We start from the raw sequence: 57671 nt of genomic DNA on the forward strand, positions 1-57671 counted from the left end.
GGGATGCACGCGAGCATGGCATCGAGATTCGGCCCATCTGCGTCAATAACAGCGCTTGGGACAATATGCTCGAGCGGCGGCTGGATGGGGCGCTGGCCATCCGGCTCGGCTTTCGCCAGATCAAGGGCTTTTCCGCCGAGGATGCCGACTGGATCGTGGCAGCAAGAGGCAACGGCTACCCCGATCCGCAAAGCGTCTGGCAGCGGGCAGGCCTTAAAGGCGGGGCGATGGAGCGACTGGCCGAGGCGGATGCCTTTGTCAGCATGGAGATGGGGCGACGCGAGGCGCTCTGGCAGGTCAAGGCCCTGTCTGGCCTCAAGCCGTTGCCGCTGTTCAACGATCCGATTGATGGCGAGTGCATCAATGAGCCCTCGGTCTCCTTGCCGCAGATGCATCTGGGGGAAGAGGTGGTAGAGGATTATGTTTCCATGCGCCTGTCCCTGCGGGCGCACCCGATGGAACTGCTGCGCCCCTCCATGCCGGATCTGACCACCCATGGCGATCTGATGGTCACTTCGCTCAAGAGAGTGACCGTCTGTGGTCTGGTCATCACCCGGCAGCGCCCCGGTACTGCGTCGGGGGTCATTTTCGTGACACTGGAAGATGAGACCGGCGTTGCCAACGTCGTTGTTTGGCCCAAGATCTACAAGGCATTCCGGCGGGCGGTGATTACGGGGCGATTGCTCAGGGTGCATGGTACGCTGCAGAAGGAGGGCATTGTGGTGCATCTGATTGCCGAGCGGGTGGAAGATCTGTCGCACCGGCTCTCCGAGTTGGGACATCCGCTTGATGATGCTGTCGGCATCACCAATCCGCAGGCAGATGAGGCGCCACGGGGGCGTCCGGCCAAGGGGCTAGAGCGCGTACCATCGCGGGCCCGACACCCCCGCGAGCAGGCCAAGAAACTATTCCCGAGCCGTGATTTTCACTAGCGGATTTCGTGTGCGGATGCGTGCCGGATATCGGTTTTGGCAGGTCAAAAGTCTGTTTTCCCCAGAGGTGGATAGATTGCGCCGGAGCCTTTCGCAGGTGCGAAAGAAAGCTGGTGGGGAATTCGTAGGCAATTGCTAATTTTTTGAGCAAACTGGCAAAATCGGATTGCGCAGGCGCAGCGTCGGAACCTTTTCGTGAAATCGATTTCGGTCCTTTTCTTTCAATGAGATGCCCGATTTGGGTGGTTAGCCAAAAGGTGAATATACTGGAGGTTGCCGAAACCGGTTTCGGAAAGCAGACTTGGCGCGGGAGGATGCCGTGCACAAGTCTGAAGAACATGACGGCAAGGGGCGTCAGAGCAAAAAATCACGCGTGACCATCAAGGAAGTGGCCTATGCCTTGGGTATTTCCAAGAGCACTGTTTCCAGGGCGCTGAATGGCTATTCGGATATCGCGGAACATACGCGTCTGAAAGTCCAGCGCACGGCGCAGGAACTTGGCTACAAGCCCATGATTCACGCGCAGGCCATTCGCACCGGTCTGGTGCGCTCGCTCGGCATGGTGCTCAATGCGGATAGCCATGACGGGCACCGGCCGTTTCTTGCCGACTTTATTGACGGGATTTCCCGGCGGGCCAGTCAGGACAGTTGGACCCTGACCGTGGCTACCGCGAGCCACGCGCTGGGTGTGCTGACGACAATCAAGCGCCTGAGCGACGAGCATACGGTGGATGGCTTTATCCTGCCGCGGACACGCATTGAGGATCCTCGGGTGCATTATCTGGTCAAGGCGCATGTTCCCTTCATCATGTTCGGGCGTACCGGCGATGATACGGAGTGCGGCTGGTATGACATCGATGCCGCCAAGGCCATGCAGGAGGCGGTGTTGCGGCTGGTTGGCATGGGGCATGTGCGCATTGGTTTCATCAACGGGCTGGAGCGCTACATGTATGCCAAGGTGCGCTATGAGGGCTATTGCGAAGGTTTGAAAAAGGCAGGGCTCCCCTATGAGGACTGTCTGGTGCGCCATGATGCTGTGACCCGCAGGGATGGTGCTCGGGAGGGGGCGATCCTGCTGGATCTGCCTGAAAGGCCAACGGCGATTATCTGCGCGGTCGATCTCGCCGCGCTGGGTGTTTATCGGGCTGCCCATGACAGGCAGCTGATGATTGGCAGTGATCTGTCGATCATTTCTTACGACGGTATAGCTGAGGGGGAATATGCATCCCCGCCACTTACCAGCTTTTTCGTCGACAACAGGGAAGCGGGGGAACGCCTCGCCGATCTGCTCATCAGGCGTATCCAGGGGGACGCGCCTGAATCGCTTCGCCAATTGGGGGAGGCGCATTTGATTGCGCGGGCATCGGATGGCCCGCCGGTCATTCGATCCGCTTGAACTTATTTTCAGTGTTGCAATTTGGGAGGTTTGACAATGACATTATCTTTAGGCAGCAAACGCTTGACCGGTCTCATGGTGGGGACAGCGCTTGCTCTTGGATGCACCATGGTGACGGCTTCGGCCGAAGGCATCCGTTTCTGGACGACCGAAGAACAAACGCCGCGTCTGGCACGTCAGCAGGAAATGGCCAAGGACTTCGAAGCTGAAACCGGCATTTCGGTTGAGGTGATCCCGGTGACCGAGAAGGATCTCGGCACGCGCGCCACAGCAGCCTATGCTGCTGGCGATCTGCCGGATGTCATCTATCATCCGCTTCAATATGCGCTGCCTTGGGTAGAAGCGGGCATTCTTGATGCCTATGCTGCAACAGACGTAATCGACAATCTGGGCAAAGACACCTATGCCCCCGGTGCGCTGGCCATGGCGGCAACCGAAGATGGCTATGCCTCTGTGCCGGTGGACGGCTGGACCCAGATGATCGTCTATCGCAAGGATCTGTTCGACGCCAAGGGCCTGAAAGCGCCCAACACCTATGCTGATGTGGAAGCCGCTATCAAGGCCCTGCATAATCCGCCTGAAATGTATGGCTTTGTGGCCGCTACAAAGGTGGACGAAAACTTCATGAGCCAGGTTCTCGAGCATGTATTCCTGGCCAATGGCGTGTCTCCTGTCGACAAAGATGGCTTCAAGCCTCTGGACGTTAAAAAGACAACGGAAGTGCTCGACTTCTACAAGGCTATCGTCAAGGCTTCTCCTCCGGGGGAACTCTATTGGAAACAGTCTCGTGAACTCTATTTTGCTGGCAAGGCTGCGATGATCATCTGGTCGCCGTTCATTCTTGACGAACTGGCAGGTCTCAGGGACTCCGCTCCGCCGACCATCAATGACGATCCGACCAGCCCTGAACTGGCTTCCAAAACCGGTATCGTCACCAATTTCGCCGGACCATCCAACCCGGGCGGCGCTGCATGGGGCGACATCCGCTATTTCGGCATCACATCTGATGCAGATATCGAAGCGGCTGAAAAGTTCGTCGAATATTCCATGAATGCGGGCTACACACAGACCCTTGCCATTGCTCCGGAAGGCAAATTTCCGGTTCGTCGTGGGGATGCGGATAACCCGACCAAATTCATTGATGCATGGTCCAAGCTGCCGGTTGGTGTTGATCGCAAGAAGCCGCTTGCCGACCTTTATCCATCCGAGATGATCGGCGAGATCGTTGCCGGTCTGGATGTCGCCCAGCGTTGGGGCGTCAAGGAAGGGCAACTGGCTCTGGCTTCGAAAATGATCAACTCCCAGGTCTTTAACCAGATTGTCCGCAAATACACCGATGGTGTCATCGGGGCGGAAGAAGCTGTTGCCTCGTTGAACGAGGAACTGTCGAAAATCCAATAAGGTATTGACTTGAAACTGTTTGCGCCGGGCGGCTTGTCGTTGCCCGGTGTGATAAGCGGAGCCTCTTCTCATGTCGACCACTGACTATCCAAACAGTTCTGCGGGAGCAGGGCACCAGCCCACTGCGCTCGCCCCTCCACGATCCGGACCTCTGGCCAAGAGAGAAGCGCGCCTTGCCTGGGGGTTGCTGACGCCGACGCTTTTGAGCGTGGCTCTGGTCATCATTCTCCCCTTGTTGGCGATCTTCTGGATCAGTGCCAAACCGATCGGTTTGAGCGACCTCAGACCCACGACGCCCGATGTCTATGAGCGGATGCGCGGCAAGGTGTCCGCTGCGGGGGATAGGGTGACGATTGAATATCGTCTGACAAATTCTTCGCGTGAGAAGCCGATTGCCAATGTCACCATGTCCGATGTCTGGCCTGCTGGCCTTGAACCGGTGTCTCTGGATGAGCGCTGCACGCTCGCCGCAGGGCAGCTCTCTTGCAATCTGGGCGATTGGGAGGCTGGTCATCGGGAAAGACTGCTCATTGAGGTGGTTGCTCAGGAGCCCTTCATCAATAGCGATGTGAATGTGCGTGACACCGAGCCGGTCATGACGGGCGATGCGAGTTCTGATCTGTTCAACCTGACCTTCACTTGGGACAATTTCCGCTCTGTCTTCGACAGTGGTGAATTTCTCGAAGTGCTTTGGGTGACGCTCTTCTACACCGTGGTTGGCACCATCGGGGCACTTGTGGTTGGTATGCTCGCCGCTCTGATGCTCAACAAGAGTTTTACCGGACAAGGCATTTTGCGCGGGCTGTTTCTCTTCCCCTATGTGGCGCCGGTTATCGCGGTTGCCTTCACATGGGTGACGTTGCTGGATCCATTCTCGGGCTCATTCAATGCGCTGCTGGTGCAAATGGGACTGATAGAGACGCCGATCAACTTTTTCGGGCAGCGGCCTCTGGCTTTGTTTACCGTGACGGCGTTTGAAATCTGGCGCTATTTTCCGCTGTCCTTCCTGTTCATTCTGGCGCGGATGCAGTCGATTGATCATGACATCTATGAGGCAGCTGATATGGATGGGGCATCGCCTTTCCAGAAATTCTACTATCTCTCCTTGCCGCAATTGATGGGCATTCTGTCGGTGCTGTTCCTGTTGCGCTTCATCTGGACGTTCAACAAGTTCGACGACATCTTCCTGATGACGGGCGGCAATGCGGGAACGCGTACGCTAACCGTGAATGTGTATGAGCAGGCCTTTGCCATTTCCAATATCGGCGCGGGGGCTGCGGTTGCTGTGGTCATCTTCGGGTGCCTTCTGGCCTTCTCATTCTTCTTCTTCCGGTTCATTTCAAGGGAGGAAGGGCTATGAAAAATGGATATCTGCTCGCCGCCGTGGTTGGTGTGTTATGGAGCCTTACCATCATCGTGTGCCTGACCATCGTTATGGCCTTTTCAACCGGCCTTCCGGTGCATCCGGTCTGGCTTGCAGCCATCGTGCAAGGGGCTGCCGTGGGGCTGGTGGCGCTATATGTGCCCAGTCGTTTGCTCGGCATTCTCATCAGCTTTGCGTTGGTGCTTGGGGTCAGTTTCATGCAACCCTTCGGCATAAGCCTCTCTGAAAAAAGCTTTGCGCAGGGCGTTGGTGTGCTGGTTCTGGTTTTTGGGCTCTCTGTTCCGCTGAGCATCATGACGAAGGGAATGCCTGCGGGCACGCTCACGCGGCACCAGTTTGAAGAAGGGATCGTGCGGTTTCTGACCGGCTTTGGCTATGTCTTCTTCACCGCCATCGTTGTCGTGCCCTTTTATGTAATGTTGATGACGTCGGTGAAGGGGCAGCAGGCCTTGTTGCTCAATCCGCTGGATTTCTCGATTGAATGGGATAAGGGGTGGGATCTTTTCCGGTCCTATCAGGAGCTATTCACCCAATATAATTTTGGAAGCTACTTGTTGACCTCCTTCCTTGTTTCTGTGGCCACTGTCGCGGTGACTTTGCTCTTCAGCGTGCCGGGCGCCTATGCGGTGGCGCGGTTGCGCTTCAAGGGGCAAGCTGTCATGTCCCGCTCGATCCTGCTCATCTATATGGTGCCGATGATCGTTCTGGCACTGCCGATCTATGTGGGTTTCTCCATGTTCGGGTTGCGAAACTCGCTGTTTGGCCTGCTGCTGATCTATCCGGTGACAACCATTCCGGTCTCGCTTTATATGCTGCAGGGCTATTTCCGCGGCCTTCCTGCTGAAATCGAGGAAGCTGGATTGATGGATGGCCTTTCCCGGCTTGGTGTGATCTGGAAGATCACATTACCGTTATCGCTTCCCGCTCTGGCATCAGTTTCGCTTTATGTATTTATGATTGCGTGGAACGAGTTCCTGCTCGCCTTCATGCTGCTTGATGATCCGAGCAAATTCACGCTAACGCGCGGCGTTACAATGCTCAATTCTTCCGAGGTGCCACGACAGCATCTGATGGCCGGGGCAGTGATTGCTACATTGCCGATTCTCGTGCTGTTTCTTGGGCTTGAGCGCTTCATGACCAAAGGCCTGACCGCAGGCTCTGTTAAAGGATGATTTGATTAATGGCTATCTCAGACGACAAACTGGACCGGCAAGCGCGCCGGATCCTGCGACAAAACGATCGCGGGGGATACACGGTGCCCACAGCGGGGCTGTATCCTTATCAATGGAACTGGGATTCCTGCTTTGCTGCATGGGGCTTCTCTTCTTTTGATGTCAAAAGGGCCTGGTTCGAGATCCACACGCTCTTCACCGGGCAGTGGGATACGGGCATGGTGCCGCACATTATCTTCCACAAGAGGGCCGATGGCTACTTCCCCGGACCGGATGTCTGGGGCGTGGATCGGGTGCCGCATACGTCAGGTATTACGCAGCCTCCTGTTGCCGCAACGCTCATTCGCTCAATTTATGAGCAGGATAAGCGCTACGGGCGGGTGCATATGGAGCTTATTTACGGGCGTCTTGTCAGTTGGCATCGCTGGTTCATGAAAAGCCGGGTCGAGCGGGGCATGGTGGCCATCACCCATCCGTGGGAAAGCGGCCGCGACAATGCGGTTGATTGGGATAGCGCCATGGCAGCCGTTTCCACCGAAGGGGTGGGGGAGTATACCCGTCGGGACACCAGCCACGTTGATCCTTCCATGCGTCCCAAGAAGGAAGACTACGACCGTTATCTCAAGATGCTCTATTACGGTCGCGAAAGCGGCTGGGATGAGGAGAAGATCCGTGAAGGATCGCCTTTCCGTGTCGCCGATGTGGGAATGACGTTCATCTTCCTGAGGGCCTGCCGAGATCTGTTGCAGATCGCGATGGATCTTGACCATCTGACACCGGAGATCGAAGGCTGGATCGCGGAGCTGGAAGAAGGGGTGCGCAATCACTGGAACCCGGCTGGCTACTATGACAGCATTGACCTCAGGAGTGGCGAATTCACCGGATCGCTCAGCTCGGCCTCATTCCTTTGCTGGTATGCGGGCATCGACAACGAGACAATGAAGGCCCATCTGGAGGACATTCTGCAAAAGGTGACCTTCGGGGTGCCATCCTATGATCCGCGCGATGAGAAGTTCGAGCATCTGCGCTATTGGCGCGGGCCGGTCTGGGGCATCATCAATGCGTTGATCGGCATTGGGCTCAATGAACGTGGCTTGACGCAACTGGCGGGCCGCTTGCGCAAGGATACGCGCGACCTGATTACCGAGCATGGTTTCTACGAATATTTCAGTCCTGTCGACGGGACACCGGCGGGCGGTGACAAATTCACCTGGACAGCTTCGATCTGGCTGACCTGGGCGGGCCCGCATGCAAAGGGGAGGTTCTAGCATGGCATCGATTGAACTCAAGGCGGTAGAGAAATGGTTTGGTGAACTGCAAGTCATCAAAGGCGTTGATCTGGCCATCGAGGAGGGGGAGTTCATCATTTTTGTCGGACCATCGGGCTGTGGCAAATCCACCTTGCTCAGAACCATCGCGGGACTGGAGGAGTGCTCTCGCGGTGAGATTCTGATTGAGGGGCGCAATGTCACCGCCGACCCACCAGCCTCTCGCGGGTTGGCCATGGTGTTCCAGTCCTATGCGCTTTATCCGCATATGAATGTGCGCGACAATATGGGCTTCGGCCTGAAAACGGCGGGAACGCCCAAGGCCGAGATCGAGGAAAAGGTCAATGAAGCGGCGCGGGCATTGAAGCTGGAGACTTATCTGGACCGCAAGCCCAAAGAGCTTTCCGGCGGTCAACGCCAGCGCGTTGCCATCGGCCGGTCCATCGTGCGCAATCCGACGGCCTTCATGTTTGACGAACCCCTATCGAACCTTGATGCTGCGCTGCGGGTGGAAATGCGTTACGAGCTGGCCAAGCTGCATCGGGAGCTGAAGGCGACGATGATTTATGTAACCCACGATCAGGTGGAAGCCATGACATTGGCCGACCGTATCGTGGTGTTGCGCGATGGTATTATCGAGCAGGTCGGCTCACCCCGTACGCTCTATGAACGGCCGGGGAACCTGTTTGTGGCCCAGTTTATCGGCTCACCGAAGATGAATATCATGCCTTGCACGACCCAAGGAGATAATTACCTGCTGGAAGGTGCGCGCGGTGGCGTGCAAACCCAGCCCGGCGTGGCCAGCCATATCGGTGTGCGACCAGAAGCCATTTCGATAGGCGAGAAGGGCGAGGGTCAGTGCGACGGCGTGGTTGATATTGTTGAATATCTCGGCTCGGATACCCATCTGCTGGTCGATTGTGGCGGGCTCGGTGCTATTGGCGTGCGTCTTGATGGTGATGCCGCTGTGGAACCGGGCGATGAGGTTGGTCTGATTTTCAATCCCGACAAGCTGCATTTCTTTGATGAGGCAGGCTTGGCTTTGCCGCGCCAATGATGGGGGGCACTCTGCTGTTTGCGGGTGTTGCAATGTTGCGCATTCCGGTCTTTTTTCCCTTTTGAAACGACAGGGTTGAAGAGCTGAAAAGCGCGCACTGCCAGATGAGCAAACGGGGCAAGAAAAAAACGGGGCGGCATGGCCGCTCCGTTTTCAGTTTTCGGGAGGAGGACTGGATTTCTATCAAACGAACCGGTTGACCAGATTTTCCAGTTTTTCTTGTTTACCGGAGCGTGGCTCTGGATTGATGTCGTCTTTGAGAACGCGCTCGGAAATGCTTTCCAGCGTTCCGTTTGCCAGCATGTCCTTGTTGACGTCTTTGTCCCAGTCGGCATAACGCTCTTTGAGAGCCGCTTCCAGACCGCCATCTTCGAGCATGGCTGCAGCAGCTTTGAGGCCACGTGCACAGATATCCATGCCGCCGATGTGACCGGCAACCAGATCTTCTGCATCAAGCGACTGACGGCGCAGTTTGGCGTCAAAGTTGGTGCCGCCGGTCGTGAAGCCACCTGATTTGAGGATGTGGTAGTAAGCCAGAGCCACTTCAGGGGTGTTGTTCGGGAACTGATCGGTATCCCAGCCGGACTGATAGTCGTTGCGGTTCATGTCGATGGAACCGAGCATGTTGTCAGCAGTGGCAACGGCGATTTCATGTTCAAAGCTGTGGCCGGCAAGAATGGCATGGCCCTGTTCGAGGTTCAGTTTGACCTCGCCTTCCAGACCATATTTGCGCAAGAAGCCAATGCAGGTAGCAGCATCAAAGTCATACTGGTGCTTGCTTGGTTCCTGTGGTTTTGGTTCCACCAGAATGGTGCCCTTGAAGCCGATCTTGTGCTTGTAGTCCACGACCATGTTGAGGAAACGGCCCATATGGTCCAGTTCCTGGCCGATGTCGGTGTTCAGCAGGGTTTCGTAGCCTTCACGGCCGCCCCAGAGCACATAGTTCTGGCCACCCAGACGATGGGTTGCATCCATGCAGCTTTTGACTGTTGCTGCGGCATAGGCGAAGACATCCGGATCAGGGTTGGTGGATGCGCCAGACATGAAGCGGCGGTTGGAGAACATGTTGGCCGTGCCCCAAAGCAGCTTGGTTTCGGAGCTTTCCATCTTCTCTTCGAAATAGTCGACGATTTCGTTGAGGTTGGAGAGGCTTTCAGCGAAATTTTTACCTTCAGGGCGAACGTCCACATCGTGGAAGCAGAAATAAGGAGCGCCCAGAAGATCGAACAATTCGAATGCCACGTCGGCTTTCAGTTTGGCCTTGGACATTTCATCGCCGAACCAGGGGCGATCAAAGGTACGTCCACCAAACGGGTCGCCGCCTTCCCAAGCGAAGCTGTGCCAGTAAGCAATTGCAAAACGCAGATGCTCTTTGAGGCTTTTGCCCATCACGATCTCGTCGGGATTGTAATGGTGGAAGGCAAGCGGATTGTCGCTTTCAGGGCCTTCATATTTGATTTTGGACAGGGAACCGAAAAAGTCTGTCATGATCAGAGATCCTTCAGGGATGAATAGGCGGCTGCGTAACGGGCATAGACATTTTCAAAGCTGTCCTGCAGGGCCTTGTTTGGATAGAAGCTTTTTTCAATAGTGGGCATTGTACACAGAACCGAAGGATCACCCTTCTGGTCTGCTACGAGGCCCATGCGAGCGGCGCCGAAGGCTCCGCCAAAATCTCCGGCGGTTGGCCGGTCGATCTGTTTGTCCAGAATGGTTGCCAGCAGTGACAGCCAATAGTCGGAAGATGATCCGCCACCCACGGCTATGAGTCGGCTCAGGCTGGTGCCAGCCGCTTCCAGTGCCTTGATGCCATCCTTGAATGCGTAAGAGATGCCTTCAAGAACAGCACGGGTGAGGGCAACCTGGTCATCCGGATGGGACAGGCCGATGAAGCCGCCACGAATGTTGGCGTCATTGTGAGGCGTGCGCTCTCCACCAAGATAGGGGAAGAACAATGCTGATCCGGGTGCGGTCACCTCGTCGCCGAGGGCCCTGGTGAGCTCCGCTGCGCCTGAACCAACCAGCTTGGCATACCAGTTGAGCGCGTCGGTTGCGGCCAGAATGACCGCCATATGACACCAGTGATTGGCGGTGGAATGGCAGAAGGTGTGCACGGCGCTTTCAGGCAGTGGCCGATAGCTGTCAATGGCGGCATAGATTACGCCACTGGTACCCAGCGAGATAAAGGCATCACCTTCGCCGACAATACCGGTGGCGATCGCGGAGGCTGCATTATCGCCAGCGCCGCCAGCCACGATAGTCTCGGCAGAAAAACCCCAGCGCTCGACGAGTTCCTTGCGGATGGTGCCGGTGCTTTCGGTGCTTTCTGCAAGGGCTGGCATGTGAGACTTGTCCAGACCGGTGGCAGCCAGCAGATCGGAAGACCATTCCCGTTTGCCCACATCCATCCATGAGGTGCCAGCGCTGTCGGAATAGTCAGAGACATAGTCGCCGGTCAGCCAGAGGCGCAGATAATCCTTGGGAAGCAGCACCTTCTTGATCTGGTCGAAAAGCTCGGGCTTGTTGGCCTGCATCCACGCCAGTTTCGGCGCGGTGAAACCGGGGAAGACGATGTTGCCTGTCAGCTCGCGAAAGCCGGGGGTCGCATCAAGCCTTGCAGCTTCTTCGTGGCTGCGGGTGTCATTCCACAGAATGCATGGTGCGATCGGCGTGTCCGTTGAATCCAGCATGGTAGCCCCGTGCATCTGGCCAGAAAGGCCTATGGCGCGTACCTGCTTGATGGCTTCCGGATGAGATGCAACCAGATCATCAAAGGCAGCAGCGGTAGCCAGAATCCAGCTTTGCGGGTCCTGTTCACTCCAGCCTGAAGAAGGGCGTGACACCGAAAGAGATTGGTTTGTCGAAGCGATGATCTGCTGACTTTCAGACATGATCACCACCTTGACCCCGGACGTGCCCAGGTCAATTCCCAAATACATTTTTTCCTCCCGCCTTGAGACGCGTATTTATGATCATACGACTGGATCTGAGGGGTTGCTCGTTGGGAGAGATATTATTTTAGTATGTAAAATAAATCAAGATGAGCGCGTCCAAATCCACTGGTAATGATATCATTACCGGTAACGCGATCTAGATTAGGCGGTGGTTTCTGGCGCTCAGGCGCTTGTTTCGGCGCTTCCCAACTGATCCAGAGAAATGCGGACAACCTCCTCCAGAGCAAAGGCTGCCGCGCCTTTTGCCCACATCATGTCGCCCCACTTGTGGATGCGAATTTCCGGTTCGTGATGCCCTTTGAGAATGGTGGAAGAGCGGACCATGTCGAACACTTGCTGGGCGTAGAGATAGTCAAACTGCATCTGTTCACCGGAGAGGATTACCATGGCCGGATCAAACAGATTGACCAGATTGGCAAGGCCCATGGAGAACATGCGGCTGGCGCGGTCAAAGATGGACTTGGCCATCCTGTCGCCTTCCTTGGCGGCGGCGAACAGTTGGACGAGACGGTCTTCTTCGCTGGTGCCTTCTTCCCAATGCTTGAAGAGATTGGCCTCACGCAAGAGGGCATAATCGGCGACATAGGCTTCCAGACAGCCACGTTGGCCGCACCGGCAAAGTGCTCCTTCCGACTGCACTTTGGTATGGCCGAATTCTGCGCCGAAGCCTTGTGTGCCGCGGAAAATCTCTCCGTCTAGCACGATGCCCAGTCCGACCCCCTGTTCGATCGTGACGACCAGAAAATCGGGCACATCCCGACCAAATCCGAACCAGAGTTCGGCGATGGCCACTGCGTTGGCGTCGTTTTCCACGAACACCGGCATGGGCATGATCTCTTCCATCAATTGCTTGAGGTTGAATTCCTGTTCCTGAAACAGCGGGCACCAGTCGACAAAGCCTTCTGTGGCTTGAATGGTGCCCGGCAGGCCGATGCCGACTGCGGAAAGATCTTCGGGCTTGACGCCCGCAGAGGCGGAAACGGTTTCCACCACTTGCGGAATAAGCTTGCACAAGGCCGCGCGATCAATGGGTGGGCGTGGCATGGGAACTTTGGCCTTGCCCAGTTGCTTGCCTTCCAGATCGAGCACCACGGCGCTGATGCTGCGGCCGGTCAGCTTCATGCCGGCTACGATGTGGGATTCTCCACGCAGCTTGAGGTCCACTCTGGGGCGTCCACGCTTGGATTGGCCCGGTTCGACCTCTCTTTGCACCTCTTCAATCAGGCCTGCTGCGATAAGCTCTGCTGTGATGGAAGTGACGGTGGCCGGACTCATGCCTGTGGCGTTGGCGATGTCGATGCGGGCAACCTGAAAGTTATTGCGTATATGAGAAAAAACCAGATTCCGCCCCTGACTCCTCTGCTCAGTGATCTGTGACGTTTTTTTGATGGAATTTCTCATTGCGGATTACTTTGCTGGTTTTGCTTGGGCGGTTGCTTTTTGGCCTTGGTCTCTTTTTGAAAATGCCAAAAGCAGCGCTTGAACGGATCTTTGTGAGCCATCATAAGTCATTTAAATTTGAAGTCCAAATTAAATGGTTGGTGCTATGACGGCTTGCTTTCTATCGGTGTTTCTTCTTTGCCTTGGGGTAAAGAATACTCTGGCGTGCCCCGAGGTGATATCCGTTCTATGCATAATTATGCGGGATATCCAGAAATGTAGTGGAAAACTGACCTTTGGACTCAGTATGCAATATTTCACGGCTATGGATGACGCGCGCATTTCAGGCAAAGCGCTGGAGATTGTTTGCGCGAGATTGTTGGCGCGAGATTGCGCGGCATGCTTGTTATGCTTGCGCATTGTGCAATTACTGTTTTGCAAATCCGGATTTTCTCCATATTGTGATGTGGATTTGTGCAAGCTGAGCACTTGCACTCCCTTGAGCCGGTTTGCTTAGCCTAAAGTTTGGGCTACCCTTTTCATCCTGATTGTCTTTAAAGCCTGTTGGTGGAAACAGGCCCTGATGACAATTTGTTCGCTTGGCAAAAATATAAAAGAAAGCTCGCCTGTATGCGTCGCCATCTGATGATATCGAAACGGTTTGCGCCTCTGTTCTGGACGCAATTTCTCTCTGCGTTCAATGACAACTTTCTGCGCTATTCCCTTGTCTTTCTTATTCTTGTGCAGTTGCAGGGGGACGAAGCCGCTTCTCTGATTACGCTGGCGAGTGCCATTTTCATGCTGCCTTTCCTGATCTTGTCAGCGCTTGGAGGGGAGCTGGCAGATAAATATGACAAGGGGTGGCTTGCCGAGCGGCTGAAGCTGTTCGAGATTGGTGCTGCCTTTGTGGCCGTTGCCGGGATCATCATGGCCTCGGTGCCCGTGTCCATGCTGGCGCTGTTTCTTTTCGGGGTGATTTCGGCCCTGTTCGGGCCCATCAAATATGGCATCTTGCCTGATCTGATGGGACGGCGGGATTTGCCCGGAGCGAACGCATGGGTGGAAGGGGCAACCTTTATTGCTATATTAGGGGGCACTATTGCGGCCGGTTTCGTGGCCGATGACGGGCTCGACTCCAGGGTTTTTGCGCCGGTGATGCTGATCCTGGCGCTCGTCTGCTGGCTGATCAGCCGACATATTCCAAAGACGGGCTTCAGCAACCCCGATTTGCATGTGTCCGCCAATATTCTGGGCTCCACGGTGCGTCTTGTCAGGGAATTGCATGAAGACAAGCGGCTCTGGACGACCGCGTTATTCATCTCGTGGTTCTGGATGATGGGCGCTGTGCTGACCGCTCTTGTTCCCAGTTTCGTTGATCAGGTCATGGGCGGTAGCCCGCTGGTGGTGACCATCTATTCGGTGGTCTTTGCTGTATCTGTCGCCATCGGGTCGGCCATTGCCGCCTGGCTTTGTGCCGGGCGCGTGGTTCTACTGCCAGCGCCATTTGGTGCGGCGCTGCTGGCTTTTTTCTGTATGCAGCTGGCGTGGAATCTTTCGCAGATCAGCGAACCCCTTGTTGCCGATAGCGTGCTCGATTTCTTTACCCATACCGCAGCCATCCGCGTGGCGATCGATCTAGGCGGGCTTGCGGTTTCCGGTGCTTTGCTTGTGGTGCCAAGCTTCACTGCCTTGCAAAGCTGGGCGCGGCGCGATCATAGGGCGCGGGTCGTGGCTGGAGCCAATATTCTCAATGCCGGTTTCATTGTCTTTTCTGGTGCTGCTGTTGCTGCGTTTCAGGCGGTGGGGCTTAGCGCGTCGCATGTCTTTACCACTCTGGCCGTTGCCAATATCGTTGTCGCGTGGCTGATGGTGCGCTACATGCCGACCAACCCCTTGTGGGATCTGGTCAATATCCTGTTTCGCACATTCTCGCGTCTTGAAGTGGAGGGGCGCGAAAATCTGGAGAAAGCAGGCAAGTCGCCTATTCTTGCCTTCAATCATGTGAGCTTTCTGGATGGACCGCTGGCCATGGCCATCACCGAGGAAGAGCCGATCTTTGCCATCGATGCAAAAACGGCAAAGACCTGGTGGATGCATCCCTTCATGCGCTTCTTCAAATATCTTGTGCTGGAACCTTCCCAGCCCGTTGCGACAGAAGCCGTGGTTGATGCCTTGCAGAGTGGCAATTCCCTTGTGATCTTTCCTGAAGGGCGCGTTTCGGCGACCGGCGGCTTGATGAAGGTTTATGACGTGGCTGCCATGGCCGCAGAGATGACGGGCTCCAAGGTTGTGCCTATTCGCATTGAAGGGTTGGAGCGCAGCTATTCAACAGCCATCGAGCCGGGCAATGTGCGTCGCCAATTCTTCCCCAAGGTTAAGGTGACGATCCTTGAACCGGTAAAGCTGCAGGTGCCACCCAGTTTCAAGGGGCGCAGACGTCGCATGGCGGCGGGTGCTTCGCTGCAGCGGGTGATGTCTGAACTTGTGTTGCGCACCACCGACGTGGATATGACGGTGCTTGAAAATGTCATCAAGGTGGCACACGGCGTGGGGATGCGGCGTGTGACGCTGGAAGATCCGTTTGCGGGCCAGATGACTTATGGGCGCCTTTTGACGGCTGCTCGCGTGTTGGGAACCCATTTCCAGCGCGATTTTGCAGATGAGGAAAGGGTTGGGGTGCTGCTGCCCAACGCAACGGGAACGGCGGCTGTGATCCTTGGTCTGATGTCGGCAGGCAAGATTCCTGCGATGCTCAATTTCTCGACGGGCGTTGCCAACATGATCTCGTCTTGTCAAACGGCTCAGCTCAAATCTGTGCTCACATCACGCACATTTGTCGAGCAGGGCAAGATGGAGGACATGATCGCCAAGTTGGGTGAGCATGTAGAGATTGTCTGGGTGGATGATCTCAAGGACAAGACGGGCACCAAGGATAAATTGGCAGGCCTGCTGCATCGTTCCAAGCCTCTGGTTGCGCGCAAGGCCGATGATCCGGCCTTCATTCTGTTTACTTCCGGCTCGGAAGGCTTGCCCAAGGGCGTTATTCTGACCCATCGGAATCTCTTGGCCAATATTGCGCAAGCGGCCGCTGCCATCGACTTCAATATGGGAGATGTGGCCTTTAACGTGTTGCCGATGTTCCATTGCTTTGGCTTGACGGTCGGTACGATTTTGCCGCTCATTCATGCGATACCAGTTTATCTCTATCCCTCGCCGCTGCATTATCGGATCATTCCCGAGTTGGTTTATGGCACCAATGCGACGTTGTTCTTCGGCACGGATACGTTCCTTAATGGCTATGCACGCACCGCTCATCCGTTTGACTTCCGCAGCGTACGCTATTGCATTTCAGGCGCAGAAGCGGTCAAGGCGCCAACGCGGGAGCTGTTCATGCAGCGCTTTGGTGTGCGGCTGCTGGAAGGCTATGGTGTGACAGAAACCGCGCCGGTGATTGCCGTCAATACGCCGATTTTCAACAAGGTCGGTACCGTGGGCAAGGCATTGCCCGGCATTCAGACCAAGCTCAGTCCGGTGCCGGGCCTTAAGGAAGGCGGGAGGCTGCTCATCAAGGGTGACAATGTCATGGTTGGTTATTTGAGTGCCGATAAACCCGGAGAGGTGATCCCGCCGCCGGATGGATGGCATGATACCGGCGATATCGTCACCATCGATGAAGAGGGCTATATCAAGATTATCGGGCGGGCCAAACGCTTTGCCGATATTGCCGGAGAGAAGGTGTCGCTGGCCGCTGTTGAAGTGTTGGCCTTTGACCTCTGGCCGGACTATCTGTCGGCGGCGGCGCGCTTGCCCGATGCCAAGAAGGGCGAAAAGATCATTCTGGTGACCAATAAACCTGATGCAGATCTGTTTGAATTCTCCCGTCATGCGAAGGCCAATGGGGCGGCAGACATTTTGGTACCAGCCGAGCTGATTATTGATGAGGTGCCGGTTCTGGCAACCGGCAAGGTCGATCTGGCTTCGGTGCAAAGGCGAGTGGAAGAGATCAAAGGGGTGAAATGTCACTAGCCCGGAGAGGGCTTGCGTCATCTTGATTGATATGGCGGCTTAAAGTGGTGGGGATGCGGGATGCAATTTTACCGGTCTTTGCTCTGACGCAATTTTCCAAACGCGAAGTCTGATAGGCTTTCGCTAAATTTTCAAAAGGCGCGCTGTCTGGTGCTTGCCAACAGTTGTTGCGCCGTTTTTACTGGTTAGAGGAACTCACTTATGTCTGTTGAACAATTTGGTGTCATGCCGGATGGTACGCCGGTGCAGCGTGCGACTATTCATGGTGGTGGTCTGACCGCCAAGATCCTGTCTTATGGAACGGTCATTCAGGATCTGCGTCTTGATGGGCATGACAAGCCGCTGGTCTGTGGCTTTGAAAAGTTGGAAGATTATCTCGCCTATGGGTCGCATTTCGGTGCAACAGCCGGTCGCGTGGGTAACCGCATTCGCGATGGGCATCTGGAACTGGACGGCAAGACCTATCAGCTGGACACCAACTTCCTTGGCAAACATACCTTGCATGGTGGCAAAAAGGGTATGGGTGTTCAGGTCTGGACCTTCGATAAGGTGGAAGAGAATGCCGTGCATATGTCCACCACCTTGCCAGACGGAGAAATGGGTTTTCCGGGCAATCTGACCATCAAGATTGTCTATTCCCTTCTGGAAGGGGGCGTTCTGGATATGGCCATGTCAGCGACGACGGACGCCACAACGCTCTGCAATCTGGCTCATCACAGCTATTTCAATCTTGATGGCGATCCAACCGTCATGGATCATATGCTGCAGGTGGATGCCGAGCAGTATCTGGAGGTCAATGACGAGCTGATCCCGACGGGCAAGCTTTTGCCGGTGGAAGGCACAAGCCTTGATTTCCGCACCACCAAGCGGGTGGGCGGAGCAACCAGCATTGCCGCGATCGACAATAACTATTGTCTCGCAGATGCTGGCGGAGCTCTGCGTCGGGTTGCGACTCTTTCCAGCCCCAAATCCGGTGTCAGCATGGATGTAACGACCACGGAGCCGGGCGTTCAGGCCTATGATGGCGTGAATATGAAAGACGGCATGCCGGGGCTTGAAGGCGTCACCATGGGCAAGCATGGCGGCTTCTGCCTTGAGCCGCAGATCTGGCCAGATGCTATCCATAATCCGGACTTTCCGTCTGCGGTTCTGAAGCCGGGCGAGAGCTATTCCCAGCATACACAATATATCTTCAAGAAAAGCTGAGTGCAGATACCCCGCTTTGATGCGTGCTGATTTTCGGGGCTGTTAAGCAAGATGAAAAACAGGAAAACCGTGCAGGATTATCGCTTGCACGGTTTTTCTTTGTCTGCTGATTTGACCGTCAGGGCTTAGGCTGCTGCGACCTTTTCGAGAAAATCGTCAATGATGCCGCGCATGTCGGTGGCGACACTGGCAACGGTGGCTGATGCGGCTTGGACTTCATCGGCAGAGCTTTTGGTCTCTTCGGTGGAAGAGGCGACCTCGGAGATATTCTGCACGATGTCCTTGGTTCCTTCAGCGGCCTGCTGGATGTTCAGGGAAATCTCGTTGGTCGAGGCATTCTGCTCCTGCACGGCGGCGCTGATGGCCGTGGTATATTGGCTGATCTCGCTCATTTTGGCGGCTATGGAGCGGATGGCCTCGACAGAATCGCCGGTTGAGGACTGGATCGTCTGAACCCTGTTGGCGATGTCTTCGGTGGCCTTGCCTGTTTGGGAGGCCAGTTCCTTGACCTCTGCAGCAACGACTGCAAAGCCGCGCCCAGCCTCGCCCGCGCGTGCGGCTTCGATGGTTGCATTGAGGGCCAGCAGGTTGGTCTGTTCGGAAATATCCTTGATCAGCGAAACCACTTCGCCAATCTCTTCGGCAGCTGAGGCGAGGCTTGCGACTTTCCTGTCTGTCGCTGCGGCTTCATCAGAGGCGGTCATCACCAAGTCGTTGGTGCGGATTACCTGCTGCCCGATTTCCTCAATCGAAGAGGTCATCTCGGTGCTTGCAGCCGCCATCATCTGCACATTCTCGGAGGAATGGCTTGAGGCCTGATTGACCGAATGGGCGCGATCTGATGTAGCCGAGGATATATGATTGAGTGACGCCGCAGATTGCTGCATGCGCTCGGCGCTGTTGGAAACGGTGTGCAGGGCCTCCTGAATGCGGGTGCGGAATGTGTGGAACAGGGCGTCGATCTGATGCTGGCGTTCTTTCTGAGCGTGCATATGATTCTGCGCTTCCCGCTCCAGCTTCTGCCGCTCAATGGCATTTTCCTTGAACGTTCCGATGGCCTTGCTCATGGCGCCAATTTCGTCGGTGCGGTGGGCATCGGTTGCCTCTACGCTGAGATCATTCTGGGCAAGGCGCAGCATTGCTGAGGTCAGGCGGCGCAGAGGCGTGGTCAGCAGTTTGCGCAAGGCAAGGATCAGCAGAAGAATCGTGACGAAAAAGAAGAAGACCTTCGAGCCCATGCTCATCATGGAGGCTTCCTTGCGGGTATCCTCGATTGCCTGTTTGGATTCGCTGAGTTCGGCGGTGTAGCGTACAGTTTGCTGGGCGACCTTTTCCTTTTCGCTCTCGCTTGCCTTGATGAGTGCTGTCTTTTCTTCAGCCGCTTGCGCATCCATCTCCTTGATGAGCGCATCGGACTTTTCAAACAGGGCGATGAGTTCGCTGCTATCGACCGCGACCTCTAGGACGCCTCGGTTGGGAATGGCAGCATCATGGCAGCTCTGGCAGTCTTCACTGTTTTTGAGGATGAAATAGGAATAGGTGACCGGAATCTCGTTGCCGTCGTCATCCTCTAGAGTGGAATCAAAACTCTCCTTGTTGGAGAGCGTTTCCAGCGCCTTGTCGAAGGTTGCCCGGCGCTCTGCGGGAATCGACACCGCAGGGTCCGGTTTTCGGGACTCAAACACATCTGCATCGACATAGCTATTCACCGCTTCAATGGTCACATTGTCCCTGAAGGCAAGATTGCCGTCGGTGCGCCAGAGATTGATTGCCGCGATCTGCTTGTCTTCCAGCATCGCTTCAATGCGCTCCTCTGCAAGGGACGCTTCTCCGGCCATCATGGCGTTGCTTACAAGCGAGGCGACGGAAAGCGATATGCCTTGTCTGGTACCTTCCAGATAGGCATGCTTCTGTTGGTTTTGCGCTGAAAGTTCGCTCTTGGCGAGGGTGTGGCTCAAAGCCTGTGTGTGCTCTTTGGAATCCAGAAGCCCGCTAAGCAATTGCTCGATCTGGGTGTCTTTCTGGTCGACAACTGCATGCATCTGGTCTGTCAGTTGCTCCGTCTTGTCATAAACACGGCTGCTTATCGATTGTGTTAGAATAGTATCTGCAACGAAAGTCAAAGCAACCAGAGTAAAAACAGTGGCGACGATTTTTGCGCTCAATGATTTCAAGTGGTTAAACATTTAACTTGTCCCTCAGATATTATTATGTTCTTGGTTGTATTTTATGAGAGCCGCCGTCTCTTATGGTTTCCCTCTCATTTAATTATTCAAAATATAATATTACATTAATTGAATAGAATAGATCGGTCTTCGTTGTGTTCTGTATTGGATAAAATTCATAATACTAAAGTTGTTGGTAGTATTTTCCTTTTAGGGTGGAGCATAAATTTTGCAACTGGAAATAACTTTCTGAGGGGCTGATTGTAATATCGCTCCAGGAATGAATTTTGTTGAATTTGGAGTAAAAGAGGTCTGTTCCTGCCTGGATGACTACTGTTTCGGATGGATTTTCCGCACTTTCTTTTTTCTTTTGATTTAGTTCAAGTTCGTCTCCTTTTGTTACATAAGTGTCATCAAGCACTCCTAGGTTGCGGGCATTACCTTGATCGGGAGTTTTCATCATGAAAAAATCAATCCTTGTAGCGGCATCCCTGCTGCTTACATCGTCTGTCGCATTTGCGGCTGATTTCAAACAGGCTGACAATCAGTGGTTCAAGGATGCGCAGGCATCCATCAAGGCCCGCATGGCCGTTCAGCCCATCACCAATAAAGCCAAAAACATCATTCTGTTGATTGCAGATGGCAACGGTGTCGGCTCCAACTATGCGACCCGCCTTTATGCCGGTCAGCAGGCTGGCAAGCTGGGCAGTGAACATGTTCTACCGCAGGATGCCCTGCCGCATGTTGCGCTGGTTAAAACCTACAACACCAATGCCCAAACCCCTGATTCTGCCGGTACAGGCACCGCTTTCCATACCGGCGTAAAGACCAAGGCCGGTGTGCTTGGTGTTGACGAAACGCTTGCGCGCGGCGACTGCTCTGCAGTTGAAGGCGCAACGGTTACCAACGCTGTTGAAACCTTCTCTGCCATGGGTAAACAGATCGGTGTCATCTCCACCGCTCGCCTCACCCACGCAACGCCTGCTTCTGCCTATGCGCACTCTGCGGATCGTAACTTCGAAGCCGATTCCTATCTGCCGGAAGGCTGTGGCCAGAAAGATATTGCCGTCCAGCTCATCGACGTGATGAAATCCGGCGCTGTCGATATTGCAATGGGCGGTGGTCGTCGCAACTTCATCACCAAAGAGACCAAGGGTGACGAGGGCAAAAGCGGCAAGCGCACAGATGGCAAGAATCTGATTGAAGAAGCCAAAGCTGCAGGCATCCAGTATATCTGGGATGACAAGACCTTCGCATCTGCCGATTGGAGCAAGCCGGTTCTTGGCCTGTTTGAATCCTCCCACATGAAATATGAAGCAGACCGCACCGGCGAACCTTCTCTGGCTGAAATGACCGAAGCCAGCATCAAGGCTCTGGGTGGTTCGGAGAATGGCTATTTCCTGACCATTGAAGCGGGTCGTGTTGACCATGCCAACCATGCCGGTAACGCTGCGCGTACGGTCACGGATGGCGTTGCCTTTGCTGAAGCGATTGCCAAGGCCGTCGAAATGACGGATCCGCAGGAAACCCTGATTGTTGTCACCGCTGACCATGAACATGCGATTGCCTTTAACGGCTATTGCGGGCGTGGGTCTGATGTTTTGGGCCTGTGCTACGATATCGATCCGGCTGGCACCAAACATTCCGATAAACCGCTGATGGGCAAGGATGGCAAGCCTTACACCGTTGTTGGCTTCCTCAATGGCCCGGGCTCTATTCTGGGTGAAGACGGCTCCGGATCTCGCCCTGAGGTTACGCAGGAACAGGCAACGGACATCGATTATGTTCAGCAGTCCCTGATCCCGCTGTCTTCTGAATCCCACTCTGGCGAAGACGTTGCTGTTTATGGTCGCGGCCCATGGTCTCACCTGTTCGATTCAACCATCGAGCAGAATGAAATCTTCCATGTCATGCTTCAGGCTGCAACGGCAGAATAAGGCCCGGTTGGTACCTTCATACAAAAAAGAAGAGGGGCATCTGCCCCTCTTTGTTTGCTCTGTTGGCCCCTCATCGGGGAGGGGCAAGATGCCAAGCTTCCTGCTTGGGCGGAGGCTTGCAACAGGTCGTTTGAAAGAGAGGAATATTACATTGGATCGTCGTGCGCTTCTTAAAGGGTCCGCAGTTGTTGCTGGCGGTGGCCTGCTGGGGCTGTCGCTGATGCCGTCTGCGCTAGCGGCCCCAAAATCCATCAAAATGCGTGAGCTGTACAACAAGGATTTGTCATTCTCCGATTTTGCAAAGGAGCATGAAGGGCAGGTTATTTCTGTAAATGGCTTCATGGCTCCGCCCCTGAAGGCGGAATCAAAATTCTTTGTTCTGACGAAAATGCCAATGGCCGTATGTCCCTTCTGTGAGCCCGAAGCGGACTGGCCCGACGATATTCTGGCGATCTATGCGCGCCGGATTGTTGATGTCATTCCTTTCAACAAGCGCATCGTGGTCGACGGGCGGCTTCATTTGGGTGGCTATTCCGATCCGGAAACCGGCTTCTACAGCATGGTGCGGCTGGAAAACGCGCAATATCGGCGGGTATAAGGGCATGAATTCGCTGGAATTGTCTGTACAGGATTTGCTGGTCTCGGGCGAGCGCGGGCGCACGCTATTGACTGTTGAGCAACTGGTGGTCCATCCCGGAGAGACCGTTGGGATCAGAGGGCCATCCGGAGCAGGCAAGTCAACCATGCTTTATGCACTGGCCGGGCTGGCCAATGTGGCGCAGGGACAGGTGCGCTGGGGAGACGCCGAGCTTTCCACCATGGGCGAAGAGGCTCGGGCCCGATTTCGCCGCTCTAGCGTTGGTATGGTGTTTCAGGATTTCCTGCTGTTTGAAGAACTCGATGCCGTTTCTAATGCAGCCATTGCTACCGGTTATCTGCATGGTTCCAGACATGCTGCACTTCTGGAGCGGGCGCAGAGCACGCTTCAGAAACTCAATGTCAAGGACCTGACGCAGCGGACAATTGCCAGCTTTTCTGGCGGTGAGCGTCAGCGGGTCGCTATTGCCAGAGCGCTGGCCCATGATCCGGCTGTCATTCTGGCTGATGAGCCAACCGCGAGCCTTGATCGCAAGGTTGCAGATCAGCTGATTGATGATCTGGTTGCTCTTGTCCGGCAGGAAAAGAAGACGCTGATCGCCGTCAGCCATGATCATCATTTGCACGAACGCATGGACCGGATCATCGACATAGAAGATGGACGCATGGTCGGGGAGGTGCGCAATGACTGATTTCTGTTATGACTATATCGCGCCTTGGTGGGATTTGCTCTCGCCTGATATGCAAGATGGCGCATTGCTCATTCTCTATATTCTTCCCTGCCTTATCGTCGGCTTTATGGTGGTGCGCGGCATGCGTCCCTTTGCACTGGTCAAGGCCATGCTCTGGCAATTTCGCTGGTCCAATCTCGTATTTGTGTTGCTGATCGCCGTTTCCGTTGCGCTGGGTGTCGGGCTCATTGCGCAGGAGCGGGGCTTGCGCAAGGGCACGGCGCGGGCTGCAGAAAAATTCGATCTGGTGGTTGCCGCTCCGGGCAGTGAATTGACCAATGTGTTGGCGACGGTCTATTTGCAAGCCTCCGATATGCCTTTGCTGGATGGCGCGCTTTATCATCGGATTGCGACACACGAGCAGGTGGATTTTGCTGCGCCTATTGCTTTTGGCGATAGCTTCAAGGGGGCGCCCGTTGTGGGCACGACAATCACATTTATTGATCATCTGAGCGGTTCGCTTAAAGAGGGCGCTCTGTTCGGGACTTATTCCGAGGCTGTGATCGGGGCCAATGTGCCGCTGTCTCTGGGTGATCGCTTTACCCCGGCGCATGGGCATGGCGATGGCGCCGATGCCGAGGCGCATGAAGGATCAGAATTTGTGGTGACCGGTCGCATGGAAAAGACCGGGAGTCCGTGGGATCAGGCCATTCTGGTGCCGGTTGAGGCGGTCTGGATGGTGCATGGCCTTGGCAACGGCCACGGGCTGGATGAGCCGTCTGCGCTTGGCCCTCCATTTGATCCGGCAACATTCCCCGGAACGCCCTCCATTCTGGTTCATGCCAAACAGCTTTGGGCAAATTATGCGCTCAAGAATGCCTTCACCAACAAGGACAGCATGGCCTATTTCCCCGGCGCGGTTCTTTCTCAGCTCCATAGCGTCTTGGGAAATGTGCGTGAGGTGATGTCGGTGATGGCAGTTGTGACCCAGATTCTCGTGACTGCGGGTGTTTTGACCGGGCTCGTCATTCTGACCAAGCTCTTCTCACGCCGGTTGGCATTGCTGCGGGCTATTGGTGCGCCACGCCGCTTTCTGTTTTCGATTGTCTGGAGTTTTGCCGCCGTACTCATTCTGGCTGGCTCTGCTTTGGGTATCCTTCTGGGCTTCGCGACGACACGTGTCATTTCTGGCATTGTCAGCGCCAGAACCAATATTCTTGTCGAGGTGATCCTGAGCTGGCCGGAATTCCATCTGGTGGCTGCCTTTGTCAGTTTGACGGTTTGTCTTGCCATGATCCCGGCTTTTCTGGCGCTGCGAAGACCTGTGGTGGCAGATTTGCGCGGATAAGGTTGTTTTGCAGCGGTGATGATGTGGTTTGCCCCACGATTGCCGCCGAAAAGCTATGCCAATCGGACTGGCGTGTTCGTTTGGATTTTTATTTTTCTAGCGAAGGTAACGTTATATCGTTTCTATCTTCTATCTATATGGAGAACCCAATGGGAAAGCGAACTGTTCTAGCCCTTTTACTTGCCTTCTCGGCGCCCATGATGATGCTGCCTGTCAGTATGAACCCTGCCTCTGCTCAGCAAGCCGGGCATGACCAAGATCATGAAAAGTCCGGACATGATGAGCATCATCACGAGGAAGGGGAGCATAGCGAGCATGTGAGTGAGCTTCATGGTATGCGGTCAGTGCACGCCTGGACGCGGGCCAGCAGCAAAGGGGATGATGCGCTGGTTTTCGTATCGCTTGAGAACGAGTCCGATCAAACAATCCTGTTCAAGGGCGGCGAATTTGATCATGCGCAGTCCGTTGAACTGGTCGGCTTCACCATGCAGGATGGAAAGGATGTCTATGTGCCTCTTCCTCAAATGCCGATCGAGGCGGGCCAGACAATGGTGCTTGCCCCAAAATCTCTTGCCTTGCGTCTTGGCCGGATCGATGAGGATTTGCATAAAGGGGACGTGATCGAGCTGCATTTGCTGTTTGATGTTGGCGAAATGCATGTGTCTGTGAATGTCGAAGCAGAGAATGCCATGCATCACAGCCATGCTGGCCATATTCACAAATAAGCCATCGACGGCTGGAAGCGCCGGGGTTATTTTGCCCCTAATGAACAGAATCAATCAATTGAGGGTGCTTATATGGCTGTTGTTGATCTGAACTCCGATATGGGAGAAAGCTTCGGGGCTTATGAAATTGGTGATGATGCTTCGATGCTGTCCAACGTCAGCTCCGCCAACGTAGCTTGCGGATTTCACGGGGGCGATGCTCTGGTGATGCACGAAACCTTGCGGCTGGCAAAAGAGAATGGCGTCGGCGTGGGAGCTCATCCGGGTTTTAATGATCTCTGGGGATTTGGCCGTCGGCCGATACAGGGGGATAGACCCGAAGATATCGAAAAGCAGATGATCTATCAGATTGGCGCCATTCAAGGTATGGCCACCGCGCTTGGTATCCGCGTTGGTCACTTCAAGGCTCATGGGGCTCTCAATAATATGGCCGCCGTGGATTATGATCTCGCGCTGGCAACGGCGCGGGCCGTGAGGGCCGTCGATCCGCAGATGATCTATGTTGCGTTGCCGGGCAGTGCCATGGAAAGGGCAGCCGAAAGCCTAGGGCTCTGCGTGGCGCGCGAGATTTTTGCCGATCGAGCCTATGAGGATGACGGTATGCTTGTCTCCCGCAAGAAGGCCGGGGCGATGATCGAAGATGCCGATGAAGCAGCAAGACGTATGGTGGACTTCGTGACGTCCGGAGAGATTGAGAGCGTTGGTGGCAAGCGCATTCCCGTTGCCATAGACACAATCTGTGTGCATGGGGACAGTGCCAAGGCCGTGGCCATGGCCAGCAAGGTGAGGGCCGCCTTGACCGCTGCGGGCGTCGACATCAAGCCAATGGTTGATACAGTGAAAGCAGGGTAATCGCTCTTCCTGAATGTCTCGTGAGATATGTTTGGAAAGATAGGGCAGGGCCGGAGGCCCTGCCTTTTTGTTTGTGCATCCTATTTAGGCAGCCAGGATATGGCATTTAACGCATCTCGTGCCTTTTCTGAAGTGCGATGGGGCGTCGATTGAGGGCCGGATCGGGTCTGCCTTTCGACGATATGCTGATGCTCGATGTAATCGTCGGTGGATAGTTTGTTGAATAAGTATGACTTATTGTCACAGTATGTGGTGTTTTGGGCGGGGTTGAAACGCTCTTGGCGAGCTTGAAGCGGGATAACTGATATGCCAGTCTATGGGAAACTGCGTCCTACAAAAGGTGTAGGGGTATTGCGTCATTCTTCGTCGGTGGCGAAATAATCCGGATGCTCTTCACGAATGCGCGGCATGATGAGCAAGATCTCGCCCAGATGTTTGTTTATCTCGTTTGACGCTGCCGCCGGATCATTGGATTCAATGGCGGTCAGAATGCGCTTGTGTGCAGCGAAGGCTGTGTCAATTGCGAAGGTCAGCGACAGGAAACGAACCCGGTCCATATGGGCCTTGTTATCCTTGATGAGCTGCCAGGCAAAGTCCACGCCGCAGCGGTCGCAGATCTCCTTATGGAACTGATCGTCGAGCGCATGGAACAATTCCGCATCGCGAGCGACGACGGTTTTCCTTTGTTGTTCAATAAGATCGCGCAGGGCCTCAAGATCTTCCTGCGAGAGCTTCTCGCATGCCGTGATGACGGTTTTGGTTTCCAGCGCACAGCGGATAAAGCGGGCTTGCTGGACCGACTTCTTGGAAATCAGCGAAACTGTCGTTGCGACTTGCGGGCGCATGGACAGAAAGCCGAGTTTGGATAGACGATAAAAGGCATCGCGTACTGGTTGGCGGGAAACGCCGAGAGCCTTGGCTACATCCGCTTCCGAAATCTTGGCTCCGGGCTGAAGTTCGAGAGTCAGAATCTGCCTATGCAGTTCGTCGAAAACAGAGTCGGCGACTGATAGGCGATTTAAGGGGGACAGGACTGTGTCAATATTTGTTTTTGTCATTTTGTGCTCCGTGTCCGGATATTACTGGCATATCAGTTTACAAGCAAGATAAACTGGTATATTAGTTGACCAGAGATTAGAGATTTCCCCTGAAGCCGACAATAGGGAGGCTCGCCATGTTGGATCCAGATAGACTCTTTCCCATTGAAGATAAAACCCGTTCGATTGCCCGCTCTCTTTACGAGGGTGTGCGGTCCTTGCCGATCATCAGCCCGCATGGGCATACGGACCCGAGCTGGTTTGCCAAGAATGAACGTTTTCCAAACCCAGCCCAATTGTTCATCACCCCTGATCATTATGTGTTCAGGATGCTTTGTTCGCAGGGTGTGAAGCTTGAGGATGTCGGGGTGCCGCGCATCGATGGCGGCTGGACCGAAACCAATGGTCGAAAGATCTGGCGGATTTTTGCCAAACATGCCTATCTTTTCCGTGCGACACCATCGCGCATGTGGCTTGGTCATGCCTTCGAAGATGTGTTCGGGTGGACCGAATGGCTAAATGAAGAAAATGCCGATCGCGCTTATGATCATATTGCCGAATGCCTTGAAAAACCGGAGTTTCTGCCTCGCGCCCTGTATGAGCGCTTCAATATCGAGGCTCTTGCAACGACGGAATCGCCGCTGGATGACCTGAAATGGCATCGCGCGATCAAGGAAAGCGGCTGGAAGGGCCGCGTTGTAACCGCTTATCGTCCGGATCCTGTCGTGGATCCGCATTATAAGGGCTTTATAGAGAATATCGAGAAATTCGGCGCAATCGCCGGTGTCGATGCAACGAACTGGGAGGGCTATCTTGAAGCCCATCGCATTCGTCGCGCATATTTCAAAGGCTTGGGGGCGACATCATCTGACCATGGTCATTTGACCGCCCGCACGGAAAATCTGCCGCAAGAGGAAGCGGCTGCTTTGTTCCAGAAGGCTTTGAAAGGAGAGTGTTCAGCCGAGGAAGCTGATGCTTTCCGTGGTCACATGTTGACCGAAATGGCTCGCATGAGCCTGGAAGACGGATTGGTGTTGCAGATACATCCAGGCAGTAACCGCAACCATTCCAATCCTGTCTTCGAGACTTTCGGGCTGGACAAGGGATTCGATATCCCGACCCGGACCGATTATGTGCATGCGCTCAAGCCTCTGCTTGATGCAGTCGGCATGGAGAGGGATCTCAAGATCATTCTCTTCACGCTTGATGAAACGAGCTATGCACGTGAGTTGGCGCCCTTGGCTGGCGTCTATCCGGCTCTTCGCCTCGGGCCTGCATGGTGGTTCCATGACAGCCCCGAAGGGATGCGCCGGTTTAGGGAGATGACAACAGAAACAGCCGGTTTCTACAACACCGTCGGTTTCAATGATGACACAAGAGCATTCTGCTCAATCCCGGCACGGCACGATGTGGCTCGCCGGGTGGACTGTGCATTCCTCGCCACACTGGTCGCGACTGGGCGGCTCGGTGAGGACGAGGCTACTGAGGTCGCTGCTGACCTTACCTATCGGCTTGTGAAGCAAGCCTATCAGCTCTGAATTGAGCTACTTCATGGAGGAACAAACTAATGCTTAAGACTTTGACCACTGCACTGGTTGCCAGCGTTGCAATGATCGCAACTGCATCTGCCTGTGAAATTACCCTCAAGTCTTCCGATACCCATCCTGATGGATATCCGACTGTTGAGGCCGTAAAATACATGGGCGAATTGCTCAAAGAGCGTACTGACGGCCGCATCTGTGTTGAAGTTTTCCATTCTGCTCAGCTGGGGGAGGAAAAAGATTCAATTGAGCAGACCAAATTCGGTGTGATTGATCTGAACCGCGTATCAACCGGTCCTTTCAACAACATCGTTGAAGAAACCAAAGTGGTTTCCCTGCCTTATATCTTCAAGAGCGTCGATCACATGCACCGCGTTGTTGATGGCCCGATTGGCGAAGACATCCTGAAAGGCTTTGAATCTGAGGGTTTTATTGGTCTGACCTATTATGATGGCGGCGCGCGCAGCTTCTATAACAGCGTCAAGCCGATCAAGAGCATTGATGATCTCAAAGGTATGAAGATCCGCGTCATGCAGTCCGATATCTTCGTCGACATGATGTCTGCTCTGGGTGCCAACGCAACACCTCTGGCTTATGGTGAAGTTTACTCTTCCATCCAGACCGGCGTGATTGACGGTGCTGAAAATAACTGGCCTTCCTTTGAATCTTCAGGCCATTTCGAAGTGGCTCCGAACTATACCCTCGATCAGCACCTGATCGTGCCGGAAGTTCTGGTGATGTCCAAGATCTCCTGGGACAAACTGAGCCCTGAAGATCAGGCTCTGGTGAAACAGGCTGCCAAAGACTCTACGCCGAAAATGCGTGAGCTCTGGGCTGCTCGTGAGAAGGTTTCCGAGGAAAAAGTTCGTGAAGCTGGCGTTAATGTCATTACCGAAATCGACAAACAGCCATTCATGGATGCCATGGATTCTGTTTACGAAAAACATGTCACCTCTGACAAACTCAAAGACCTCGTAAAACGCATTCGCGCAACCGACTAACTCTTGATGACGGCTCATGGCGCTTTGCGCCATGAGCTGTTTCGCGGAGAATAAAGTGCAAAATCAACTTAAAACAATAGCCAGCATAATGGGCAGCTTGTCCACTGGAGCACTTTGGTTGGCGAGCCTGGGTCTGGTCATGATGACCGCCTTTACTGCTGCTCAGGTTTTCGTGCGCTACGTGCTGAATGATTCCATCGTCTGGAGCGAGCCGGTGTCCATCGTGTTGATGGCGTGGTTCATCTTTCTTGGTGCGGCGGTTGGTATTCGCGAGGGTAATCACCTCAGTTTTGACGTGCTGCTTATTTTTGTCCCCGACAAGGTTAAAACCGTTTTCTTCACGCTCTCCGATCTTGTTGTGATCGGGTTTGGTGCCGGTATGGTCTGGTATGGTGGAGAATTGATGAACTCTGGCTGGCATATCAAGATTCCGACGCTGGGCTTGCCTCGTGCGATCGATTACATGCCGCTTGTTGTTGGCGGTTTTCTGGTGGTCCTTTTCTCGCTAGAGCGCCTTGCGCGCCGCGCTGCCGGTCTTCCGACTGCTCGCTTCGGCGAAACGGAAATTGAGGAGTAGTTGGATGGAAACCTGGATTCTTTTCGGCTCTTTCGTGGTGTTGCTGCTTATCGGCACGCCCGTTGCTTTTTGTCTTGGTGTCGCATCCTTTGCGACCATTATCTATCTCGGCATTCCCCCTGTCGTGGTTTTTCAGCGTTTGACCGCCGGTGTTTCCGTGCTCGCGCTGATGGCAATTCCCTTCTTTATCTTTGCCGGTGAAATCATGGTGCGCGGCGATATTGCGCGAAGGCTGGTCGATTTGGCTGGCGGCATGGTGGGACACATACGTGGCGGTCTTGGTCAGGTGAATATTCTGGCGTCCGTGATGTTTGGTGGTATCTCCGGGTCAGCTGCAGCTGATGCGACCGCGATTGGCGGCATCATGGTGCCACAGATGAAGAAACGCGGCTATGACGTCTCTTACGGTGTGAATGTGACCGTGCTTGCGGCTTTGATCGCTCTGATGTTGCCGCCGTCCCATAACCTCATCATCTATTCCATTTCCGCTGGTGGCAAATTGTCCATCGCAGACCTGTTTACCGCAGGCATTCTGCCTGGTTTGCTCTTGGCACTTGGTTTGATGATCACAGCCTATTTTGTGGCCAAGAAAAAGGGTTACCCGACCGAGGCATTTGCCGGTTGGGGCGCACTTGGTCGCATGTTCATCAATGCCTTCCCGGGCATTCTGCTGATTGCAATCATCTTCGGTGGCGTCCGCTCCGGTATCTTCACTGCCTCGGAAAGTTCGTGCATCGCTGCGGTTTATGCTGTGCTGGTCACCGTGTTTGCCTATCGCACCATGGGCTTCAGGGAGTTTGTTGAAACCTGCAAATCTGCCGTGCGTACCACGGCAATGGTGCTGCTGGTGATTGGCTGTGCTGCATCGTTTGGCTGGCTGCTCGCCTATCTACGCATTCCTGCCCATTTGGTTGAAACCCTCAAGCATATCTCTGACAACCCGCTTGTCATTCTGCTGCTGATCAACCTGCTGCTGTTGATGCTGGGTACCTTCATGGACATGTCGCCGCTGATCGTCATCACCACGCCGATCTTCCTTCCGGTTGCCACTGCCTTTGGTGTCGATCCGATCCATTTCGGCGTGATCCTGATCCTTAACCTTGGTATCGGCCTGTGTACACCTCCGGTTGGTACGGTTCTGTTTGTCGGCTGTGCGGTGGGCAAGATCCCTGTCTGGGAAGTCATTCGCACCATCTGGCCATTCTATGGCGCTGCCTTTGGCGTGTTGATGCTGGTGACCTATGTCCCGTTCCTTTCTCTCTGGCTACCAAGCCTGTTCCACTAGGAGAGCAAAATGTATGTAAAGTCATTTCCCGTTGTTGGTGAAGATACCGCGACCCCGAGACAGGTGCTTGCGTCTAGTCCTGAACTGATGGTGGTGGCTTTCCAATTCAAAGAGGTGGGCGCAGAAGGTGCCCTCCACAACCATCCCCATGTCCAGTCCACCTTTGTGAAAGAGGGACGGTTCCGTTTCACAATTGGTGAGGACAGCTTTGAAGTCGGGCCTGGTGACAGCTTTGTCATCCCTTCTGATGCGACGCACGGGTGTGTTTGCCTTGAGCCGGGCACGCTCATCGACTGTTTCACCCCGCGCCGGGACGACTTTCTCTGACCGAGATCGCTTCTCCAGCATGCTTTTCATGACCTGGTTTGCCGGAGAGGCTTCCCTTTGAACGACCGGGCTTTGCGCTCTTGCGGTGCCTTGCCCAGACAATAAGGAATAGTTTGATGCTTACAGTGAAAACCGTTCATGCCGTCAATGCAGACCATGCAAAGGGTATGGACACTCAGGCTCTAAGAGACAATTTTCTGTCTGAAGGGCTTTTCTCCGAGGGCGAAATCCGCCTCACCTATACCCATTATGATCGTATGATCGTAGGGGGCGCTGTGCCCAATGGTGGGTCTTTGCTGCTCGATGAGGTCAAGGAATGCGGCACGCCGAGCATTTTGGATCGCCGCGAAATGGGCATCGTCAATATCGGGGATAGCGGCAGTGTTTCCTGCGCAGGCGTCGACTACAGCCTGGATCATGGTGACGTTCTCTATCTGCCCAAAGGGGCAGGCGCGGTGACCTTTGCCGGTCAGGGCCGTTTCTACATCACCTCCGCTCCGGCGCACAAAGAGCTGGAAGCCAAACTGATCAAGATCGAGGATGCCAAGAGCGTGCATATGGGGGCACCGGAAACCTCCAACGAGCGCACGATCTATCAGTTCATCCATCCGCTGGTCATGGAATCCTGTCAGCTGATTCTTGGTTACACCAAGCTGCATCAGGGCTCCGTCTGGAACACCATGCCAGCCCACGTGCATGATCGTCGCATGGAAGCCTATTGCTATTTCGGCATGGAAGAGAGCACCCGCGTGATGCATTTCATGGGTGAACCCAATGAAACGCGTCACATGGTTCTGAAGAATGAAGATGTGGTTGTGTCTCCGCCATGGTCCATTCACGCCGGTGCGGGCGTTGGCAGCTATACCTTCATCTGGGCGATGGCTGGAGACAATGTCGATTATACCGACATGGATTTCATTGCTATGGAAGATCTGCGCTAGAGCGCTGGACTGTTCAAGAAATGGAGTTGGCCGGTGCGCTGGCCAGCGCCATGCAAATGAAAAGACAGCCATTTGGGTGAAAGCATGCGGCAGGCCTTTTCATTTGTGTAGATCTTTCCCGCCGGAATGGGGCAGATGGTAAGCATGTTGTGCCATTTGGTTTGGAAACGACAATTCCATCAATAGGTTATGGCGCTGGTTTGTTTGCCAACAGGGTGGTGCCGATACTGTAATCGAGAGTGTTTTAAGCACGCGTTCTTGTCCCCTTGGTGGCGACAGGGAGCGTTTGGTGCGCTCTTTCAATCCTTCAAGCCGCCTGATGGCGGCCGTGGCCTTGGTTAAGTCAGGAACTTGAAATGAAAGAAGGTTGGCGCTGGTATGGCTCGTTTGATCGCATCTCCTTGTCCGAGATTGCGCAAACTGGAGCCACAGATATCGTATCTGCCCTCTATGAAGTCCCTTATGGCGAAGTCTGGCCGCGGGAAAGCATCGTTAAGATGCGCAAGAGCATCGAGCTGGCCGGATTTCGCTGGCCGGTGGTGGAAAGCTTGCCGATCCATGAGCGGATCAAGAAAGGAGAGGGGGACCTCTCTCAACTTTTTGCCAACTATCGCCAGTCGATGGCCAATCTGGCCGCCGAGGGTGTGAAGGTCATCTGTTATAATTTCATGCCTCTTCTGGACTGGACGCGCACCGACCTTAAGGCGCCTGTCGATGGGGGCGGAAGCTGTTTGCGCTTTGATGCGGCACGCATGGCCGCGCTCGAGGTCTATATGCTTGAGCGCGAAGGCGCCGAAACAGACTATTGCGAAGATGCGTTGGAGCGCGGGCGTGTCTGGTTTTCCTTGTCTGATGAGAGCAAGCGGGAGCGTCTGATGACGTCCGTCATGGCCGGTTTGCCCGGGGCTTATGATCGCTACACCATCAAGCAGCTCAAGGAAGCCTTGAAAGGCTATGCGGGTATCGATCGGGATGGCCTGCGGGCCAATTACAAGCGTTTTCTTGATGAAATCATTCCTGCGGCCGAGGATCTCGGTCTCAGTTTCGCCGTGCATCCGGATGACCCGCCCCGGGATATTCTGGGCTTGCCGCGCATTGTTTCCACTCAAGAGGACATTGCATGGGTTCTCTCCGCGCATGAAAGCCGGGCCAATGGCCTGACGCTCTGCTCGGGATCTCTTGGCGCGCATCCGGATAATGATGTTCCGGCCATTGCAAAGCGCTTTGCCGACAAGATCCATTTTGCCCATTTGCGCAATGTCAGAAAATTTGCCGACGGCTCCTTTGAGGAAGCCACACATCTGGGAGGCGACACCGACATGGCTCTGCTTGTTGCACATCTCCTTGATGAAGAAAATCGGCGCCAGGAAGAAGGCAGAGCCGATGCCGATATCGTTTTCCGGCCAGATCACGGACACGAGCTGCTTGATGATCATCATCGGGACACGCATCCGGGCTATCCCCTGATAGGGCGCATGCGTGGCTTGGCTGAACTCCGGGGCCTGATGGCCGGTATAATTCATGAAAGGGCTTCTGCATGAGTAAATCAGCACCCATTATTCTCAATCCGGCGGATACGATTGCGATCCTTCCGGCTGGCGCAAAGGCTGGCGATGATCCGCTGGGTCTTGGTGCGCCGCTGGCGAGCAATGTTTTCCCCGGGCATAAACTTGCGCGCAAGGATCACAAGAAGGGCGAAGAGATTATCAAGTTTGGCGAGGTCATTGGCCGCGCAACGCAGGATATCGCAGCCGGTGACCATGTGCATTCCCACAATCTTGCCTTTTCCGATCATGGGCAGGACTATCAGGTCGGGCTGGATCTGGAAAAGGCCAAGGCTGCCATACCGACCATGGAGCCGCGCACCTTTATGGGCTATCGCCGCAAGAATGGCGAAGTGGGAACACGCAATTTCCTCGCCTTGCTGGCAACGGTGAACTGCTCGGCCACGGTTATCAAACATGCCACACAGGAGCTGATTGCTTCGGGCATTCTCGATGAATATGAGAATGTTGACGGCATTGTCGGGCTGACCCACAGTACCGGATGTGGCATGAGTGGCACAAAGAGCATGGAGGTGCTCGAACGTGTGCTTTGGGGCTATGCGACCCATCCCAATGTGGGCGCCACCGTGTTCGTGGGGCTTGGCTGCGAAATGATGGAAATGGCGCGTATGAAATCGCGCTTTGATGCCGACAATGGCGAAGTGATGGAACAGTTCCATAGCCTTGCCATTCAGGAAGTGGGCGGTACCCGCAAGACCATCGAAGCCATCAAGGCCAAGGTGCGTGAGCTGTTGCCTGCGGTGAATAAGGTCAAACGTGAGCCATGCCCGGCTTCCGAGTTGAAGATTGCGTTGCAGTGTGGCGGCTCTGATGGTTTTTCCGGCATCACCGCCAACCCGGCTCTGGGCAAAACCGCCGACATGCTGGCTGGCTTGGGGGCTACGGCCATTCTTTCTGAAACGCCGGAAATCTATGGTGCCGAGCAGCTTCTTCTGCGTCGGGCCGAGAGCAAGGAAATTGCCGACAAACTGATTAATCAGATCAAATGGTGGGAACATTATGTCGATGTCAATGATGGCAGTCTCGACAATAACCCGAGCCCGGGCAACAAGGCTGGCGGCCTGACCACCATTCTGGAAAAATCCCTCGGTGCGACAGCCAAGTCCGGCTCAACGCCGCTGACCGCCGTTTATGATTATGCCGAGAAGATGACCAAGCCGGGCTTCGTCTATATGGATACGCCGGGCTATGACCCGGCCTGTGCAACCGGTCAGATTGCCGGTGGTGCGCATATGGTGGTCTTCACCACCGGTCGCGGTTCTGCCTTCGGTTCCAAACCGGCTCCGACCATCAAGGTTGCCACCAACGACCATCTGTTCGAAAGCATGCCGGATGACATGGACATCAACTGTGGTGATGTCCTCTCAAAAGGCGTGTCTCTGGAAGAGAAGGGCGCGGAAATGCTCGACTATATCATCGCGGTGGCGTCAGGCGAGAAAACAAAATCCGAGCGTCTGGGGCTGGGTGAATATGAATTTGTACCATGGCAAATCGGGGCGATGATGTAAGGCATCTGCTCTCCACCCCATGGATACAGAATAAAGATTATGAAAAGGAAAGACTTCAATGCAACGCGTGAATGAGAGCAATCTTGCAGGCCGGGCTCGTCCGACAGAACGGATCATCCAGTTTGGTGAGGGCAACTTCCTGAGAGCCTTCATGGATTGGAAAATCGATCGCATGAATGAAGATTGCGGCAGTGACTATGGCGTCGTCATTGTCCGCCCGATTGATGGCGGTGTGCCGATTTCGCTCAATGACAGCGATGGTGTTTACACGGTTCTCTCCCGTGGCGTTGGCCCGGATGGAGAGGCTGTGTCTGATGCCCGCCTCATCTCAGCCGTTCGTCGTGAACTGAATGCTGTCAAACAGTGGGACGAGGTTCTGGCGCTGGCTCGTAACACCGACTTTGTGGCCGTGGTCTCCAACACCACCGAAGCCGGCATCGTTTACAATGCCGATTGCAAGGCAACGGACACGCCACCGGCTTCCTATCCGGCCAAGGTGACCCGTCTGCTGCTGGAACGCTTCAACACATGCGGCGGCGTCGATGCTCCGGGCTTCCACTTCCTGCCGTGCGAGTTGATCGACCACAATGCCGATGAGCTGGAAAAATGCGTGCATCAGCATGCCAAGGACTGGGATCTGGGTGCAGATTTCATGAGCTGGCTGGAAAGCAAGAATGCCTTCTTCAACACGCTGGTTGACCGCATCGTGCCGGGCTATCCGCGTGATGAAGCAGCCGATATCGAGAAGGAACTGGGCTATCTTGATCCTCTGATGGTAACCGGCGAACTGTTCCACTTCCTCGTGATTGAGCAGCGCGAAGGCAAGCCTGATCTTTGCCTGCCGATGGCGGAGAAGGATGCGGGCACGGTGATCGTGCCAAATGCTGACGGCTACAAGGAACGCAAGGTGGCGATCCTCAATGGTGCCCATACCGGTCTTTGCCCGTTGGCGCTGCTGTCTGGCACCAATTCCGTGAAGGAAGCTATGGACAACGAGGCCGCGCGCGGCTTCCTCAACACCATGCTTGAGCAGGAAATCATCCCATATCTGTCGTTGCCCCGCGAAGAACTGAACGAGTTCAGTGCCGAGGTCCTGCGTCGTTTTGCCAACCCGTTCATCGTGCATCGCTGGTACGATATCTCGCTGAATGGTCTGGCCAAGTTCCATACCCGCAACTTGCCACGCTTTGAAAGCGCCATGGCAGCAACCGGCAAGGCGCCGCGTTGCATGAGCCTGTCGCTGGCCGCATGGCTTGCTTTCTATACCGGTGCCTTTGAAGGCAGTGCCGAATTGCCACCACGCGATGCAGAAGACGTGATCGCCAAGATGGCTGAAATCGGTGCGCTGAAAGAAGCGCAAGGTGTTGAGGCAATGGTCAAGGCTTACCTTGGCGAAGAAAGTATCTGGGGGAAATCTCTGGCAAGTGACACCCTCGTCGCTGCCGTCTCAGAAGCTTATGCATTCCTGACCAACGAGCCATTTACTCTGGATCGTCTGGTGCAGTGGATTGACGCATAACGAATAGTAAATGGAGTCAATATGATGAAAGAACAATTTGATCTCTCTGGTAAAATTGCCATTGTAACCGGCTGTGATACCGGCCTGGGTCAGGGTATGGCTGTTGGTCTTGCCAAAGCGGGCTGCGACATTGCGGGTGTCAATATCGTTGAGCCATCCGATACCAAGGACATGATCGAAGGTCTTGGTCGCAAATTCCTTGATATCCGCGCCAACCTCATGAAAATGGATGATATCCCTGATATTGTTGCCAAAACGGTTGCCGAATATGGTCGTATCGACATTCTGGTCAATAATGCAGGCATCATTCGTCGTGAAGACGCCATCGAGTTCACCGAGAAGGACTGGGATGATGTGATGAATATCAACATCAAATCAGTATTCTTCCTGTCGCAGGCTGTTGCCAAGCAGTTTGTGGCTCAGGGTGAAGGCGGCAACATCGTCAATGTCGCTTCCATGCTGTCCTTCCAGGGTGGTATCCGCGTGCCTTCCTATACGGCATCCAAGTCCGGTGTCATGGGCGTCACCCGTCTGCTGGCCAACGAATGGGCCAAGTACGACATCAATGTGAATGCCATCGCTCCGGGCTACATGGCCACCAACAACACGCAGGCTCTGCGCGAAGATGCCGCTCGCAGCAAGGAAATTCTTGATCGTATCCCTGCTGGCCGCTGGGGCCTGCCATCCGATCTGGCCGGTCCGGTCGTGTTCCTGTCGTCGCCTGCTTCTTCCTATATCAATGGCTATACCATTGCAGTTGATGGCGGCTGGCTAGCGCGCTAGGGCTTTTTTTGATGAAAAGTTATCGACTTTTCTGAAGAAAAGAGTCGCGATTGAGTAAACTTTAGTCTAGTTCTTCTTTTGCAAGAACTGGATTTGGTCTTGGAGGCCGCGCGTTCAGCGCGGCCTTGTTTGGCTTGGGCATTTTGTGGGATGCTTGCGTTGCACAAGATGGTATAATCACTGAAACAAGGCGTGCCCGCCTGCTTGATGAGAGGCGAAGGACACGCTCGAGGAGGCCCGGAGTTCCTCCGGCGCTTGTATATGACGAAAGCTGTCAGAATCGCCTGTATCGGCGAATGTATGATTGAATTGGCTCCCGCCGGTGATGGTCTGTTCAAACAGGGTTTTGCTGGTGACACCTTCAATACCGCCGCCTACCTGACCCGGCAATTTGCACCCGAGATCGAGGTTTCCTATATTACCGGTCTTGGTGTTGACCCGATGAGCGAAGGCATCCGCAAGGCGCTGGAAGCAGAGAGCATCCTGACGGATTCGGTCACCGTGGTGGACGACAAGAATCCCGGTCTCTATATGATCGAGAATGATGACACGGGCGAACGCTTCTTTACCTATTGGCGCAATGATGCTGCTGCCAAGAAGATGTTTGCCGGTTGGTCTGTCGACAAGATTGCGGCACTGCTGGAACAGTTTGATGTCATTTATTTCTCTGGTATCACTCTGGCTATTCTTGATGAAGCGCAGCGGGCAGCTCTGTTCGATGCGATCAGCAAGGTCAAGGACAAGGTCAAAGTGGGCTTCGACCCTAACTATCGCCCAAAACTGTGGCCGGATTCGGCTGTTTGCTGCGCCGCTTTCGAGCGCGCTGCCTCGGTGAGCGATTTCGCTCTGGTAACCGCTGACGATCATGTGGCGCTTTGGGGTGAGGCCGACGGTCTGGACATTGCCAAGCAGTGGAAGGGCTATGGTGCTGGTGAAGTGGTGGTCAAGGAAGGCGCTTCAAGCTGCCTTCTGTTCACCGGTGAAGAGGTTAAGAATGTTCCGCCAGCTGCTAAGCTGAAGCCGAAGGATACAACGGGCGCAGGGGATTCCTTTGCTGCGGGGTATCTGGGCCAGCGTGCTCTGGGTGGATCTCAAGAAGAAGCCGCAAAAACGGCTCACGGTGTTGCGGGGCAGGTCATCATGCACCCGGGCGCCATCATCGATAAATCAGTTTGGACCCGCGTTAAGTAAAGGATCGATCATGCGTGATCTGGTTTCCAGCATCTGTAAAGGTGCCAAAGTCATCCCTGTTGTTGTCATCGAGAATGTCGAGGATGCTGTTCCTCTGGCTCGCTGCCTTGTCGACAATGGCCTGCCTGCCGTTGAAGTGACCCTGCGCACGCCGGCAGCTCTTGATGCCATCAAGGCAATCGTCAACGAAGTGAAGGATTGCATCGTTGGTGTTGGCTCCATCCTGTCTGAAGAGCAGCTCAAGGCTTCCATCGATGCCGGCGCACATTTCGGTGTGTCTCCGGGCACGTCAGAAACCCTGCTCAACGCTCTCAAGGCAACTGACTGGCCATTCCTGCCAGGGTCTGGCACCGTGAGCGAAATGATGACCCTGCGCGAAGCAGGCTTTCAGGAGCTGAAAATGTTCCCGGCCAGCATCGTTGGTGGCGTTGGCATGCTCAAGGCAGTTTCCGGCCCGGTTGGCGATATCAGCTTCTGCCCGACCGGAGGTGTGAAGCCTGAGAATGCTGAAGAATATCTCTCCCAGAAGAACTGCTTCGCTGTGGGTGGCACCTGGATTGCCCCTCTGGCCGATGTGAATGCCAAGAACTGGGATGCCATTGCTGAACGCGCTAAAGCGGCGAGCAAGCTTGGTCAGGCCTAAAAGCCTTTTAAATTTAAGCACTTTCAATTTTAGCCACTCGGATACAATTATTCCGAGTGGCTTTTTTGTTGCATTTTGTAACATCGTCGGGGCTGCAACTTGTCTTGATATTTAATTCATGTTACGAAAAAAATATATTCTCTGAGCCTGTTTGTCAGGGCTATCTATTGTGCATGTCTGCTATGTGCGCCCTTTTTGTGCATATATCAGGCAGGCTTTCTTGTCGCTAAGCGGCATATTGCATGTCTTGTTGGCGCGAAAAGCGATATTTTTGCTGCGAGTATTATGATGTTCTGTTGTGATTGTATTGGTCATAAGGGCGTCTGACGTTGGTATTGTCGCCTTTATGTAAAATCATGACGATGCTTATAGTATCTATTGGGCGCTTGGATCCTGTTCTTATATTTGAATTATTTTCTAAAATCCGCGATTTATCGCAGAATTTGCGATTATCTTTGTATTGCGCCCTCTTAAACATGCTCTCTACCATCATACTATTGGCTGCTTGACTTTGTGATGAGGTGAGACCTGTAACATTGTAAAATGATGCTGCGGGCTGGTAATCGATCAAAAAAGCTAAATCATCCATGTTTTTGACCAAATGCCTCCTTTCCAAAGTTGGCTTTTCATTGAAATATAGGTCTCGGAGGATTGAAGGATTTTAGGTTGCCGGAATGGTGCCTGAATTGGGAGGTGATCTGGCGCGCTTGTGCTGGATGCGGGTTTTTATGCCCGAAATTTGCTTAAGCAACTCTAGGCTGCTTTTCCCAGTACTATCCGTATACGCTTTGCTTCCCTCGATCCGCTCGATTTGCGCCTCGCTCCGTGTGGCGCGGATTTGCACCTTACGTGTTTTCAAGCAAGGGAGGACAACATGCTTGGACTTGGAAAACTCTTCAACACAGTGACGATGGGGGCCATGGCGTTGGCTCTGGGCGCTTCATTCGCCTCTTCCCCATCTGTAGCTGCAGATAAGGGATATGTTGGTATCGCAATGCCTACTCAGTCATCCGCACGCTGGATTACTGACGGCAACAGCATGAAACAGCAATTTGAAGATGCTGGCTATGAGACTGACCTGCAATATGCAGAAGACGACATCGCTAACCAGCTGCGTCAGATCGAAACCATGATCCTGAAGGGCGTCAACGTTCTCGTTATCGCTTCTATCGATGGTACGACCCTGTCCGGCGCTCTTGAGTTGGCAGCAGACTCCGGCATCAAAGTGATCGCTTATGATCGCCTGATCCGTGACTCTGGCAACGTTGACTATTACGCAACCTTCGATAACTTCCAGGTTGGCGTACAGCAGGCTTCCAGCTTGGTGAAAGGTCTTAAAGAACGCTTCCCGGATGCAAAACCTTGGAATGTAGAGCTCTTTGGTGGGTCTCCGGACGACAACAACGCTTACTTCTTCTATGACGGCGCAATGTCTGTGCTGCAGCCACTGATCGACGATGGCAGCATTGCTGTTCCTTCCGAACAGTTCGGCATGGACAAGGTTGGTACCCTGCGTTGGGACGGTGCTGTTGCGCAGGCTCGCATGGATAACCTGCTTTCCGCCTTCTACACTGACAAAACCGTACACGGCGTATTGGCTCCGTATGATGGTCTGTCCATTGGTATCCTGTCCTCGCTCAAGGGCGTTGGTTACGGTTCTGGCGACATGAAAATGCCAATCGTATCCGGTCAGGACGCAGAAGTTCAGTCAATCAAATCCATTTTGGCTGGCGAACAGTATTCCACCATCTTTAAAGACACCCGTGAGCTGGCTCGCGTGACTGTCGGCATGGTGAATGCTCTGCTCGAAGGTGGCGAACCAGAAATCAATGACACCGAAACCTATGATAACGGCGTCAAAGTGGTTCCTTCCTACCTTCTGAAACCAGTTCCTGTCGATGCTTCCAACTGGGAAAAAATCGTGATCGACAGCGGTTACTACACCATGGATCAGATCAAGTAAGGGTCCTCCCGGGGGAGGGAGGTGGAAAGTCTCACCCCCTCCATCCGTTCTTCAAGAACAATAAAGAGACTGTTTGCTTGAGGCTGACATGAACACCATCTTAGAAATGCGAGGAATCACCAAGACCTTTCCGGGTGTAAAGGCCTTGAGTGATGTGAACCTGACGGTCGGCGAAGGTGAAATTCATGCCTTGGTCGGTGAGAATGGCGCAGGCAAGTCAACCCTGATGAAGGTTCTCTCTGGCGTTTATCCCTATGGCACATATGAAGGGGATATCGTCTATAACGGAGAAACCCAGAAATTCGCCACCATCTCCGACAGTGAAGAAAAGGGCATCATCATCATTCACCAGGAACTGGCTCTGGTTCCTCTTCTGTCAATCGCCGAGAATATCTTCCTGGGCAACGAGCGGGCTACCAAAGGGGTCATCAATTGGCCTGTAGCGCACTCTGAAGCAGAGATGCTGCTCAAGATTGTCGGGCTGGACAAACCAACAGGCACGCTGGTTACGAACCTGGGGACGGGTCAGCAGCAGTTGGTTGAGATTGCCAAGGCTCTCTCCAAGGAAGTGAAGCTACTTATTCTCGACGAGCCAACGTCTTCTCTGAACGAGCGGGATAGTGAAGCGCTGCTGCAGCTTCTGCTCGAATTCAAAAGCAAAGGCATTTCCTCAATCCTGATCTCGCACAAGCTCAATGAGGTTGTGAAGGTTGCGGACAAGATCACAGTGTTGCGCGACGGTCAGACCGTCAGTACGCTGGACTGTGACAAAACCGAGGAAATGGAAAATAAAATTATCAAGGACATGGTCGGGCGTGAACTGACCAACCGCTTTCCCCAGCGGACTCCTGAAATCGGCAACATGCTGCTCGAGGTGAAGGGCTGGAATGTCTACCACCAGGTGCATGCTGACCGTCACTTGATCCGCGATGTCAATTTCAATGTTCGTGCAGGCGAGATCGTCGGGATTTCCGGCTTGATGGGCGCAGGTCGAACAGAACTTGCGATGAGTCTTTTTGGTCGTGCCTATGGCCAGAAAATTTCAGGACAAGTTGAATTGCGTGGCGAACCGATCGACGTCAGTACGATCAACAAGGCTGTTGCAAATGGTTTGGCTTATGTGACCGAGGACCGCAAGGAATATGGTCTGGTTCTTGAGAACAGCATCAAAATCAACACAACGCTCTCCAATCTGGAAGGTGTTTCCAAGGGCATCGTCATCGATGACAATGCGGAAACCCGTGTTGGTCTTGAATATAAGAAGAAGCTGAACACCAAATGCTCCAGTTTGATGCAGCAGGTGGTCAACTTGTCTGGTGGGAACCAGCAGAAGGTCGTTTTGAGTAAATGGCTGTTTGCGAACCCGGATGTGCTCATTCTGGATGAGCCCACGCGCGGTATCGACGTGAATGCCAAATACGAAATTTACGCGATCATCAACCAGCTCGCTCAAGAGGGCAAGGGTATCATTTTCATTTCTTCGGAATTGCCAGAACTGCTGGGCATGACAGACAGGATCTACGTCATGAACGAGGGCAGAATGGTTGGCGAAATGCCTACGAAGGAAGCTTCGCAAGAAAAAATCATGCGGATGATCATCAAGGACAAAGGCTGAAACAATGTCACAGGTGGAAAACCCGTCTCCGGCAAACTCTGACGCAGGTGAAACTGTCAGCGTCGCCAGTTATCTGAAGTCAAACGTACGCGAATACGGCCTTTTGATTGCCCTGATCGCTGTTATGATCTTCTTCCAGGTTGTTACCAACGGTATTCTCATGAAGCCGCTCAACCTGACCAACCTCATTCTCCAGAACAGCTACATCGTCATCATGGCGATTGGTATGCTGCTCATTATTGTTGCTGGTCATATTGACCTCTCGGTCGGATCGGTCATGGGCTTTATCGGCGCTCTCGCTGCCGTGATGATCGTCAATTACGAGATCAACTATGTGGTCACGATCATCGTGTGCCTGATTGTCGGTACCGCGATTGGGGCTCTGCAGGGCTTCTGGGTGGCTTATTACAAGATCCCGGCCTTCATCGTGACGCTGGCTGGTATGCTCAGTTTCCGCGGTCTTACGCTGGCGCTGCTCAATGGTCAGTCCATCGGCCCGTTCCCGACCGGCTTTCAGAAACTGAGCTCGGGTTTCATTCCTGACCTGTTCGGTGTTGGTCGTCCGCACATGCTGACGGTTGTTCTCGGGATCGTCCTGAGTGTCTTCCTGATTTATTCTGCTTGGAAAGATCGTAAGGAGCGTGCCAAGTTCGGTAATCTGGAAGAGCCATTTGCCTTCTTTGTGCTGAAGAATCTTCTTATCGTCTTCGCCATCAACTATCTCTCCTACGTCATGGCTGGCTACAGAGGCTATCCAAACGTTCTGATCGTTATCGCTGTGCTGGTTGCTGCTTATGGCTTCCTGACCTCATCCTCTACGGTTGGTCGTCGGATCTATGCTCTGGGTGGTAACGTGAAAGCTGCCAAGCTCTCCGGTGTGAATACTGAACGGTTGACCTTCCTGACCTTTGCCAATATGGGGCTTCTGGCTGCCTTCGCTGGCATGGTGTTTGCCGCCCGCCTCAACACGGCAACCCCGAAAGCCGGTTATGGCTACGAGCTTGACGTTATCGCGGCTGTCTTTATTGGTGGAGCATCCACGACGGGTGGTGTTGGTACGGTTACCGGCGCAATCATCGGTGCCTTCCTGATGGGGGTGATGAACAACGGCATGTCCATTCTGTCCATCGGTATCGATTGGCAGCAGGTCATTAAGGGTGTTGTTCTTCTCGCGGCCGTTATCTTCGACGTCTACAACAAGAAGAAGGCTGGCTAAGTCTTCAAGTGAACCAATGGGTGGGCTGGCCTGCAGCCCACCTCTTTTCCAGAATGTCGGGACATTCGGGATCGCTGATCGGATCATCTATAGGACATTTCTGGTTCGGCCCTTTTCGCAAGCATTTTTGCCATATCCGGCGTGCAGTCGAAAAATGCTTGTTTTATAGCAATCGCCTCATTGGTGCGGATAGCAAGATAATCCATAAGTATAACCTTATAGCCTCTAACCGCCTGGCGGGGATCTGTCCATATTTTCAAGGTGGACTGGTCGAGGGGTGTGGTCAGATGAATGGCCAGAATGGTGCTCCGGTTGCTGTAACATTTCGAAAATAAGCCCTGGCTCGCATGAAGCCACGTGACGAATAGGGCGGTTTGAGGAGGACATTCAAATGCTGAAAGAACTGAGGGAAGAGGTTTTTCGCGCGAATATCGAACTGAATGACCGCGGTGTCGTGATCTACACATGGGGCAATGTCAGTGCGATCGATCGTGAGAAGGGGCTGGTTGTCATCAAGCCGTCGGGCGTCCCTTACGAAACGATGACTGCTGACGATATGGTGGTTGTTGACCTCGACAATAATGTTGTCTGGGGCAGCAAGAAGCCGTCTTCTGACACGAAAACCCATACCACGCTTTACAAGGCCTTTCCGCAGATTGGTGGTGTGGTGCATACCCATTCCCGCCATGCTGTCGCCTGGGCTCAGGCGCGTCGGGAGATCCCGTGCCTCGGTACCACGCAGGCAGATTATTGCGCCGGTCCGGTGCCCTGCACCAAGCCTCTCACTGAAGAACAGGTCAATCGAGATTATGAAACGACGACCGGCGAGGCCATTGTTGAACGCTTTGAAGAGCTTGATCCCGCAGCTGTTCCAATGGTTTTGGTAGCCGGTCACGGGCCTTTTGCCTGGGGCAAGGATGCTGATGACGCCGTGCACAATGCAGTTGTGCTCGAAGAGGTTGCCCACATGGCAACTATCACCGCAACGATTACCAATCCCATACCGCCATTGGAGCAGTATGTGCTCGATTATCACTATGAGCGCAAACATGGAAAAAATGCCTGGTATGGGCAGAAATAGGTACCGTCTTGCGGTTCCGAGGGGGGAAATGCCTAAGCATCTCGGAACCGCTTTTTTGCGCAAAGGGGAGGGATTTAGGCTTTGCATCCTTCGCGCAAACATATCCAGACCATCGCGCAACTGACGCCGGTCGAAAATTGAAAGGGCATGGAAATGTTTGGTTTGAAACCTTTGAAATTCTGGTTTGTGTGCGGCTCGCAGCACCTTTATGGTCCGGAAACATTGGCCGAGGTGGCTGATGGTGCCCGTAAGGTTGTTGAGGGGCTGTCCAAAGACGGGCGTCTGGTGTTGCCGCTCGAATTTGCGACAGTGGCGACGACCGGGGAGGAAATTGCGGATGTTTGCCGTCGGGCGTCGGCTGACCCTGAATGTGGCGGTATCATCTTGTGGATGCATACTTTTTCGCCTTCCAAAATGTGGATTCGCGGCCTTAACGCGCTGACTAAGCCGATGCTGCATCTGCATACGCAGCTCAATGCAGCGTTGCCTTGGGATTCCATTGATATGGACTATATGAACCTGCATCAGTCTGCCCATGGAGACCGGGAAGCGGGCTTCCTGCATACGCGCATGCGCATTGGCCGCAAGGTGGTTGTTGGTCACTGGAGCGATCCTGCGGTTCAGGATCGGATTGACAGCTGGATGCGCGCTGCGCGCGCCTGGGACGATTGGCAGGGCTCTGGCGTTTGCCGCTTTGGCGACAATATGCGCAATGTTGCCGTGACCGATGGCGACAAGGTGTCTGCCGAAATGGCCTTCGGCTTCAAGGTGGATTACTGGCCGGTTGGTGATCTGGTCGCCAAAATGGCTGACTTCTCCGATGCCGATGTGGAAGCGCTTGTTGCCGAATATGACAAGACCTATGAGCTGGTTCCCGAGCTTCAGGCTGGTGGTGCCAAGCGGTCTTCCCTGCTTGATGCAGCGCGGCAGGAACTGGCCATTTCCTACTTCCTGAAAGAGGGGAATTACAAGGGCTTTACCCATACATTTGAAGATTTGCATGGCCTCAATCAGCTGCCCGGTCTTGCGCCTCAGCGCATGATGGAGCAGGGCTTCGGCTTTGCAGGTGAAGGCGACTGGAAGACGCCTGCGCTGGTGCGTGCCATGAAGGTCATGGGGCATGGCAAGAGCGGTGCTTGCTCCTTTATGGAAGATTACACCTATGATGTTTCCAAGCCGGGTGAAGAACTGGTTCTTGGGGCGCATATGCTTGAGGTCTGCCCGACCATCGCAGAAAGCAAGCCGCGCCTCGAGATCCATGAACTGGGTATTGGTGGCAAGCCAGACCCTGTGCGTATGGTCTTTGACTCTGTTAAGGGCGGCGCAATCAATGCCTGCCTCATTGACATGGGTAACCGATTCCGCCTGATTGCCAACGAGGTGACCTCTGTTGAGCATCCGGACCTGCCAAAGCTTCCTGTGGCACGCGCAGTGTGGCAATGTAAGCCAGACTTCAAAACCGCCTGTGAGGCCTGGATTTTGGCCGGTGGTGCCCATCACACCGCTTACAGCTATGATGTGACAGCGGAAATGTTGGAAGACTTTGCGACCATCGCCGGAATCGAACTGGCCTTGATTGACGACGATACCAAAATCTCCGATTTCAAGCAGACGCTGCGCAATAATGAAATCTATTGGCATCTGGCCAAGGGCATTCGCGTATAATCGCTGAAGGCTCAATGCAATCAGAAAAGCCCGGCCAAGTGATTGGTCGGGCTTTTCGTTTCTCAATTTCTATCGCCCTTTGTTGTCTGGAATAAGAGGGCGGCTTGCTTTGGCTCGCGAACGTTAGCTGCTATGTTTGGGTAGTGGCACTTCGGCGGCGAAAACAGCGGTTGCCTTGTCCAAAGCGTTATCGATCTGCTCTCCTTCGGAGCGGACAATCATGGAAAGGCTGCGCTCTCGGAATGTGCGCGGGCTCATGTTGGTGTGACGACGGAAAACACGTGAGAAATAAAGCGGATCCTCATAGCCGACCATCTGCGAGAGGGCTTTGATGGGAACGTTGGAAACGCGCAGGACCTGCATGGCATATTGAATGCGCTGACCATCGCGCCATTGCACGATGCCGGTGCCGATATATTTGCGGAACAGGTGAGAGAGGCGTGACGGAGACAGGCAGACATGGCTGGCGATCTCGTTGACCGTCAGGGGCTTGTCCAGATTGTTGGATATAAGCGTGCAGGCGGCCAGAACGCGCTCGTCAATTTCGATGTTGGACTTCTTCTCCGCTCTGTTCATTCTTGCGCAAAATAGCAGGATATGTTCCAGTCTGTTGAATGCAAGGTCAGCAGAAAGGCTGTCGGAAAGTCCTGCCCATTTTTCCACTTCCACAAACAGGCGGAACAATTCGCTGAAGCGGCTTTCCTCTCTATGGCGCATGATATAGACACCGTTGACCTCTTCGTCCCATTGCAGCCATGGCTTCCAGAAAGCGCGAGGCTGGAAATAGATCCAGCGATGCCACCATTTGTCTGCATCCGGGTCTCGGCCATAGAAATGTTGTGCGTCAGGGGGGAAGAGAACGAGGTCTCCGGGCTTCACAATCGTTGTGTTCTTGCCATCGAAGAGCTTTCCCTGTCCATCCACGGTCAGGTTGATGATCCATCCATGCATGCCGTTGGGACGATCAATATGGAAGTCGAGCGGTCCGCCTTTTTCGATGGGTGTGATGCCGGCGACAAGCCGGATTCCAAACTCGAAACCCGGAAAAAGAGCTGCCACTTCCTTGTCGTAGTTCTTGGGAGAACTGCGAAAGGAAAGCTTGTTAAAGATTCTCTGTACCTGCGGATCTTGGGCAGGGTCGAAATAAGAATGATCGTCCATGTCTCTAGCCTGATGCTGCATTGTGGAATATCAGGATCGTCCATATTGTAAACTAAGTCTATCGAAATTGAAAGCCGTGTTATGGATGAGTTTGAGGAGAATTATCCATAGAAGCGGCAAAAGAAAACCTGTTGGCGTTTCAACGGTAGGGAGGAATATCGAATGAGTTCAACCAATGACAGCTGTGCTCTCGGTCTCGACTTTGGATCGGATAGTGTGCGGGCCGTTGTTGTCCGGGTAGCAGACGGGGAGGAGCTTTCCTCGGCAGTTGCGAACTATCCCCGCTGGGCCGAGGGGAAATTCTGTGATGCGGCGCGTCAGCAGTTTCGCCAGCATCCGTCAGACTATCTCGAAGCGATGGGCTCAGCCGTGCGCGAAGCGATCGCCGGGCTCGAAGCGCATCCAGACATTATCGGTATTGGCGTAGACACCACCGGGTCGTCTCCCATGCCAGTCACGGCCGACGGCACTGCGCTGGCGCTGAAGGACGGTTTCTCGTCTGATCCGGATGCCATGTGCATTCTCTGGAAAGACCACACTTCTGTTGCCGAAGCGCAGGAGATCAATGATCTGTGCCATTCGGGCCAGTTTCCTGATTTTACCAAATATGTCGGCGGCATTTATTCTTCGGAATGGTACTGGGCCAAGATCCTGAATGTCGGTCGTCGCAATCCGACCGTTTTCCGCGCAGCGGCCAACTGGGTTGAGCTGTGCGACTGGATCCCTGCTGTGCTGGCAGGTGTGACCGATGCGTCAAAGATCGTGCGGTCTCGTTGCGCCGCCGGTCACAAGGCTTTGTGGCATCCTGAATTCGGCGGCTTGCCGAGCCGGGAATGGCTGCAGGCGCTTGATCCTCTGCTGGGCAATCTGACCACGCCGCTGTTCGGGGAAACCAAGACCAGTGATCAGGTTGCTGGCAATCTGTCTTCAGACTGGGCGGGGCGCTTTGGCCTCAAGGCCGGGATCCCGATTGCTGTTGGTGCTTTCGATTGTCATATGGGCGCCGTTGGGGCCGGTATCGAGCCTTATTCTCTGGTTCGTGCCATGGGCACCTCCACCTGCGACATCCTTGTTGCGCCGCCTGAAGAGGTGAGCGACACGTTGGTTAGCGGTATTTGCGGTCAGGTTCCAGGTAGCGTTCTGCCTGATCTGGTTGGCTTTGAAGCCGGTCAGTCTTCTTTCGGCGATGTGTTCGCATGGTTTGAACGTTTGCTGCAGTGGGGTCGGAATGGTCGTGGCAAGGCTGGTTCCCTGTTGCCGGAGCTCGAAAAGGAAGCTGCCGAGTTGCCACCGGGTGGTTATGGTGAACGCGCCCTGGATTGGCTCAATGGACGTCGTACGCCTGATGCTGACCAAACAGTGAAGTCTATCATTGCCGGATTGCATCTAGGATCGACGGCGCCGTCTATCTATCGTGCCCTGATTGAAGCAACGGCTTATGGCTCGCGCGCAATCGTGGAGCGCTTTGAAGAGCAGGGTGTCAAGGTCAACAGCATTGTTGCCATTGGCGGTATTGCCCGCAAGTCTGACTTTATCTCTCAGGTTTGCGCCGATGTGATGAACCGTAAGGTGGATGTGGCTTTGTCCGATCAGGCCTGTGCGCGTGGGGCTGCCATTTTTGCTGCGACCGCCGCCGGGGCCTATGAGGATATCTATAAAGCCAAGGATGCGATGCTGAGCCCGATCGAGAAAAGCTTCGAGCCGAATCCCGAAATGCATAAGCTCTATAACGCAATCTATGAAGATTATAAGCGCGTCGGCGCCTTTGCCGGAGATCTGGCCAAGAGCTGAAGTGCACCTCCACGCAAAGTGGACTAGACCTGGCCCGGGCAGCTTGCTGTTCGGGCTTTTTCTATTCTGGGTGGGTATTGGCAGGGGAAAGCAGATCAGGCTTCCACAGATCAAACGAAGGGCTAGGCATTTCCGGCAAAATGCTGTTAAAGATAGCGCAATTTGCATTTGCGTGGCGATGCCCCCCGCGAGATGCTCTCAGGAGATGCCCCATGAGCCTACCCGACAATCAAACCGATTTTATTGTTCGCCGTCCTGATGACTGGCATTTGCATTTACGTGATGGTGAAATGCTCAAGGCGGTGTTGCCGCACAGCAGCGCGCATTTCGGCCGGGCCATCATTATGCCCAATCTGGTGCCTCCTGTTGTAAAGACCTCTGATGCTGAGGCTTATCTGGGGCGTATTCAGACGGCTCTTCCGGAAGGCCATCACTTCGAGCCGCTGATGACCTTGTATCTGACAGAGCGCACCGAGCCGGCGGATGTCGAATTGGGCGTTAAATCAGGGCTCATCAAGGCATTGAAGCTATATCCCGCGGGTGCAACCACCAACTCGGACAGCGGTGTGCGCAACATCGAGGCCGTTTATCCGGTGCTTGAGAAGATGGCCGAGATTGATGTGCCGCTTCTGGTGCATGGTGAAGTGACCGACGCCGATATCGATATCTTCGATCGTGAGGCTGTTTTCATTGATCGCGTGTTGACCCCGATACGTGAGCGTTTCCCTTCTTTGCGCATTGTGATGGAACATGTAACCACGGAAGACGGGGTGAATTTCGTCAAGGGAGCGGGGGACAAAACCGCTGCGACCATCACGACTCATCATCTGATTATCAACCGCAATGCCATTCTGGTTGGTGGCATCAAGCCGCATTATTACTGTCTGCCGGTTGCCAAGCGCGAGAAGCATCGTCTTGCCCTGCGCGCGGCTGCCTCATCCGGCGATGGCCGCTTCTTCCTTGGAACGGACTCGGCACCGCATTCCAAGTCTGCCAAGGAATGTGCCTGCGGCTGTGCCGGCGTGTTCAATGCCCCCAATACGGTCAACTGTCTGGCCCATGTGTTTGAGGAAGATGGCGCGCTAGATAAGCTTGAAGCCTTCATGTCTCTTAATGGCCCTGCCTTCTACGGTCTTCCGGCCAACGAAGAGCGCATTCGTCTGTTCAAGACCGATGCGCCGCTGGTTCTGGAAGACAAGATCACCGTTGATGGTGATGAAGTCGTTGTTTTTGATCCCGGTTTCCCGTTGTTCTGGCGATACGAAACCGCTAACGCTTGAGCCGTTTGTTCGGCTCGCACCTTCCAAAGGATGCCCTGATGATTACTTCTTCTTTCCCCGATCGCGCGCTAATGGCCGAGTTGACCGCACAAATGCTGCTTGAGGTCAATGCGGTGCACTTCCGTCCCGAAGAGCCCTTCATGCTGGCGTCCGGTTTGGCGAGCGCCACCTATATCGATTGCCGCAAGCTTATCTCCTACCCGCGCATTCGCAATTCTCTGATGGAATTTTGTGCCGCGACGATCATGCGTGATATCGGCTTTGAGAAGATTGATGCTGTTGTTGGTGGTGAAACAGCTGGCATTCCTTTCGCCGCATGGATTGCGGATAAGCTGGCTCTGCCAATGAACTATGTGCGCAAGAAACCAAAGGGCTATGGTCGGGATGCACAGATCGAAGGCGCTCCAATCGCAGGCAAGCGCGCTCTTCTGGTGGAAGATCTGACCACGGATGGCGGCAGCAAGATCAACTTCGTGGAAGCCATGCGCAAAGCCGAGGCCGAGGTGCATGACACGATCGTTCTCTTCTATTACGATATCTTCCCTGAAGCGCTGGAAAATATGAAGAAAATCGATCTCAATCTGCATTATCTGGCCACATGGCACGACGTTTTGGCGGTCGCCAAGAAGCAGAATTATTTCGACACCAAGACACTGGACAGTGTTGAGAGCTTCCTGAATGAGCCTCTGAAATGGTCTGGTGAACATGGTGGCGCTACCGAGATTACGGCTGTGCCTGAAAAAAGCTAAGTCGCGCTGATATATTTCGATTTCAAGGCAGGGGCAGGCTTCGGTTTGCTCCTGCTTTTTTTATGCGCAAGAGACAGGCTGTGCCGGATCAGCAGCTTTCGCGCCAGCGGATCTTTGTGCCCAGAATGATCTTCTTGGAAAAGCTGCGGCCTGAAAGGCGCTCAAGCAAAAGGTCAACCGCTGCCTGACCGATGTCTTCTGCGGGAATGGCAACGGTCGTCAGGCCCGGAGAGATCAGTCCGGCGGCGGGGATATCGTTGAAGCCGACGATGCGCACATCTTTGGGCACATGCAGGTTAAGGCTGCTGGCGGCCTGAAGAGCGCCAATGGCCATGGTATCGTTGGCTGCGATGATGATCTCCGGGCGATCTTCAGTATCGAGCAATTGGCGCGCGAGTTCGAAGCCGCTCATCGGGGTGAGGCGTTCAAAGCGCACATTGGCCGGAGCTTCCAGCCCGCGCGCCTTGAACCACTGCATGAAGGTGCGGCTGCGCAAGTCCGGATAGGGGCGGCGCGGGTTTTCTGCGCCAGAGAGGGCCCCAATGAAGCCATATTTGCGAAAGCCCTTTTGCCAAAGCGCGTCGAGCAGATTGGCGGTGGCCTGTTCCAGATCCGGGAATACGCAATCAACATCTGTCCTGTCTGGCGGAAAGTCGACGCAGACAAGTGGAACGCCCGTTTCCGCCAGATGATCGATTGTCTTGTGTCCGTGGGGACCGACCACCAGAATGGCATCGCTTTTCTTGGGGAAGCCTTTGGGCAGATCGTCAAGCTGGTTGCTGCGGTGATCAATTTTGAGATCAGCTTGTGAGAGATGCTTTTCGATGCTGTGGCGGATGGTGATGAAATAAGGATCTGCCAGCTCTTCGGTGGCATCAAGGGTATGGAGCAATGATATCCGTGCGCTGTTGGTGACACTGCTCATCTGCTTCTTCTTTGCCCGCATGCGCGGAGTGGCATAGTCGAGGTCTTGCGCCGTCTCGATGATCTGTCGGCGCTTTTCTTCTGAGACCGAAAGGCTGGCGTCATAATTGAGGACGCGGGAAACCGTCGTTGGCGATACGCCCACGCGGTCTGCGATGTCCTTGATGGTTGCCATGCCGTCGCTCCTTGTTGTCTTGCCCTTAGCTGTTTTGAACCACACTATGCCCTGCAAGGGAAGGGGTGATCGATCAATCCGTTTCGATTGAAATCCACTTCAATTTTTGTGTGAGATAATTATCTAGTAAATATTTACTTGTGTCAATTTGTGGGCTACACTTCAGTAACTGCCGAAAATGTGTTTTAACGCTCGGTGTTATAACCATTGAATTGCGATGCAGCCCTTGGGCGAGTTTGCTACTGGGAGTGGAAATATGAAGCGAAATATTTTGGTGTGCGGTGGGGCTGGCTATATTGGCTCCCATATGGTTCAGCTTTTGCTGGAAGCCGGACATGATGTCGTTGTTTTTGATAATTTGTCCTCAGGCCATGTTGAGGCTATTCTTGGCGTTCCTTTGGAGCGCGGTGATCTTCTGAACCCTCAGGATCTCGATGCTGTTTTCAAGAAGCATAAGGTGGATGCTGTTATCCATTTTGCAGCGCTGATTGCCGTGGGGGAATCGGTCGAAAAGCCTGATCTTTACTACCGCAACAACGTTACTGGTACGCTCAATCTGCTCGACGCCATGCGCAAGGCGGGTGTTGATCGCATTGTCTTCTCTTCTACGGCCGCCGTGTTTGGCAATCCGCAACGTGATTTGATTGACGAAACCCACCCGCTGGGGCCGATCAACCCTTATGGCTGGTCCAAGCGCATGGTTGAGCAGGTGCTCTCCGATATGGCAACCGCCTACGGCTTGCGCTCTGTGGCTTTGCGTTATTTCAATGCTGCTGGTGCGCATCCCAATGGCCTGATCGGAGAAGCGCATAGTCCGGAAACGCATCTAGTGCCGCTGGTTCTGCTGACAGCGCTTGGTATCCGTGAGAAGCTTTCTGTCTTTGGCAGTGACTACGAAACGCGCGACGGAACCTGCATCCGCGACTATATCCATGTGCTTGATCTTGCCTCGGCCCATCTGTTGGCGCTCGATTATATGGATACTCACGAGGGTGCCCATCGCTTCAATCTTGGCAATGGCAACGGCTTTACCAACCTTGAGGTCATCCAGACCGCCAAGCGGCTGACCAATCGCCCCATTCCTTATGACATGGCTCCGCGTAGAGCCGGGGATTCGGCAACATTGGTAGCTGACAGCACGCGTGCCAAAACGGAACTGGGCTGGAAGCCCAAATTTGATGCGCTTGAAACAATCATTGAAACCGCCTGGCGTTGGCACCATGAGCCCAAATATGGTCCCTTTGCCGGCAAATAGTGAGGAGGCCCTCGATGGCTGAAGAAACTGTGCCCACAGATGCTCCGCATCGTCGATTTAACCCGCTCAAGGGAGAGTGGGTGCTTGTTTCACCTCATCGCAACAAACGGCCCTGGCAGGGGCAGCAGGAAGAGGTCGTGATCGTGGAAAAACCCCGTCACGACCCCAATTGCTATCTCTGCGCGGGCAATGAGCGGAACTCGGGTGCGGTGAATCCCGATTATAAGGGGCCGTTCGTTTTTCCAAACGACTTTCCCGCTTTGCTGGAAGATACGCCAGCGGGAGGAACCTCAGGCGATCCGCTGTTTCGCGCCGATACGGTGCGTGGCACTGCGCGCGTGATGTGCTTTTCCGAGCGGCATGATCTTACCTTGCCCGAGCTTGAAGTTACCGACATCCGCAAGGTGGTGGATACATGGGCTGACCAGATCGTTGATCTGGGGGCGCAGTATGACTGGGTTGCCGTTTTTGAAAATAAGGGTGCCGTTATGGGCTGTTCGCAGCCCCATCCTCATGGCCAGATCTGGGCTTCGGATTTCCTGCCTAACGAAGTTGCCGTCGAGGACAGCAATCAAGCGCGATTTCTGGCCGAGAATGGTGAGGTTCTTCTGGTTCGCTATGCGGCGGATGAGGCGCGCAAAGGCGAGCGGGTGGTTGTCGAGAATGAGGACTGGATTGCAGTGGTGCCCTGGTGGGCGACATGGCCTTTCGAGACGTTGCTCATGCCAAAGCGCCACATATTGCGCCTGCCGGATCTGACAGACACGGAACGGAACAGCTTGGCCGATGCGCTCAAGGGTCTATGCACCAGATATGACAATCTGTTCGAGACCGAATTCCCCTATACGATGGGGTGGCATGGGGCGCCGACGCGACAGGGTAAGTTCGATCACTGGCAATTGCATGCGCATTTCTATCCGCCGCTGCTGCGCTCTGCCACAGTACGCAAATTCATGGTTGGCTATGAAATGCTCTCGGAAGCCCAACGTGATTTGACCGCTGAAAGTGCGGCGGAGCGTTTGCGGTCCTTGTCCGATATTCATTACAAGTCAGTAAAGTAAGGGGGGGGATGTATGACGCAAGAAAAAGAGACGGCATCAGTCAAGGCGGCGTTTGAAAAACACTTCGGACAGACACCTGGCGTGGTGGCCTATTCGCCAGGTCGGGTCAATCTGCTTGGGGAACATACCGATTATAATGGTGGTTTTGTCTTGCCTATGGCCTTGCGTGGCCTGGGCGTGTCCATCGCTCTTGGCAAGGGCGATAAGCCCGGTGTGATCGAGGCCTATTCGGATACGTTCGATCAGACCGAGCTACGGTCCATAGAGGATGGTCGTGAAGGACGCTGGTCTGACTATCTGTTGGGGTGCCTGAAGGCTGTGGCCGATGAGGATGTGGCCGCGACGGGGCTGCGTGTGGCGCTTGAAACCACCCTTCCCATGGGGGCAGGACTTTCCAGCTCGGCCGCACTTGAGGTGGCGTCGATCAAGGCAGCGTTGGCACTCTTCGGGCGCACGATGAGTTCGGTCGATGTGGCTGTCAAGGCGCGGGCGGTGGAGAATGAATTTGTCGGCATGCCTTGCGGCATCATGGACCAGTTCGCCTCTTCCGTCGGTGATCCGGGTGTGGCGATGTTCCTCAATACCCGTACACTTGATTATGAGCTGGTGGAGACATCGCCGGACTTTGCTTTCGTCATCATTGCATCCGGTGTCAGCCACCAGCTGGTTGATGGCGGAGAAGACGGCTATGCAACTCGTGTGGCAGAATGTCAGGCGGCGTGCAAGGCGCTCAATGTGGAAATGCTCAGCGATCTGGGCGTTGGCGATCTGGACCGCATCAACGGGATTTCCGAGCCGCTGAACCGCAGGGCGCGGCATATTGTCAATGATAACAAGCATGTGCTGGATGGCGTTGTGGCGCTGCGCAATCACGATATGGCTTTCTTTGGCAAGCTTATGGTGGCAAGTCATCTCTCCCAGAAAGATGATTACCAGATCACGGTTGATGAGACCGATGCGATTGTTGAGGCGGCGCTCTCCTTCGGCGCGCTTGGTGCGCGGCAGACCGGTGGTGGCTGGGGTGGCTCTGTGGTGGCTCTGGTGGAGAAGGATCAGGTTGATGCCTTCAGTCAGCGCATTCTGGATCGCTTTGAAAAGACGTCCATTCTTGCCGTGACCTGAACGGGGGCGGATCTCTCGTCGAACCGGTGATTCTGGTGGGCAACGGTTCACCATCCGGATAGTGATGACACCCGGCGGTTTTGTCGGGTGTTTTTTTATCTGTCGACTAAGGTCGACGGGTGGGTGCGCTATTTTGTGTGCACGTGTAGGTTTCTGAGGAAATGCACATTGTGCGCTTGTCTGTCGCCTTGCGCCAGTTGTTGTTCCGTGAAACTATATATGCC

Annotated in this window: 48 protein-coding genes (1 of these 48 running past the window's edge); 38 read left to right on the plus strand and 10 right to left on the minus strand. The window is 54.3% G+C overall.

Annotation, left to right across the window (positions count from 1 at the left end; all coding sequences use genetic code 11):
• The 7 genes from ACKPCT_RS22205 to ACKPCT_RS22235 form a co-directional block, all read left to right on the plus strand.
• Positions 1–932: the end of an error-prone DNA polymerase gene (locus ACKPCT_RS22205; RefSeq protein ID WP_407652504.1), read on the plus strand. The gene continues 2437 nt to the left of window position 1, outside the view; only the last 932 of its 3369 coding nucleotides appear in the window; its start codon lies beyond the left edge, outside the window; its stop codon occupies positions 930–932.
• 319 nt (positions 933–1251) lie between these two features.
• Positions 1252–2328 carry a LacI family DNA-binding transcriptional regulator gene (locus ACKPCT_RS22210; protein WP_090073523.1) on the plus strand — a complete coding sequence of 359 codons (1077 nt, stop codon included), beginning with the start codon at positions 1252–1254 and terminating at the stop codon, positions 2326–2328.
• A 36-nt stretch (positions 2329–2364) separates the two neighbouring features.
• Positions 2365–3729: an ABC transporter substrate-binding protein gene (locus tag ACKPCT_RS22215; protein WP_319568000.1), complete on the plus strand. Its 1365-nt coding sequence runs from the start codon at positions 2365–2367 to the stop codon at positions 3727–3729.
• A 70-nt stretch (positions 3730–3799) separates the two neighbouring features.
• Positions 3800–5089: a carbohydrate ABC transporter permease gene (locus ACKPCT_RS22220; RefSeq protein ID WP_319568001.1), complete on the plus strand. Its 1290-nt coding sequence runs from the start codon at positions 3800–3802 to the stop codon at positions 5087–5089.
• Positions 5086–6285 carry a carbohydrate ABC transporter permease gene (locus ACKPCT_RS22225; protein WP_319568002.1) on the plus strand — a complete coding sequence of 400 codons (1200 nt, stop codon included), beginning with the start codon at positions 5086–5088 and terminating at the stop codon, positions 6283–6285. Before ACKPCT_RS22220 ends, ACKPCT_RS22225 begins: the two co-directional genes overlap by 4 nt.
• Positions 6286–6293: 8 nt before the next feature.
• Positions 6294–7553 carry an MGH1-like glycoside hydrolase domain-containing protein gene (locus ACKPCT_RS22230; protein ID WP_090073440.1) on the plus strand — a complete coding sequence of 420 codons (1260 nt, stop codon included), beginning with the start codon at positions 6294–6296 and terminating at the stop codon, positions 7551–7553.
• A gap of 1 nt (position 7554) precedes the next feature.
• The gene (locus ACKPCT_RS22235) at positions 7555–8610 is read left to right on the plus strand and encodes an ABC transporter ATP-binding protein (RefSeq protein ID WP_090073442.1); all 1056 of its coding nucleotides are present in this window, start codon (positions 7555–7557) and stop codon (positions 8608–8610) included.
• Between the two features lie 183 nt (positions 8611–8793).
• On the opposite strand, the gene xylA is transcribed toward ACKPCT_RS22235, so the two are convergent.
• The 3 genes from xylA to ACKPCT_RS22250 all read right to left on the minus strand — a co-directional run bounded on the left by xylA (position 8794) and on the right by ACKPCT_RS22250 (position 12965).
• Positions 8794–10101, minus strand: coding sequence for a xylose isomerase (gene xylA, locus ACKPCT_RS22240; protein WP_090073444.1), 1308 nt, complete (start codon positions 10099–10101; stop codon positions 8794–8796).
• Positions 10101–11549 (minus strand): xylulokinase, encoded by a 1449-nt coding sequence (xylB, locus tag ACKPCT_RS22245; RefSeq protein WP_319568003.1) that lies wholly within the window; start codon positions 11547–11549, stop codon positions 10101–10103. The genes xylA and xylB overlap by 1 nt, the downstream gene beginning before the upstream one ends.
• Before the next feature lie 177 nt (positions 11550–11726).
• Positions 11727–12965 (minus strand): ROK family transcriptional regulator, encoded by a 1239-nt coding sequence (locus ACKPCT_RS22250; protein WP_319568004.1) that lies wholly within the window; start codon positions 12963–12965, stop codon positions 11727–11729.
• 609 nt (positions 12966–13574) lie between these two features.
• On the opposite strand from ACKPCT_RS22250, the gene ACKPCT_RS22255 reads away from it, so the two are divergent.
• Together ACKPCT_RS22255 and ACKPCT_RS22260 are read left to right on the plus strand one after the other, a co-directional pair.
• Positions 13575–16970 carry an acyl-[ACP]--phospholipid O-acyltransferase gene (locus ACKPCT_RS22255; protein WP_090073450.1) on the plus strand — a complete coding sequence of 1132 codons (3396 nt, stop codon included), beginning with the start codon at positions 13575–13577 and terminating at the stop codon, positions 16968–16970.
• A gap of 201 nt (positions 16971–17171) precedes the next feature.
• Positions 17172–18176: an aldose epimerase family protein gene (locus tag ACKPCT_RS22260; RefSeq protein WP_090073452.1), complete on the plus strand. Its 1005-nt coding sequence runs from the start codon at positions 17172–17174 to the stop codon at positions 18174–18176.
• A 125-nt stretch (positions 18177–18301) separates the two neighbouring features.
• On the opposite strand, the gene ACKPCT_RS22265 is transcribed toward ACKPCT_RS22260, so the two are convergent.
• Complete coding sequence (locus tag ACKPCT_RS22265) at positions 18302–20362, minus strand: methyl-accepting chemotaxis protein (RefSeq protein WP_319568005.1); 2061 nt, start codon at positions 20360–20362, stop codon at positions 18302–18304.
• 163 nt (positions 20363–20525) lie between these two features.
• Positions 20526–20804, minus strand: coding sequence for a hypothetical protein (locus ACKPCT_RS22270; protein ID WP_319568006.1), 279 nt, complete (start codon positions 20802–20804; stop codon positions 20526–20528).
• Between ACKPCT_RS22270 and ACKPCT_RS22275 the strand changes: the two genes are divergently transcribed.
• From ACKPCT_RS22275 to ACKPCT_RS22300, 6 genes are all read left to right on the plus strand, one after another.
• Positions 20803–22278, plus strand: coding sequence for an alkaline phosphatase (locus ACKPCT_RS22275; protein ID WP_090073457.1), 1476 nt, complete (start codon positions 20803–20805; stop codon positions 22276–22278). The two genes, ACKPCT_RS22270 and ACKPCT_RS22275, sit on opposite strands and share 2 nt — an antisense overlap.
• 151 nt (positions 22279–22429) lie before the next feature.
• The gene (locus ACKPCT_RS22280; RefSeq protein WP_090073459.1) at positions 22430–22876 is read left to right on the plus strand and encodes a twin-arginine translocation signal domain-containing protein; all 447 of its coding nucleotides are present in this window, start codon (positions 22430–22432) and stop codon (positions 22874–22876) included.
• Positions 22877–22880: 4 nt separating this feature from the next.
• Positions 22881–23567, plus strand: a complete 687-nt coding sequence (locus ACKPCT_RS22285) for an ABC transporter ATP-binding protein (RefSeq protein ID WP_090073461.1) — start codon at positions 22881–22883, stop codon at positions 23565–23567.
• Entirely contained in the window at positions 23560–24894 is a 1335-nt protein-coding gene (locus ACKPCT_RS22290; RefSeq protein WP_319568007.1) for an ABC transporter permease, read from the plus strand. Before ACKPCT_RS22285 ends, ACKPCT_RS22290 begins: the two co-directional genes overlap by 8 nt.
• Before the next feature lie 149 nt (positions 24895–25043).
• Positions 25044–25619, plus strand: coding sequence for a copper chaperone PCu(A)C (locus ACKPCT_RS22295; RefSeq protein WP_319568008.1), 576 nt, complete (start codon positions 25044–25046; stop codon positions 25617–25619).
• A gap of 72 nt (positions 25620–25691) precedes the next feature.
• Positions 25692–26471 (plus strand): LamB/YcsF family protein, encoded by a 780-nt coding sequence (locus ACKPCT_RS22300; RefSeq protein WP_319568009.1) that lies wholly within the window; start codon positions 25692–25694, stop codon positions 26469–26471.
• Positions 26472–26827: 356 nt separating this feature from the next.
• Here ACKPCT_RS22300 and ACKPCT_RS22305 read toward each other — a convergent pair whose 3' ends face one another.
• Positions 26828–27529: a GntR family transcriptional regulator gene (locus ACKPCT_RS22305; RefSeq protein ID WP_090073469.1), complete on the minus strand. Its 702-nt coding sequence runs from the start codon at positions 27527–27529 to the stop codon at positions 26828–26830.
• 116 nt (positions 27530–27645) lie between these two features.
• On the opposite strand from ACKPCT_RS22305, the gene uxaC reads away from it, so the two are divergent.
• The 12 genes from uxaC (at position 27646) to eda (ending at position 40389) form a co-directional block, all read left to right on the plus strand.
• A complete protein-coding gene (gene uxaC / locus ACKPCT_RS22310) occupies positions 27646–29046 on the plus strand; it encodes a glucuronate isomerase (protein WP_319568010.1) in 1401 nt (466 codons plus the stop codon).
• Positions 29047–29117: 71 nt separating this feature from the next.
• Positions 29118–30050, plus strand: coding sequence for a TRAP transporter substrate-binding protein (locus ACKPCT_RS22315; protein WP_244544712.1), 933 nt, complete (start codon positions 29118–29120; stop codon positions 30048–30050).
• A 118-nt stretch (positions 30051–30168) separates the two neighbouring features.
• A complete protein-coding gene (locus tag ACKPCT_RS22320; protein WP_244544707.1) occupies positions 30169–30627 on the plus strand; it encodes a TRAP transporter small permease in 459 nt (152 codons plus the stop codon).
• A 4-nt stretch (positions 30628–30631) separates the two neighbouring features.
• Positions 30632–31912 (plus strand): TRAP transporter large permease, encoded by a 1281-nt coding sequence (locus ACKPCT_RS22325; protein WP_090073477.1) that lies wholly within the window; start codon positions 30632–30634, stop codon positions 31910–31912.
• 9 nt (positions 31913–31921) lie between these two features.
• Positions 31922–32239, plus strand: coding sequence for a cupin domain-containing protein (locus tag ACKPCT_RS22330; protein ID WP_319568011.1), 318 nt, complete (start codon positions 31922–31924; stop codon positions 32237–32239).
• Positions 32240–32355: 116 nt separating this feature from the next.
• Complete coding sequence (gene kduI, locus ACKPCT_RS22335; RefSeq protein WP_090073481.1) at positions 32356–33180, plus strand: 5-dehydro-4-deoxy-D-glucuronate isomerase; 825 nt, start codon at positions 32356–32358, stop codon at positions 33178–33180.
• A gap of 356 nt (positions 33181–33536) precedes the next feature.
• Positions 33537–34721: a mannonate dehydratase gene (gene uxuA / locus ACKPCT_RS22340; RefSeq protein WP_319568012.1), complete on the plus strand. Its 1185-nt coding sequence runs from the start codon at positions 33537–33539 to the stop codon at positions 34719–34721.
• Positions 34718–36253, plus strand: coding sequence for a UxaA family hydrolase (locus ACKPCT_RS22345; protein WP_319568013.1), 1536 nt, complete (start codon positions 34718–34720; stop codon positions 36251–36253). The genes uxuA and ACKPCT_RS22345 overlap by 4 nt, the downstream gene beginning before the upstream one ends.
• A 58-nt stretch (positions 36254–36311) precedes the next feature.
• Positions 36312–37772, plus strand: coding sequence for a tagaturonate reductase (locus tag ACKPCT_RS22350; RefSeq protein ID WP_319568014.1), 1461 nt, complete (start codon positions 36312–36314; stop codon positions 37770–37772).
• Between the two features lie 24 nt (positions 37773–37796).
• On the plus strand, positions 37797–38555 hold the full coding sequence (gene kduD, locus ACKPCT_RS22355; RefSeq protein WP_319517029.1) for a 2-dehydro-3-deoxy-D-gluconate 5-dehydrogenase KduD: 759 nt from the start codon (positions 37797–37799) through the stop codon (positions 38553–38555).
• Positions 38556–38855: 300 nt separating this feature from the next.
• Entirely contained in the window at positions 38856–39746 is an 891-nt protein-coding gene (locus ACKPCT_RS22360; protein ID WP_407652444.1) for a sugar kinase, read from the plus strand.
• A 10-nt stretch (positions 39747–39756) separates the two neighbouring features.
• Entirely contained in the window at positions 39757–40389 is a 633-nt protein-coding gene (gene eda / locus ACKPCT_RS22365) for a bifunctional 4-hydroxy-2-oxoglutarate aldolase/2-dehydro-3-deoxy-phosphogluconate aldolase (protein ID WP_090075267.1), read from the plus strand.
• A gap of 283 nt (positions 40390–40672) precedes the next feature.
• Here eda and ACKPCT_RS22370 read toward each other — a convergent pair whose 3' ends face one another.
• Positions 40673–40978 carry a hypothetical protein gene (locus ACKPCT_RS22370; RefSeq protein ID WP_319568016.1) on the minus strand — a complete coding sequence of 102 codons (306 nt, stop codon included), beginning with the start codon at positions 40976–40978 and terminating at the stop codon, positions 40673–40675.
• Between the two features lie 321 nt (positions 40979–41299).
• On the opposite strand from ACKPCT_RS22370, the gene chvE reads away from it, so the two are divergent.
• The 3 genes from chvE (at position 41300) to mmsB (ending at position 45183) form a co-directional block, all read left to right on the plus strand.
• The gene (chvE, locus tag ACKPCT_RS22375; RefSeq protein ID WP_090075286.1) at positions 41300–42352 is read left to right on the plus strand and encodes a multiple monosaccharide ABC transporter substrate-binding protein; all 1053 of its coding nucleotides are present in this window, start codon (positions 41300–41302) and stop codon (positions 42350–42352) included.
• A gap of 88 nt (positions 42353–42440) precedes the next feature.
• Entirely contained in the window at positions 42441–43967 is a 1527-nt protein-coding gene (gene mmsA / locus ACKPCT_RS22380; protein WP_090075266.1) for a multiple monosaccharide ABC transporter ATP-binding protein, read from the plus strand.
• Positions 43968–43971: 4 nt separating this feature from the next.
• Positions 43972–45183, plus strand: coding sequence for a multiple monosaccharide ABC transporter permease (gene mmsB, locus ACKPCT_RS22385; protein ID WP_090075265.1), 1212 nt, complete (start codon positions 43972–43974; stop codon positions 45181–45183).
• A gap of 83 nt (positions 45184–45266) precedes the next feature.
• Here mmsB and ACKPCT_RS22390 read toward each other — a convergent pair whose 3' ends face one another.
• Positions 45267–45389: a hypothetical protein gene (locus tag ACKPCT_RS22390; protein ID WP_280141799.1), complete on the minus strand. Its 123-nt coding sequence runs from the start codon at positions 45387–45389 to the stop codon at positions 45267–45269.
• Positions 45390–45574: 185 nt separating this feature from the next.
• Between ACKPCT_RS22390 and araD the strand changes: the two genes are divergently transcribed.
• Both araD and araA read left to right on the plus strand, forming a co-directional pair.
• Complete coding sequence (gene araD / locus ACKPCT_RS22395) at positions 45575–46264, plus strand: L-ribulose-5-phosphate 4-epimerase AraD (RefSeq protein WP_319568017.1); 690 nt, start codon at positions 45575–45577, stop codon at positions 46262–46264.
• A 153-nt stretch (positions 46265–46417) separates the two neighbouring features.
• The gene (araA, locus tag ACKPCT_RS22400) at positions 46418–47929 is read left to right on the plus strand and encodes an L-arabinose isomerase (RefSeq protein ID WP_090075285.1); all 1512 of its coding nucleotides are present in this window, start codon (positions 46418–46420) and stop codon (positions 47927–47929) included.
• Between the two features lie 123 nt (positions 47930–48052).
• Here araA and araC read toward each other — a convergent pair whose 3' ends face one another.
• Positions 48053–49090 (minus strand): arabinose operon transcriptional regulator AraC, encoded by a 1038-nt coding sequence (araC, locus tag ACKPCT_RS22405; RefSeq protein WP_175528200.1) that lies wholly within the window; start codon positions 49088–49090, stop codon positions 48053–48055.
• A 162-nt stretch (positions 49091–49252) separates the two neighbouring features.
• Here araC and ACKPCT_RS22410 point away from each other — a divergent pair, with 162 nt between their 5' ends.
• The 3 genes from ACKPCT_RS22410 (at position 49253) to ACKPCT_RS22420 (ending at position 52910) form a co-directional block, all read left to right on the plus strand.
• Positions 49253–50881 carry a ribulokinase gene (locus ACKPCT_RS22410; RefSeq protein ID WP_319568018.1) on the plus strand — a complete coding sequence of 543 codons (1629 nt, stop codon included), beginning with the start codon at positions 49253–49255 and terminating at the stop codon, positions 50879–50881.
• A 212-nt stretch (positions 50882–51093) separates the two neighbouring features.
• Positions 51094–52161 carry a dihydroorotase gene (pyrC, locus tag ACKPCT_RS22415; RefSeq protein WP_090075261.1) on the plus strand — a complete coding sequence of 356 codons (1068 nt, stop codon included), beginning with the start codon at positions 51094–51096 and terminating at the stop codon, positions 52159–52161.
• Positions 52162–52199: 38 nt separating this feature from the next.
• The gene (locus tag ACKPCT_RS22420) at positions 52200–52910 is read left to right on the plus strand and encodes an orotate phosphoribosyltransferase (RefSeq protein ID WP_090075284.1); all 711 of its coding nucleotides are present in this window, start codon (positions 52200–52202) and stop codon (positions 52908–52910) included.
• Between the two features lie 88 nt (positions 52911–52998).
• Here the strand turns inward: ACKPCT_RS22420 and ACKPCT_RS22425 are convergent, their stop codons facing one another.
• Positions 52999–54009, minus strand: coding sequence for a LacI family DNA-binding transcriptional regulator (locus tag ACKPCT_RS22425; protein WP_090075260.1), 1011 nt, complete (start codon positions 54007–54009; stop codon positions 52999–53001).
• A gap of 256 nt (positions 54010–54265) precedes the next feature.
• On the opposite strand from ACKPCT_RS22425, the gene galE reads away from it, so the two are divergent.
• Genes galE through galK form a run of 3 tightly spaced genes read left to right on the plus strand, consistent with a single transcriptional unit; the run spans position 54266 to position 57447 of the window.
• Positions 54266–55264, plus strand: coding sequence for a UDP-glucose 4-epimerase GalE (gene galE, locus ACKPCT_RS22430; protein ID WP_090075259.1), 999 nt, complete (start codon positions 54266–54268; stop codon positions 55262–55264).
• 14 nt (positions 55265–55278) lie between these two features.
• Positions 55279–56325: a UDP-glucose--hexose-1-phosphate uridylyltransferase gene (locus ACKPCT_RS22435; RefSeq protein ID WP_090075258.1), complete on the plus strand. Its 1047-nt coding sequence runs from the start codon at positions 55279–55281 to the stop codon at positions 56323–56325.
• Between the two features lie 12 nt (positions 56326–56337).
• Entirely contained in the window at positions 56338–57447 is a 1110-nt protein-coding gene (galK, locus tag ACKPCT_RS22440) for a galactokinase (protein WP_319568019.1), read from the plus strand.
• The last annotated feature ends 224 nt before the right edge of the window (positions 57448–57671 follow it).

The sequence above is a fragment of the Cohaesibacter marisflavi genome (genome assembly GCF_963665895.2).
GTDB lineage: Bacteria > Pseudomonadota > Alphaproteobacteria > Rhizobiales > Cohaesibacteraceae > Cohaesibacter > Cohaesibacter marisflavi.

Excerpts from the sequence above, each read along its gene's own strand:
- ACKPCT_RS22215 (WP_319568000.1), top strand. The coding sequence starts at position 2,365 with ATGACATTATCTTTAGGCAGCAAACGCTTGACCGGTCTCATGGTGGGG.
- ACKPCT_RS22220 (WP_319568001.1), top strand. The coding sequence starts at position 3,800 with ATGTCGACCACTGACTATCCAAACAGTTCTGCGGGAGCAGGGCACCAG.
- ACKPCT_RS22225 (WP_319568002.1), top strand. The coding sequence starts at position 5,086 with ATGAAAAATGGATATCTGCTCGCCGCCGTGGTTGGTGTGTTATGGAGC.
- ACKPCT_RS22230 (WP_090073440.1), top strand. The coding sequence starts at position 6,294 with ATGGCTATCTCAGACGACAAACTGGACCGGCAAGCGCGCCGGATCCTG.
- ACKPCT_RS22235 (WP_090073442.1), top strand. The coding sequence starts at position 7,555 with ATGGCATCGATTGAACTCAAGGCGGTAGAGAAATGGTTTGGTGAACTG.
- xylB (WP_319568003.1), bottom strand. The coding sequence starts at position 11,549 with ATGTATTTGGGAATTGACCTGGGCACGTCCGGGGTCAAGGTGGTGATC.
- ACKPCT_RS22250 (WP_319568004.1), bottom strand. The coding sequence starts at position 12,965 with ATGAGAAATTCCATCAAAAAAACGTCACAGATCACTGAGCAGAGGAGT.
- ACKPCT_RS22255 (WP_090073450.1), top strand. The coding sequence starts at position 13,575 with ATGCGTCGCCATCTGATGATATCGAAACGGTTTGCGCCTCTGTTCTGG.
- ACKPCT_RS22260 (WP_090073452.1), top strand. The coding sequence starts at position 17,172 with ATGTCTGTTGAACAATTTGGTGTCATGCCGGATGGTACGCCGGTGCAG.
- ACKPCT_RS22265 (WP_319568005.1), bottom strand. The coding sequence starts at position 20,362 with ATGTTTAACCACTTGAAATCATTGAGCGCAAAAATCGTCGCCACTGTT.
- ACKPCT_RS22275 (WP_090073457.1), top strand. The coding sequence starts at position 20,803 with ATGAAAAAATCAATCCTTGTAGCGGCATCCCTGCTGCTTACATCGTCT.
- ACKPCT_RS22270 (WP_319568006.1), bottom strand. The coding sequence starts at position 20,804 with ATGATGAAAACTCCCGATCAAGGTAATGCCCGCAACCTAGGAGTGCTT.
- ACKPCT_RS22285 (WP_090073461.1), top strand. The coding sequence starts at position 22,881 with ATGAATTCGCTGGAATTGTCTGTACAGGATTTGCTGGTCTCGGGCGAG.
- ACKPCT_RS22290 (WP_319568007.1), top strand. The coding sequence starts at position 23,560 with ATGACTGATTTCTGTTATGACTATATCGCGCCTTGGTGGGATTTGCTC.
- ACKPCT_RS22295 (WP_319568008.1), top strand. The coding sequence starts at position 25,044 with ATGGGAAAGCGAACTGTTCTAGCCCTTTTACTTGCCTTCTCGGCGCCC.
- ACKPCT_RS22300 (WP_319568009.1), top strand. The coding sequence starts at position 25,692 with ATGGCTGTTGTTGATCTGAACTCCGATATGGGAGAAAGCTTCGGGGCT.
- ACKPCT_RS22305 (WP_090073469.1), bottom strand. The coding sequence starts at position 27,529 with ATGACAAAAACAAATATTGACACAGTCCTGTCCCCCTTAAATCGCCTA.
- uxaC (WP_319568010.1), top strand. The coding sequence starts at position 27,646 with ATGTTGGATCCAGATAGACTCTTTCCCATTGAAGATAAAACCCGTTCG.
- ACKPCT_RS22315 (WP_244544712.1), top strand. The coding sequence starts at position 29,118 with ATGATCGCAACTGCATCTGCCTGTGAAATTACCCTCAAGTCTTCCGAT.
- ACKPCT_RS22325 (WP_090073477.1), top strand. The coding sequence starts at position 30,632 with ATGGAAACCTGGATTCTTTTCGGCTCTTTCGTGGTGTTGCTGCTTATC.
- ACKPCT_RS22330 (WP_319568011.1), top strand. The coding sequence starts at position 31,922 with ATGTATGTAAAGTCATTTCCCGTTGTTGGTGAAGATACCGCGACCCCG.
- kduI (WP_090073481.1), top strand. The coding sequence starts at position 32,356 with ATGCTTACAGTGAAAACCGTTCATGCCGTCAATGCAGACCATGCAAAG.
- uxuA (WP_319568012.1), top strand. The coding sequence starts at position 33,537 with ATGAAAGAAGGTTGGCGCTGGTATGGCTCGTTTGATCGCATCTCCTTG.
- ACKPCT_RS22345 (WP_319568013.1), top strand. The coding sequence starts at position 34,718 with ATGAGTAAATCAGCACCCATTATTCTCAATCCGGCGGATACGATTGCG.
- ACKPCT_RS22350 (WP_319568014.1), top strand. The coding sequence starts at position 36,312 with ATGCAACGCGTGAATGAGAGCAATCTTGCAGGCCGGGCTCGTCCGACA.
- kduD (WP_319517029.1), top strand. The coding sequence starts at position 37,797 with ATGAAAGAACAATTTGATCTCTCTGGTAAAATTGCCATTGTAACCGGC.
- ACKPCT_RS22360 (WP_407652444.1), top strand. The coding sequence starts at position 38,856 with ATGATTGAATTGGCTCCCGCCGGTGATGGTCTGTTCAAACAGGGTTTT.
- eda (WP_090075267.1), top strand. The coding sequence starts at position 39,757 with ATGCGTGATCTGGTTTCCAGCATCTGTAAAGGTGCCAAAGTCATCCCT.
- ACKPCT_RS22370 (WP_319568016.1), bottom strand. The coding sequence starts at position 40,978 with ATGGATGATTTAGCTTTTTTGATCGATTACCAGCCCGCAGCATCATTT.
- chvE (WP_090075286.1), top strand. The coding sequence starts at position 41,300 with ATGGGGGCCATGGCGTTGGCTCTGGGCGCTTCATTCGCCTCTTCCCCA.
- mmsA (WP_090075266.1), top strand. The coding sequence starts at position 42,441 with ATGAACACCATCTTAGAAATGCGAGGAATCACCAAGACCTTTCCGGGT.
- mmsB (WP_090075265.1), top strand. The coding sequence starts at position 43,972 with ATGTCACAGGTGGAAAACCCGTCTCCGGCAAACTCTGACGCAGGTGAA.
- ACKPCT_RS22390 (WP_280141799.1), bottom strand. The coding sequence starts at position 45,389 with ATGGATTATCTTGCTATCCGCACCAATGAGGCGATTGCTATAAAACAA.
- araD (WP_319568017.1), top strand. The coding sequence starts at position 45,575 with ATGCTGAAAGAACTGAGGGAAGAGGTTTTTCGCGCGAATATCGAACTG.
- araA (WP_090075285.1), top strand. The coding sequence starts at position 46,418 with ATGTTTGGTTTGAAACCTTTGAAATTCTGGTTTGTGTGCGGCTCGCAG.
- araC (WP_175528200.1), bottom strand. The coding sequence starts at position 49,090 with ATGGACGATCATTCTTATTTCGACCCTGCCCAAGATCCGCAGGTACAG.
- ACKPCT_RS22410 (WP_319568018.1), top strand. The coding sequence starts at position 49,253 with ATGAGTTCAACCAATGACAGCTGTGCTCTCGGTCTCGACTTTGGATCG.
- pyrC (WP_090075261.1), top strand. The coding sequence starts at position 51,094 with ATGAGCCTACCCGACAATCAAACCGATTTTATTGTTCGCCGTCCTGAT.
- ACKPCT_RS22420 (WP_090075284.1), top strand. The coding sequence starts at position 52,200 with ATGATTACTTCTTCTTTCCCCGATCGCGCGCTAATGGCCGAGTTGACC.
- ACKPCT_RS22425 (WP_090075260.1), bottom strand. The coding sequence starts at position 54,009 with ATGGCAACCATCAAGGACATCGCAGACCGCGTGGGCGTATCGCCAACG.
- galE (WP_090075259.1), top strand. The coding sequence starts at position 54,266 with ATGAAGCGAAATATTTTGGTGTGCGGTGGGGCTGGCTATATTGGCTCC.
- ACKPCT_RS22435 (WP_090075258.1), top strand. The coding sequence starts at position 55,279 with ATGGCTGAAGAAACTGTGCCCACAGATGCTCCGCATCGTCGATTTAAC.
- galK (WP_319568019.1), top strand. The coding sequence starts at position 56,338 with ATGACGCAAGAAAAAGAGACGGCATCAGTCAAGGCGGCGTTTGAAAAA.